This window comes from Pseudomonadota bacterium, from assembly GCA_026388255.1.
GTDB lineage: Bacteria > Desulfobacterota > Syntrophorhabdia > Syntrophorhabdales > Syntrophorhabdaceae > JAPLKB01.
In genome coordinates, this window is sequence record JAPLKC010000032.1 from 1 (window position 1) to 40,506 (window position 40,506).

At 43.5% G+C, this 40,506-nt stretch carries 34 protein-coding genes; 12 read left to right on the plus strand and 22 right to left on the minus strand.

The features are described 5' to 3' along the window. From NT178_03205 to NT178_03225, 5 genes are all read right to left on the minus strand, one after another. Window positions 1-2,949: FAD-dependent oxidoreductase (locus NT178_03205; protein MCX5811536.1), on the minus strand; the 2,949-nt coding region annotated here is incomplete at its 3' end. Between the two features lie 63 nt (window positions 2,950-3,012). Then, window positions 3,013-3,792, minus strand: coding sequence for a formate dehydrogenase accessory sulfurtransferase FdhD (fdhD, locus tag NT178_03210; GenBank protein ID MCX5811537.1), 780 nt, complete (start codon window positions 3,790-3,792; stop codon window positions 3,013-3,015). Between the two features lie 36 nt (window positions 3,793-3,828). Beyond that, on the minus strand, window positions 3,829-4,986 hold the full coding sequence (locus NT178_03215; protein MCX5811538.1) for a (Fe-S)-binding protein: 1,158 nt from the start codon (window positions 4,984-4,986) through the stop codon (window positions 3,829-3,831). A gap of 35 nt (window positions 4,987-5,021) precedes the next feature. Next, window positions 5,022-5,552 (minus strand): (4Fe-4S)-binding protein, encoded by a 531-nt coding sequence (locus tag NT178_03220; protein ID MCX5811539.1) that lies wholly within the window; start codon window positions 5,550-5,552, stop codon window positions 5,022-5,024. Next, a complete protein-coding gene (locus tag NT178_03225) occupies window positions 5,539-7,509 on the minus strand; it encodes an aldehyde dehydrogenase (GenBank protein ID MCX5811540.1) in 1,971 nt (656 codons plus the stop codon). The genes NT178_03220 and NT178_03225 overlap by 14 nt, the downstream gene beginning before the upstream one ends. A 577-nt stretch (window positions 7,510-8,086) precedes the next feature. Between NT178_03225 and NT178_03230 the strand changes: the two genes are divergently transcribed. From NT178_03230 to NT178_03240, 3 genes are all read left to right on the plus strand, one after another. Continuing rightward, entirely contained in the window at window positions 8,087-9,151 is a 1,065-nt protein-coding gene (locus NT178_03230; protein ID MCX5811541.1) for a molybdopterin-dependent oxidoreductase, read from the plus strand. Further along, window positions 9,064-10,107, plus strand: a complete 1,044-nt coding sequence (locus tag NT178_03235; protein ID MCX5811542.1) for a molybdopterin-dependent oxidoreductase — start codon at window positions 9,064-9,066, stop codon at window positions 10,105-10,107. Before NT178_03230 ends, NT178_03235 begins: the two co-directional genes overlap by 88 nt. A gap of 125 nt (window positions 10,108-10,232) precedes the next feature. Further along, a complete protein-coding gene (locus tag NT178_03240; protein ID MCX5811543.1) occupies window positions 10,233-11,903 on the plus strand; it encodes an alkaline phosphatase in 1,671 nt (556 codons plus the stop codon). Between the two features lie 14 nt (window positions 11,904-11,917). Here the strand turns inward: NT178_03240 and mtnA are convergent, their stop codons facing one another. From mtnA to NT178_03270, 6 genes are all read right to left on the minus strand, one after another. Then, window positions 11,918-12,949: an S-methyl-5-thioribose-1-phosphate isomerase gene (gene mtnA, locus NT178_03245; GenBank protein MCX5811544.1), complete on the minus strand. Its 1,032-nt coding sequence runs from the start codon at window positions 12,947-12,949 to the stop codon at window positions 11,918-11,920. A gap of 2 nt (window positions 12,950-12,951) precedes the next feature. Next, window positions 12,952-14,400 carry an Asp-tRNA(Asn)/Glu-tRNA(Gln) amidotransferase subunit GatB gene (gene gatB / locus NT178_03250; GenBank protein MCX5811545.1) on the minus strand — a complete coding sequence of 483 codons (1,449 nt, stop codon included), beginning with the start codon at window positions 14,398-14,400 and terminating at the stop codon, window positions 12,952-12,954. Window positions 14,401-14,483: 83 nt separating this feature from the next. Next, the gene (locus tag NT178_03255) at window positions 14,484-15,473 is read right to left on the minus strand and encodes a hypothetical protein (protein ID MCX5811546.1); all 990 of its coding nucleotides are present in this window, start codon (window positions 15,471-15,473) and stop codon (window positions 14,484-14,486) included. A gap of 152 nt (window positions 15,474-15,625) precedes the next feature. Continuing rightward, entirely contained in the window at window positions 15,626-16,141 is a 516-nt protein-coding gene (locus tag NT178_03260; GenBank protein ID MCX5811547.1) for a hypothetical protein, read from the minus strand. Window positions 16,142-16,163: 22 nt separating this feature from the next. Beyond that, window positions 16,164-16,328 (minus strand): hypothetical protein, encoded by a 165-nt coding sequence (locus tag NT178_03265; GenBank protein ID MCX5811548.1) that lies wholly within the window; start codon window positions 16,326-16,328, stop codon window positions 16,164-16,166. Window positions 16,329-16,555: 227 nt separating this feature from the next. Then, complete coding sequence (locus NT178_03270) at window positions 16,556-17,641, minus strand: AAA family ATPase (GenBank protein ID MCX5811549.1); 1,086 nt, start codon at window positions 17,639-17,641, stop codon at window positions 16,556-16,558. 267 nt (window positions 17,642-17,908) lie between these two features. On the opposite strand from NT178_03270, the gene purB reads away from it, so the two are divergent. Continuing rightward, window positions 17,909-19,201, plus strand: coding sequence for an adenylosuccinate lyase (gene purB, locus NT178_03275; GenBank protein ID MCX5811550.1), 1,293 nt, complete (start codon window positions 17,909-17,911; stop codon window positions 19,199-19,201). 158 nt (window positions 19,202-19,359) lie between these two features. On the opposite strand, the gene NT178_03280 is transcribed toward purB, so the two are convergent. The 10 genes from NT178_03280 to NT178_03325 form a co-directional block, all read right to left on the minus strand. Further along, a complete protein-coding gene (locus NT178_03280; protein MCX5811551.1) occupies window positions 19,360-19,614 on the minus strand; it encodes a DUF1844 domain-containing protein in 255 nt (84 codons plus the stop codon). A gap of 67 nt (window positions 19,615-19,681) precedes the next feature. Next, window positions 19,682-20,965 (minus strand): trypsin-like peptidase domain-containing protein, encoded by a 1,284-nt coding sequence (locus NT178_03285; protein ID MCX5811552.1) that lies wholly within the window; start codon window positions 20,963-20,965, stop codon window positions 19,682-19,684. 153 nt (window positions 20,966-21,118) lie between these two features. Beyond that, window positions 21,119-22,348: a bifunctional phosphopantothenoylcysteine decarboxylase/phosphopantothenate--cysteine ligase CoaBC gene (coaBC, locus tag NT178_03290; protein MCX5811553.1), complete on the minus strand. Its 1,230-nt coding sequence runs from the start codon at window positions 22,346-22,348 to the stop codon at window positions 21,119-21,121. 29 nt (window positions 22,349-22,377) lie between these two features. Continuing rightward, a complete protein-coding gene (locus NT178_03295) occupies window positions 22,378-23,574 on the minus strand; it encodes a D-alanyl-D-alanine carboxypeptidase (GenBank protein MCX5811554.1) in 1,197 nt (398 codons plus the stop codon). Further along, a complete protein-coding gene (locus tag NT178_03300) occupies window positions 23,574-24,320 on the minus strand; it encodes a slipin family protein (GenBank protein MCX5811555.1) in 747 nt (248 codons plus the stop codon). The genes NT178_03295 and NT178_03300 overlap by 1 nt, the downstream gene beginning before the upstream one ends. A gap of 2 nt (window positions 24,321-24,322) precedes the next feature. Continuing rightward, window positions 24,323-25,654, minus strand: coding sequence for a nodulation protein NfeD (locus NT178_03305; GenBank protein ID MCX5811556.1), 1,332 nt, complete (start codon window positions 25,652-25,654; stop codon window positions 24,323-24,325). Continuing rightward, on the minus strand, window positions 25,651-26,139 hold the full coding sequence (gene coaD / locus NT178_03310) for a pantetheine-phosphate adenylyltransferase (protein ID MCX5811557.1): 489 nt from the start codon (window positions 26,137-26,139) through the stop codon (window positions 25,651-25,653). Before coaD ends, NT178_03305 begins: the two co-directional genes overlap by 4 nt. Before the next feature lie 77 nt (window positions 26,140-26,216). Beyond that, entirely contained in the window at window positions 26,217-26,789 is a 573-nt protein-coding gene (gene rsmD, locus NT178_03315) for a 16S rRNA (guanine(966)-N(2))-methyltransferase RsmD (GenBank protein MCX5811558.1), read from the minus strand. Window positions 26,790-26,859: 70 nt separating this feature from the next. Beyond that, complete coding sequence (locus NT178_03320) at window positions 26,860-27,762, minus strand: ArsA family ATPase (protein MCX5811559.1); 903 nt, start codon at window positions 27,760-27,762, stop codon at window positions 26,860-26,862. Window positions 27,763-27,955: 193 nt separating this feature from the next. Further along, on the minus strand, window positions 27,956-30,673 hold the full coding sequence (locus NT178_03325) for a PAS domain S-box protein (GenBank protein ID MCX5811560.1): 2,718 nt from the start codon (window positions 30,671-30,673) through the stop codon (window positions 27,956-27,958). 246 nt (window positions 30,674-30,919) lie between these two features. On the opposite strand from NT178_03325, the gene NT178_03330 reads away from it, so the two are divergent. The 4 genes from NT178_03330 (at window position 30,920) to ybeY (ending at window position 35,761) form a co-directional block, all read left to right on the plus strand. Further along, window positions 30,920-32,566 (plus strand): thioredoxin domain-containing protein, encoded by a 1,647-nt coding sequence (locus NT178_03330; protein MCX5811561.1) that lies wholly within the window; start codon window positions 30,920-30,922, stop codon window positions 32,564-32,566. Between the two features lie 145 nt (window positions 32,567-32,711). After that, a complete protein-coding gene (locus NT178_03335; protein MCX5811562.1) occupies window positions 32,712-33,713 on the plus strand; it encodes a PhoH family protein in 1,002 nt (333 codons plus the stop codon). Continuing rightward, a complete protein-coding gene (locus NT178_03340) occupies window positions 33,694-35,400 on the plus strand; it encodes an HDIG domain-containing protein (GenBank protein MCX5811563.1) in 1,707 nt (568 codons plus the stop codon). The genes NT178_03335 and NT178_03340 overlap by 20 nt, the downstream gene beginning before the upstream one ends. Then, window positions 35,375-35,761, plus strand: a complete 387-nt coding sequence (ybeY, locus tag NT178_03345; protein MCX5811564.1) for an rRNA maturation RNase YbeY — start codon at window positions 35,375-35,377, stop codon at window positions 35,759-35,761. Before NT178_03340 ends, ybeY begins: the two co-directional genes overlap by 26 nt. 69 nt (window positions 35,762-35,830) lie before the next feature. Here the strand turns inward: ybeY and NT178_03350 are convergent, their stop codons facing one another. Next, on the minus strand, window positions 35,831-35,974 hold the full coding sequence (locus NT178_03350; GenBank protein ID MCX5811565.1) for a hypothetical protein: 144 nt from the start codon (window positions 35,972-35,974) through the stop codon (window positions 35,831-35,833). On the opposite strand from NT178_03350, the gene lnt reads away from it, so the two are divergent. The 4 genes from lnt to NT178_03370 form a co-directional block, all read left to right on the plus strand. Further along, window positions 35,931-37,412 (plus strand): apolipoprotein N-acyltransferase, encoded by a 1,482-nt coding sequence (gene lnt, locus NT178_03355; GenBank protein MCX5811566.1) that lies wholly within the window; start codon window positions 35,931-35,933, stop codon window positions 37,410-37,412. The genes NT178_03350 and lnt overlap by 44 nt on opposite strands. Window positions 37,413-37,451: 39 nt before the next feature. Continuing rightward, window positions 37,452-38,093 carry a LysE family transporter gene (locus tag NT178_03360; GenBank protein ID MCX5811567.1) on the plus strand — a complete coding sequence of 214 codons (642 nt, stop codon included), beginning with the start codon at window positions 37,452-37,454 and terminating at the stop codon, window positions 38,091-38,093. A 582-nt stretch (window positions 38,094-38,675) separates the two neighbouring features. Further along, window positions 38,676-39,593, plus strand: coding sequence for a ParB/RepB/Spo0J family partition protein (locus NT178_03365; GenBank protein ID MCX5811568.1), 918 nt, complete (start codon window positions 38,676-38,678; stop codon window positions 39,591-39,593). Between the two features lie 320 nt (window positions 39,594-39,913). Next, the coding region (locus tag NT178_03370; GenBank protein ID MCX5811569.1) for an ATP-binding protein at window positions 39,914-40,506 on the plus strand (593 nt) is incomplete at its 3' end.

Genomic DNA, 40,506 nt, shown 5'->3' on the forward strand with positions numbered 1-40,506 from the left:
TGTATCATAAAACTCTATGGCGCCATAGGTACAAGCCGTGATACATGCCCCACAGGATATACAATCACTCTCATTTACCTCGGCAACAGAACCGGAGGCAGTAACTGTGTCATGGGAGAGAAGGGTCAAAACCCGGCCTGCCGCTCCATAAGCCTGGTTAATCGTTTCCGATATATGCTTGGGATAGTGGGCTATGCCACAGAGGTAAATGCCATCGGTGCCAAACTCCACCGGTCTTAATTTGACATGGGCTTCTTTGAACCAATCATCGGGTCCCAAAGAAACCTTGAACAACAAGGACATTTCCTTGTTTCCGGCCGAGGGAATAACGGCGGCAGCCAAAGAAAGTAAATCAGCATCGATTGCCAGCTTCTTACCTAAAATATAATCGGTCGCCGTAACCCTGAGCATGCGCCGCCCCTCTTCCTCAACAGCTTCCACCTGCGGTTTATCCTGTGGCTCATAGCGGATGAACTTTACATCTTTATTTGATGCATCCCGGTAATAATCCTCACTAAACCCATAGGTTCGCATATCCCGGAAGAGAATGGTTATATCCATCCGGGGGTTTATCTCTTTCAGTTTTAAGGCGTTCTTTACAGAGTTGCTGCAACATATCCGGGCGCAGTAATTTCTGTCCTCATTTCTGCAGCCTACGCATTGGATCATCACCAGGCTCTGGGCGTTCATCACCCTTTCTTCTCCTTGGGCGATCTGCTCCTCCAACTCCAGATTGGTCATTACCCTATCATCTTCCCCATAAAGGTATTCGGTGGGTTTATATTCATCAGCACCGATGGCGATGACGGTTGCCCCATGTTTTATCTCGGTGATCCCCCTGTCCGACTTCACTTTGGTGACAAAATTCCCCACATAACCGGTAGCCTCCGGGATCGTGGCATCCGTATAAACATGGATGAGGGGGTGCTGGTAAATCTTGCGCACAAGATCACGCAAATAGGCCTGAACATCCATCCCGTCCAGCGTGGAATGAATTCTTCGCGCCGTTCCCCCCAGATCAGTATCCTTTTCCACCAGACAAACCTCATGCCCCTGCTTCGCTATGGAGAGGGCGCACGTCATGCCGGCGATACCGCCGCCAACCACCAGCGCCGTCCTGTTGACCGGCAGATCAAATTCCTGCAAGGGCTTCAAACGGCAAACTCGCGCTACCGACATCCTGATGATATCCTTTGCCTTTTGGGTGGCTTCTTCCTTTTCCTTGGCGTGGACCCAGGAACAATGTTCTCTAATATTCGCCATGTCTAAGTAATATTGATTAATTCCCGCCTCCCGCAGGGTGTCCCGGAATAGCGGTTCAAGGGTCCTGGGGGAGCAGGCGGCAATAACCACGCGATTGAGCCCTTTTTCCTTTGCCAGATCTGATATTTGTTGGGCAGAATTGGTAGCACAGGAAAATAGCTGTTCCTGAGCGTAGACAACATTGGGCAAAGTTAAGGCATATTCCACTGTGGAAGGAACTCCTACTATCCTGCCGATGTTAGCCCCACAATGACACACAAAGACTCCTATTCTTGGCTCCTCTTGGGAAACATCCCTTTCCGGCGGATATATCCTTTCTTTGGACAGCTCTCCTCGCCGGTAGTCAAGGAGTTCACCACATTGGGAGCCGGCAGCGCTGGCGGTAAAAACCGACTCGGGAATATCTGTAGGACCCTGGAAGGCTCCGCTTACAAAGATCCCAGGCCTGGTGGTCTCCATAGGATTGGAAGGAATTGCTTTACAGAATCCGTGAGCATTGAGTTCGATGCCGAACTTGTTTGCCAGGCCCTGCACATCAGCAGGTGGGTTCAAGCCAACGGATAGTACCACCATATCGAATTCTTCCTCTTTTACTCCTTCGTCGGGTGTAGAATACCGTATGGTGACACTCTTGGTTTCCGGGTTCTCTTTTACTATGGATACGTAGCTTCTGAAAAATCGAACGCCGGGAAGGTTCTCTGCTCTTTCGTAGAATCGCTCAAAATCCTTGCCATAGGAACGAATATCGTTATGGAATACCGTACACTCGGCCTCTGCGTCATGTTCTTTTGTCAAAATCACCTGTTTCTGGGTATAGGTGCAGCATACGGCTGAGCAATAGCTGTTTTCGCCCGGAGTAACCCGCCTGGAACCGACGCATTGAAGCCAGGCTACTTTATGGGGATGCTTCATGTCGGAAGCACGCAATATCTCGCCCTGGTATGGCCCGGTGGCGCATAACAGCCGTTCATAGTCCATACTGGTTACCACGTTTACAAATTGTCCGTATCTATATTCCTCCCTCACCTTGGGATCAAAGGGCTCAAAGCCGGAAGACAGAATGATGGCCCCTACATTTACTTCTACCTTCTCCAGCGTTTGATTGAAATCTATGGCGTTGTTCTTACATGCTCCTTCGCAAATCCGACATTTCTTCTCTTTAAGGTAAAGACAGCTTTCATCTATATAGGTGACCAGTGGAATTGCCTGAGCGAAGTATACATGGACGGCTTTATTCTTCGATATTTCCTGATTATATTGATCAGGATATTTGACCGGGCAATACTCTACACAGGTAGTACAACCCGTGCATTTGTCCTCAAGAATATACCTGGGCTTTTTAATCAGCGTTACGTTAAAATTTCCTGCTTGCCCTTCTACACTGTCAACTTCAGTATAGGTGAGTACCTCTATATTCGGATGCCGGCCGACCTCGACCAGTTTCGGTGCGAGTATTCACATGGAGCAGTCATTGGTGGGAAAGGTCTTGTCAAGCTGGGCCATGTGGCCGCCTATGCTCGGCGCCTTTTCAACCAAATAAACCTTAAAACCGGCAGTGGCAAGATCAAGAGAGGCCTGAATACCGCTGATCCCTCCACCGACAACCATTACGTCTCCGAAATTGTTGTCTCCAAAATTGTTACAAAGTTGTTGAACATTTTCTTTTAGCGATATTACGTTTTCCATTTTCTATTCCCTCATAAGGTTCTATGTTCCCGTAGTGTCCGGGTTCGGCTGTGTTAGCCGTAGTTAATTTGTTGAGCAGCCAAGCCTCTCCTCGTGCGAATACACCGACATGTGACTGCCACGTACCTGACCAACCAGGGTAATGCCCAGATCATGAGCAAGCGAAATTGCGCTTCCCGTCGGCGTGTGCCGCGAAACAACAAGCGGGGCCTGCATTCTTGCCGCCTTACGCAACATCTCCGTCGAAACGCGGCCGGTAGTCAGAATCCATTTATCTCTTGTTGATAGTCCCCTCATCAGACATTCACCTTGTATCTTGTCCAGTGTGTTATGCCGTCCGATATCCTCAGTCACTACGAGCAGGTTCTTGCCATCGGACAGAGCTGAAGTGTGTACACCGCCGCTATACCGATACAACTCCTCCTGACCATGAAAATCTTTCATCACTGACAGTAATTTCTCTGGTGTAGTAACAATATCCGAATCAACTCTCTGCCCATAAGTTGTGAAAGTTGCGCCACCTCCGCACCCGGAGGTAAGCGTCCGCTTAGTCGGTAATTCAAAATTGGGATTGGAGAGCCTCACATCGACTTCCGATTCCGCGTCACAAATATTCATCATCATCACATCACCCATACCTGAGATGATTCCCTCTGAGTACAGGAATCCGAGGACAAGGAAATTCAGCTTGGTTGGAGTGCACAGGATACTGACCAGGTGCTGAAGATTGACATAGACAATAAGCTCCTTTTCGAAAGGTGCGTGGCCATTGGTTCTGACCCATCCAGCCTCGGAAAAGCGATTAAAGACTATATCCGTTGCTACACCTTCTATATCCGACACGCCAAACGATTCTTTAATGTTCAGTTTCTTCGTCCTCTAAATCACTTCCTGGAGAATCTCTGTAATATCCATAACTTCTATATCACCGGCATGATTCGTGACTAACCTGCTATCTTCAAGAGCGGTGACGCAATAGGGACAGGCAGTAGCCAGTACTTCGGCCCCAGCCTCGATAGCTTGCTCTATTCTGATGTTGGAGAATCTTTCATGCTTTTCTGTTTCCATCCAAATTCTGCCGCCCCCCATTCCGCAACAAAGACTGTCTTCCCGCGCATCAACCATCTCTGTCAGTTCCAAGCCGGGTATCTTCTTTAAGACTTCTCGGGGTTCGTCATATACGCCATTATGTCGACCCAGGTAACATGGATCATGATATGTGACTTTCTTTGCGAACTCTTTGGTGATTTTAAGTCTCCCCTCATTGATCAACTCAAATAAATACTGTGAGATATGAACAATCTCAAAGTTGGCTCTGAATTCGGGATACTCGTTTTTGAAGGTATGAAAACAATGAGCGGAAGAAGCAACGATCTTCTTCACCCCGTTGTCAACAAAAGTCTTGATATTTTCTCTGGCAAGGCGTTTGAATAATGCCTCGTTTCCCGTTTTACGCACACTCTCGCCACAGCATAATTCTTTGGAGCCTAATATGCCAAAATCTACCCCTGCCTTTTTGAGGATATTGGCCGTGGCTTGAGATACCTTCTTTAATCTCGGGTCATAGCTGGGATAGCAGCAGGGAAAATAGAGTATTTCAGTATTCTCATCAAACTCTTTGATGTCCAGATCTTTCGCCCAGTTTGCCCTGTCATTCGGTTCCTGTCCCCAGGGGTTACCCACACTGGCAATGCTTGTCATTATACCGCGGAGATTGGGGATGCTGGCAGGGACTACACCGTCCGGCACCATTATCCTGCGCATAGCCCGTACAATATCTATTGTGTTTACGCCTCTGGGGCAACGCTGAACACAATTACGGCAACTGACGCACATCCATATGTCTTCGGATTCAAAAGGGACCACACCCAATTGTGCCTGATGGTTCAGTTTGCGAACAAAATATTTTCTAACACGATTCCAGGGACAGACAGTCTCACATTTACCGCAGTGATAGCAGAATTTGAAGTCGTCTCCACCTGCTTCTTTTATGCCATCTATTACTATTTTAAAGGGCTCTAAGGGTAAAATCTCCATTATCTTTTTCCAACCTCTTCTTTTGCCTTAATGCTTTATTCCTTCTTTGACATCCGGGCAACGGTATCTGCTATGTTCTGCAATCCATATTTGTTTGCCAATGATTCCAATCCTATTTCCATGTCTCCCAGTTTCTCTTCTTCTTCAACTTCCTCTTCCCTTTCTTCGCAAATCAGTGCATCATTTAAGCACCACTTAACGCACAAAGGCTCTTCTTCACCTTCACACATATCACATTTGAGAGGAAGACCGGAATCGGGTTCTTTGAAAGCGTCCCTGGATGGGCAAGAAGCCCTGCAGAAGCCGCACTCGGAGTATTCCTTCCCGTCAATCACATATTTGTCTCTGCCCATACATTCGGCTGCAGTGTATTCACCCGCGTATACGGGAACATATATGTCTCTTATCGGTTCGCGAATCATCCGAATCCGGGACCTCGCCGGATTGTTGCTGCTATATTTCGGGTTAGCGTGAAAAGCTGAACAGATTACCTCGCATGCCCGGCAACCATTGCATTTATCAAGATCGATCTTGATTGTCTTGACTTTCTTCTTAACCTTGCTCATTTTTTATTATACCTCTCTGTTCTAAGTCTTCGGCAACATAATCCATACCTAATTTGTGCAAGGACTCTTTGGTGGGAATACCATCGTTATCCCACCCCTTAAACTTGTAATAAGCATCCAGGAGCTTTTCTTCAAGCTCGGGGAATCTTTTCTTCCAATGATCTTCGGGCGGCTTCTCATCAGCCCTCCTCAAACCTCTTCTCACATTAATGGCTCTGAGCAGATTTCGGTTCCTGTTATATACTTCCGTCAGCCCGTCTTCATCAATGTCGATTCCCGTTGCTGCTGTGATAAATTTCGGGTAATTGTGCATATGATAGGGAGGCTTCAGAGGAAATGACGACAAGCCTGCACACACTCCAAGGGCATCATCGATATAGTGCATCTTCTCCTGCCAGTCAACAATATCAACGGACATGTCAACAGTAGGATAATACGGATTTGAATGTTCTCCACGGAAATCCCAGTCAAGAACAATTTGCTTGAACTTATCATCAGGACATTGTATCCAATCACTTATGAATTCCTGTCTCTCCTCCATGGTCGCAAAAGGCGCCTGGGGGAACTGCCCTTCAATCTGGGTAATATTTATCTTCTCGCCGGTGGCATACATCAGGAAGTAAACAGGGTTCAGCATGCCAAGCTTAAGAGGCAACTGTTCATGTTTCTTAATAGTGTTATGGTCAAAGGCTTCCGCGCCTTTGCCGATCTTACGGGCTGCCCAGTAAACGCCGTCAGCCAGAATGTCTCCAATCCCTTCACGCCGCACAATCCTGTCAAGTAACCAGAAAAATTTCCCTTCGTTATCGGACGGGCACCCTTCAAAGTCTGCTTCGGTTAAGATACCGGCTTCTCTTAACTCAAAGGCGAAGGCCATGATTTGAGGGGTCGAGAATCCGTCCACTCCATACTCCGTAGCACGTTGAGCGATTCTAAAACCGAAATCCAGGTCGTCTACAAAAGCCGCCATTGTATAGGTAAGTTTCGTGAAGCATTTCATCATGTAGGTTGAAATTCCCGGGACGGAAATTATTGCACCGCATTTTATCGGACAGTTATAACAACTTATTAACCGCGTCCGCACGGTTTCCTGAACGTCCTTCCACCTCTCTTCGACTTCCTTGGTCCAGAAGTCTTTTCTCCGGCTGCGGGCATTTCCCCAGGAGAAATTTTCCGTGTGCCACTGCTCATCAACGTGCAACATCTCCTGCGGTGACCCAAGCCCCTGTAAAATGGTCATTACGTTCGGAACCGGATTTTCTCCCCGGAATTTTATATATTTCAGCACGTCGTTGCAGAGCCCGATATATTCATCCGGTCGGGCAAGATTGACGTCCTTTGTTCCACGAACAACTATCGCCTTTACGCCTTTGTCTCCCATCACAGCGCCCATTCCAAGCCGACTGGAACTGGAGCGACCCTGCTCGATGGAGGCTGTAAAAACCCTATTTTCACCGGCAAGACCGATGGCAGCCACCTGGGCGTTCGGCTGGTTCAACTCCTGTTTAATTAGTTCTGAAGTCTGAATAGCGCCCTTACCACGGAGATGATTGGCATCACGTATTTCCACCTTGTCATTGTTTATCCATATATAGACAAGATCCGGGGACTTGCCGCGAAGGATGATTTTGTCATAACCGGCATACTTTAACTCCGGTGCAAAAAATCCTCCCATCATTGAATATCCCATTAACAAAGTCTGGGGAGAATAGCTGGTAACAATGGTACGATTAGCGCCTGGAGCAGGTGTGCCGCATAAAAGACCGGTGCTGAATATCAGTAGATTATCAGGAGAAAAAGGTTCGGTTTCAGGGGGAACCCTATCCCATAATATCTTGGCGTTAGTACCTAAACCCCCAAGATGAAGTTCTGTCAATCTTGGGTCAGTTTCAACTCTCTCAATGTTTCCTCGTGATAGATCAATTTCTAAATTAAACCCTGTCTCTCCGTACCTCATGTTTTTATCCCCTATATTTGATCATTTACAACATAAGCGTAATTTATCAAATTGAAAAAATCTTGTCAATAAAAATAATGAAATATTTCACAATGAAAACAAGCGGTTCATCGACCCCCGCATTGGAGATAATTCTAATTAAATGGTATCAAAAATCCTTAATAAGGTATTAATATGGTCTTCTTATGATTTTTACTAAAGCAAGTCGCAACATAAAGTAACTATTGAACAATATGAAGGCGTTACAGGCAACGAGAACCTGTTCCTTTATTCGGATAAATCACGTTTTGCCCGGTTTTTGTATTCTTCTTCCTGTTGCCGCTTCAGACGAACTATTGCGCAACTATTATGTGAAATTAAAACTATAAGAGAACCGGGGTGAACAACGCTATAGAAAAAAAAGTACAGGGCAGGTATAATTTAATTGTTAAAGTGCATGAAAGAAGCCGTAAATAAATATGCTGTCAGGTGCAACAAAAGCCGTTAAAGAAAACGGATTTAAAAAATCAGGCATTGTTTGACATGCCGGGAACACCTGTTGAGCGTTGCTGCAAAATTAAGGAGGTCAGGTTAGATTATGGCAGAAAATATAAAGAAGGTAATGACAGATTGTACCCTCTGCTATCATAGTTGCGGAACCATTATGACCATTGAAAACGGCAAGGCAGTGAAGGTTGAAGGGTTGCCGTCGCACCCGCTGAACAAAGGCAGGCTTTGCGAAAAAGGTGAAGCCATGCTTGACAATATCTACGACCCTGACAGACTGAAATACCCGATGAAAAGGGTAAACGGGAACTGGGATAGGATTTCATGGGATCAGGCCCTGACTGAGATTGCAGAGAAACTCCTGAAACTTAAAAATGAATTCGGCCCGGGTGTACTCGGTGTTTTCAGCGGCTCTATCGGCGTTGAGAATCTTGAGATGGCGGGGCTGACGCAAAGGGTCAAGGCAGCATTCGGTTCACCCAACTTTTTTTCTGTGGAAAGCATATGCTACAGGATGCGTATACGGACAAGGCAGATCACCTTCGGCAAATATCCGACAGAGGAGCTTGATTCAAAACTCTATATCCTGTGGGGACACAACCCTGAGCAATCCGATTTTCCTCTGAAGCTTGCAATCGATGAAAATCTGGAAAAAGGTGCAAAGCTTGTTGTTGTTGATCCTAAACGCATCGGGCTCGCAGACCGTGCAGACATGTATTTGAGGATAAGACCGGGTACGGACGGTGCAATGGCCCTTGCCATGATCAATGTGATTGTAAATGAAAAGCTCTGCGATTATGAATTTATTGAAAATTATACAACAGGATTCGATGAGCTTGTTCCGCATGTTCAGCAGTATACACCCGAATGGGCAGAGAAGATCACATGGGTGGCTGCCGAAGATATCTGCAAACTGGCGCGTCTCTTTGCAACAACAAAAGGCGCGGGCATCTATCAGGGCACCTGCACGCAGGATCAAACGGCAAACGGCACCCAGAACAGCCGGGCGTTCTCTGTTCTTCAAGCGGCTGGGTTATCAGCCCCAGGCTTCCCCTGGGCAATGTTGGAATGGGCGTTGAAGGCGAACCCCTCGGCGCTGACCAGTATCCCCTTTTCTACGAAGTATGGGGAAGAAAAAGCCCTTACGGTGTTGTAACATGCGTGCCGGAGAGTATTCCCGACAAGATAAAAGCCTTCCTTGTGATCGGCGGAAACCCCATGCTCTCCATGGCAGATTCAAACGCCTTCAGGGAAGCCTTCAAAAGGCTGGAACTCCTCGTTGTCCATGACCTTTTTATGACCGAGACAGCCCGGCTTGCCCATTATGTGCTGCCTGCATGTTCACACCTCGAAAAATGGGGCGTTGCCTATACCTATAATGTATGCCACTGCTTGCCTTATCTCATGCTCAGGAAAAAGGCTATTGAACCCTATTATGAAAGCTGGTCGGAATGGAAATTCTTTACCGGACTTGCTAATAAGCTCGGCATAGGCGATAAATTCCCCTGGAAATCCGAAGAGGAGCTTGTTGCCTTTGAATTGGAGCCGACAGGACTGACGTTTGATGAGCTTCTTTATGAAAAGCCTGAAGGCGCCTTTTATCAGCAGAAACAATACGGCATCAAAGATGTCCGCTTTGCAACACCGACGAGAAAAATAGAGATATACAGTAAGGCCTTGGCTGATATAGGATTTGATCCTCTCCCGACTTATCTGGAACCGCACAGAAGCCCCTTGAGTTCTCCCGGACTGCTGGAAAAATATCCATTGATTCTTTCCACCGGCAACAGAAACCTTTATTATACGCACGGCCAGTTCAGAAATGTAAAGTCGCTTAAGGAAAAGAATCCTGAACCAATGGCGGAAATAGGGCCGCTGACCGCCGCAAAATACGGGATAGAGGAATCCGACGAAGTTATTATTGAAACAAACAGAGGATATGTACGGATGAAGGCCCATGTTGATGAACGGATTGCAGAAGGCGTTTTAATCGTTCCTCACGGGTGGGCCGGTGAAGCAAATGCAAATCTACTTACGGATACGGAATGCAGGGAGCCCATCATGGGTTATCCTGAGATAAAGTCCCTGCTGTGCTCAATAAGAAAGGTATGATTTAGATTTTGGATTGCGTATTTTGGATCCCATGGTAATCGTCCGGAATCACCTGTGAACAAGCCCTTTCAGGATAATATCTTTTTATTCGTATTCAGGGCAGCAGGTTTTATATCAAAGGAGAAATGATGCAAATAGATATTTTAAGAAAAAGAAAGTTTGAGCTATATCGGTTAGCAGCAGGACTTATTCTGCTTTTCCTGGCCGGAACAGCTTTTTCTGAGGAAACATCCTTTGAAAACGTGATTGTCCTGGTAGCCGATGGCATGGGGTCGACACATACAACTGTTGCACGTTGGTACAAAGGGTCTCCTCTTGCCCTTGACAGTATGCATCTGGGGGCCGTAAGAACGTATGGGGCCGATTCTATTATTACCGATTCTGCGCCTGCTGCAACCGCTTTTGCTACAGGACATAAGACATCCGGCAAGCTGATCAGTGTGTTGCCGGGACCTGTCACAGTACCGGGGGTAAACAGGGTGCCCGATAATTTAATGTATAAACCGGTGGCAACTGTTCTCGAAGGCGCAAAACTCTCAGGCAGGTCTGTCGGGATTATTGCCACATCCAACATCCAGCATGCCACCCCTGCAGGATTTTCGGCGCATTGGCCGGACAGAGATAACTACAATGAGATCGCCGAACAACAGGTGTACCTGAACATGGACGTTGCATTGGGCGGAGGAAAAAAATATCTGGCGCCGAAAGGAAAAGGCGGGGTCCGTATTGACGGTGAAGACCTTGTAGAGGTCTTGAAGTCAAGGGGTTATGACTTTGTAGAAACAAAGACCGCCATGCAGAACAGCACTTCGAGAAAATTATGGGGTATGTTCGCCGATGACGATATGGCCTATGAGTTTGACCGGAGAATATTCTGTCCCGGGCAGCCGGCGCTTTCTGATATGACAAAAAAGGCAATTGAAATACTGTCAAAAAATCCAAAAGGATTTTTTCTCTTTGTTGAAGGAAGCAAGATAGACTGGGCTTCCCATGCAAACGATCCCATAGGGGTAATAAGCGATGTCCTTGCCTTCGATGATGCAGTGGGGGTTGTCCTGGATTTTGCAAAGGCAAAGGGAAAGACCATGGTCCTCGCCTTTTCCGACCATGGTACCGGCGGGATGTCCATAGGAGATAAGCCAACCGATGGTATACACCCTAAACTTACCTATGAAGCAATTTTTGGCCCTCTGAAAAAGGCCCGGTTAACAGGTGAAGGTCTCGAAAGGGTAATAGGAAAGGATCCCTCAGATGAACATATTAGAAAAGTTATGGCACAATACGCCGGAGTGAATGATCTCACACAGGACGAGATCGATGCCGTCAAAAAGGCAAGGCCGGAAAAAATGAACTCTACCACGGGGCCCATGATCAGCAGGAGAGCTAATATTGGTTGGGCAACAAAAGGACATACAGGCGAAGACCTGTTTTTCTATGTATATGGGCTCAACAGGCATATAGGTCTTATTGAAAATACCGATATCGCACGCATAATAGCGAAAGGCATGGATTTTGACCTGGCTGTTACTGGCAGAGAGCTTTTTGTAGATGCTGAAGAGGCTTTCGGAAAAATCGGGGCGACAATAAGGACAGAGCAAAGAGACCCTGCAAATCCTGTACTTATTGTAGAAAAGAAGGGTGGTTATGCAGAGTTACCTTTTAGTAAAGACATTATTCGAGCAGGAACAGATCGAAAAGAATACAGGATGCAGGGGGTAACGGTCTTCTCTCCGCGGACAAAGAAAGTATATATTCCCCGACAGGCAGTATCAATATTTGAGGGAGAAATACGCTAACCCAACATTAAACATCAGGCGGGAAAAAGCATCTTTATATATTTTTTAAAGGGCCTTTCGATTATGCCCTTTTCAGTTATAAAGTTGGATATGTATTTCTCCGGTGTGACGTCGAAAGAATAATATTGTGCCTTGATTTTATCAAGCGTTATGAGCTTGTCCCCGGCATACTTCACCTCTGTTCCCTCCCTCTCCTCTATGGGGATATGAGCCCCGTTTTCAATATTTTTATCAAAGGTAGACACAGGTGCGGCAACAAAGAAAGGGATTTTATGCCGATGCGCACATAGCGATATCATGTATGTGCCGATCTTATTTGCGGTGTCCCCGTTTTTGGCAACCCTGTCGGCGCCGACAATGATTTTATCTATCCTCTTACTATAGCAGAGCAGACCGACATGGTTATCGGGAACGAGCGTTACATCTATCCCTTCCTCATGCAATTCCCAGGCAGTAAGCCGTGCGCCCTGGAAATAAGGTCTTGTTTCCGTTGCAATGACCTTGATCTTTTTTCCGGCCTCATGTGCTGCGCGTATTACCCCCAGTGCAGTTCCGTACCCGCCTGTTGCAAGGGCGCCTGCATTGCAATGGGTAAGTATTGTATCGCCTTCATCAATAAGCTCTGCGCCGTAGAGGGAGAGCATCCTGTTGTTCTCTATATCTTCAACGTGGATTGAGATCGCCTCGTCAAGCATGATGTCGGGCATATCGGCATTGTTTCCGCATCGGCTGAAGGCGTCCTTCATCCTTTCCAATGCCCAGAAAAGGTTGACGGCAGTGGGTCGTGTGCTGCCCAATTTCTTGCATATCCTGTCCACATCTATATCCTTTATATTACCTTTTGACGCAATAATCTCCTGAATCCCGAGCGTCACGCCATAGGCTGCGACTATCCCGATAAGCGGCGCGCCCCTGATGGTCATGTTTTTTATGGAATCCATAACATCTTTCAAGTTTTTGCAGCGGACATAGACCTTTTTAAAAGGCAGCAGCCTCTGGTCGAGTAAGTATAGTGCGCCATTCTTCCAGTAGATATGGTCTGTCATTATTACCCCTTCAATTTCTTTAACAGAAGTTCATTCAACAGTTTCGGATTTGCCTTTCCCTTTGTTTCTTTCATAACCTGACCCACAAAGAACCCCAGCAGCTTTTCCTTGCCGCCTCTAAACTCTTCCAGTTCCTTCGGGAAACGGGCAATGATTTCATCAATGGTAGAACCGATGGCTGTTTCATCGGATATCTGGATAAGTCCTTTTTTCTCAACAATACTTTTCGGTGAAGCGCCGCTTTTGTATATCTCAGGAAAAATCTCTTTCCCGATTTTAATATTTATTGTACCGTCCTTTATGAGCGACAGGAGTTCCGCAAGATGGGCAGGAGAAAGCGGGGAATCTTTCGGGGATACATTGCCGTCCTTCAGCTCCCGTAGAAGCTCGGTCATGATCCAGTTGCTCACTGTCTTGGGCTCAGGAAAAAGCCCGACAGCATTTTCAAAATATTGTGAAACCCCCGCGCTGGAGGTCAATATTTCCACATCATATTTCGGCAGGTCGTATACATTCATGAATCTTTCCATCTTCTCCATGGGCAGTTCAGGCAACCCTTTCCTGATATCCTCTATCCATTTATCATCGATTGTAAGCGGGAGAAGATCGGGTTCTGGAAAGTAGCGGTAATCGTGCGCCTCTTCCTTACCTCTCATTGAATAGGTAATGCCTTCGTCAGCATTGAATAAACGCGTCTCTTGGACTACGGTGCCGCCTTTTCTGATAAGCTCTATCTGTCTTTTTATCTCATATTCAAGGGATTTTTCGACAAATCTGAAGGAATTCAGGTTCTTAAGCTCAGCTCTTGTGCCAAGTTCCTCTTCCCCCTTCTTTCGTACCGATACATTCGCGTCACAGCGAAAACTCCCTTCCTCCATGTTCCCGTCACAAATTTCAAGGTATAAGAGCACGTCTCTCAACATCTTCAAATATGCCGCTGCCTCCTCGGGCGAACCTATGTCCGGCTCACTCACGATCTCAAGGAGCGGAATGCTTGACCTGTTGTAGTCTACAAGACTGTATGAACTTGCCTCTATGGCGCCTTCATGGACAAGTTTGCCCGCGTCCTCCTCCATGTGCACCCTTTTAATCCTGATTCTCTTCTTTATCTCTCCTACCGTTATATCGAGGTAGCCGTTTTCGCAAACAGGTTCTTCATACTGGGAAATTTGATAGCCCTTCGGCAGGTCAGGATAAAAATAATTTTTTCTGGCAAAAATACTCCTTTTATTAATGCTGCAGTGAAGGGCAAGGCCGAGCTTAATGGCAAAATCGACCACCTTTTTATTAAGAACAGGCAGCGCGCCCGGCAGTCCCATGCAGGTAGGGCATGTATGACTATTCGGTTCTGCTCCGAATTTTGTCGAGCATCCACAAAACAGTTTACTGTCCGTCAGCAGGTGGGCATGGACCTCAAGGCCCATAACACCTTCAAAATCATCATATTCCACAACTCACCTCATAGAAATCATTGAAAATCAAAGAATGATTGAAATATACAATACATTTGCCGTATTTTCAAAAATATTATCAATTATTGCTGCCAATCGGCTTTAACAAATTCCAGAATCTTCTTTGCCCGTTCAGAAAAGAGATGAATCCCCTGCCAGTCAGGTTGTGATATGGTTTTTTGCATAAGCAGCCCGTCTTCTCCAAACCATTGAGGCAGTATTCCGCCAAAGAAATAACCTTTATCCTTGAGTAAACGGACAATACTGCCGACCCAGGGCCATGACAATTTCAGCCAGACCTGAATTACCTCCGCATTCCGGCCCATGATACGCTGTTCTTCCGAAAGAAAAACCTTCTCAAAATCTGACCCTGCGTCATGGACAGCTACACGGGCTATCCCCGCATGATCAAATATCTGAGTATCGATTCGGGTTTGCGGAAAAGAAGGAATATCCTCCTTTGATTGTAAAAAAACCCGTCTGTCGTCAAAACCATTATAAATATATTTGAAATAGTCGGCATATATATCAGGGATATGGACCGTATGAGGATTCGGGGTAATGGTCATGAACATGAGAAGCGTTGATACCCTGCCTGATGCACTTTTTTCCTTCTCATATGCCTTGGCCGGCATAAGATTTACTTCAAGGGCTGTCTCCACTACAGGCAAAACGGCAATGGCGGCTTTCTGGATATATATATGATTACAGACCGGCTCTCCAAAAAACATATTTACATGGTTCATGCCCGGCAAAATCTTTTTGACGTACTGAAAAATCATACTTATAACACCTGAATTCCGGTAATCCTGAGAGACCACTCCATTCCCTTTCTCGTATACTCCTTTGTCGGGCGCCGCACGGAATAATGAGCTGTATCCTACTATTCTGTTATCCGGTGTGCGGACAACAATCGGTATATTATCCCGATTTTCAAATGCGACTATAAGCTCTTCAGGATTATAGACAGCCTTTGCAGGATAACCGTCTCCGTAAATTTCTCTAAAAAGTTTTGTTACACCTTCTGCATCTTCCGGCTTGAATAAATCAACGGTCAATGTTTCATTGCTCATATTTACTCCTCTTTGAATTTCGTCAGCTTTTTGTCCGCTTCACGCCTGTCCTCGCTTGCGGGGGCTTTACCGCTTTCCTCGCTTCCCAAGTCCTCTCATCTCTTCTACTATTGACTATTCACTGTTTATACCTGTGGCGTCCTTTTCTTTCCCTATGGGATGTTAGGCATCTCCTGCTGGACATGATCACAGAAAACTTGGAGCTCATAGAGGAATTTTTCAACGTCTTCCCGTATATACGTTCCAAGACCCTTATCAAAATCTGTCTTTATTGATATAAGGCCTTTAACTTGTTTCTTAACGGATTTGGGCTTTGTATTATTCGGGTCAGGCTTAACCTTCTTGTATGCGGCAAGCATTCTTTCCAGAGTAATATAAGTTACAGGCGTTTTCAAAATGTCGTTAAATATTTTCATAAGATCCGGGCAATCAAGGTTTGCGGCAAAGAGATACCCCTGAGAAACGGGGAGGTTTCCTGCTGTACGGTTTAATCCCGACAACGGAGGGACAATTGCCGCCTGAATCTCAGGAGCAAGTTTTAAAAGTGAAATCGTGCGGAACAAGGTAGGATAAGCCTTTCCGGAGATTTGCATGGCGGTGTCCACAGTGGACACCACTGCCTCCGATAGAGTGTCGGACTTCCGGTTGTACTTTATAAGGTCGCTCATTACCCCGTCTACATCGTACCTCTTATCGGGATGTTTTGCCGATGCCCTTGTCTTTGATCGACTGCATAAGCGACTTGAATGAATCTGTTTCGACATTAATATTTAATCTAACCTGTTCCAACACCACGATGTTTACTGTAGGAATGTACAAGAACTCCGGGCTTGCACTTGTCTTCTTCGTTGCCATATTGTCCCCCCCTTTTTTTAAATTTCTTTTCGGGTTGTATTCCCCGCCGCTTGCGGCGTAAAGTAGTTATGTGAGCGAGTATGTACACAAGAGCCATAATGTTACGGTATTGATATACCATTCGGTCTTTCCCGCAAAATCAAACAGCAAGGAAACACATATCGTAAGCTACATGAGGACCGTCAGCTAAGGCTTTTCTAATACCCCGCTGCTTACGGCGGGGTAGTTTATTTCTTTTTCTGTTTTATTGCCATATAGCGCTCATCATACAGTGGATTGCCGGTAATATTACCATCAACCTTAATAAAAGGCGGTATATGTATTTTGGCCTCTTTTTTTATTGTTTCAATTGGTTCAATTTTTAATACTGTCGCCCCCTCATGCCTGCCCTTGTATCTGTCGATTTCAAAGTGCTGGTTGTTCCATAAAAAGCAGGTACGTTCCTTTACAATAACATCGGTTTTAGGGTCTATGAGTTTTGTAAGATGAAGATACTCCTGTTCGGTTATAAGCCCTTCTTCTTTAATCGCTGTTCTTCTTGAAAGAAAATACAGGTAGGACCCGTTTTGTCCGCGTTTTCTAATCCTGATCTCTTCGTGCTTATTTTTTGAGTGCAGGTACATCTGCTCTATCTGTATTATCTGGTGAGCAGGTATTTTTTCGTATTGGACATTTTTAACAAGGAACCTTTCTGTTATCTGAAGGGGCGCCGGGAGACCAAGCAAATGAGAAATTGCAGAAAAGGCTCTGCTGATCTTGCCCTCAAAATCGGTCGTGTTGTCTATAATCTTAAAATGTGGATGGCCAAGCCAGCTCTCACGTATCCTTTGATCAATATTTATAGCTTCTTCAGGTGTTTCAATTCTTGCAGGATTATTGTCTCCTGTATAGTACTCAGGCGCCCCATCTGCTGCGGTAACGAGATGAATAACCCCGTTGTACCTGTCTCTCAGTTTGACCTCACTCAGCCTCTTCCTCTTGATTATCTCTTTAAAATCATCATCGGGCATAAAGGCTTTGATGTCCATGATCCCCCTGTCGAGGAGGATAACCTTTTTGCGTTCCGGGAAGACCCGCATCACTGTTTGTTTATAGGTTTCTTCAAAGGCAAGCTGCATATCGAGGATAGCTTCTTCATATACTACCACTTGTTTCGATTTATCCATCTTACGTCGGTCTATCCCGCTATTCGTGATTAGAGTCGCTGTTTCCGGGATGACAAATATCATAAAACCGTTATCCGACAATTTTTCCGTTAGGTATGCCAACGAAGAACTTTTACCGGAACAGGGGCCTCCTGTGAGAACAATCATGTAAACAGGCTCGATTAATTGTGACGTATTATGCAATAGATTTCTCCGATAAAACAATTTCTTTGCTGCAATTTATCCTGTATGGCATGGGGTGTCAATTATTTTGTGGTGTGTTTTGTTGACAACATTTCATCTATTGCATAATATATACCTGTCGACGGCACGCTTTCGGCGGCTGCTAACATAAAACTGAGTCTTGCTCTCGGAAGGGCATCTTGGTAGACTGCGGGGAATTTACCCGCTGAGATTAAACACACGGGGTAAAATATGATAGAACGTTACACGCTCCAAAGAATGGCCCGGATATGGGAGGAAAAGAACAAGTTTCAAAAATGGCTCGATATAGAGATAGCAATTTGCGAAGCTTATGGGGAGTTGTCCCTCATTCCGCAGGAAGACCTGAAGAATATTAAAGAAAAAGCTGATTTTGATATCGACAGGATCAACGAGATTGAAAAAAGGACAAAACACGACGTGGTGGCATTTATTGAATCCATATCAGAGTTTGTCGGTCCTTCCTCGAAATTTATACATATGGGGGCAACATCTTCGGACATACTCGATACATCCTTTTCATGTCTCCTGAAGGAATCCGGAGATATTCTGATTGAGGATATCCTGTCCCTTATGGAGGTATTGAAGGAAAAAGCATATAAGTACAAAACAACCCCGATGATCGGGAGAACCCACGGCATCCATGCGGAACCCATTACATTCGGTCTTAAAATGGCGCATTTCTATGATGAAATGAGAAGGAACCTTGAGCGCATGAGGGCAGCAAAGGACCGTATAAGCCATGGAAAAATTTCCGGTGCTGTTGGAACCTTTGCACATGGCCAACCTTTTATTGAAGAGTATGTCTGCAAAAAAATGGGCTTAAAACCTGCGCCTGTATCAACACAAATCATACCACGCGATTATTATGCGGAATTTTTTACTACTTTATCCATAATAGGTTCTTCTGTTGAGAAGATGTCTCTGGAAATCCGCAACCTCCAGCGGACAGAAGTCGGCGAAGCCGAAGAATTTTTCCAGAAAGGCCAGACCGGCTCATCAGCCATGCCCCATAAGAGAAACCCCATTGCCTCTGAGAATCTCTGCGGCCTTGCCCGGCTGCTCAGAGGATACGCATTGGCTGCCCTTGAGAACATCCCTTTATGGCACGAACGGGATATCAGCCACTCTTCCGTTGAAAGGGTTATTGCACCTGATGCCACCATACTCCTTGATTACATGCTCGAAAGATTAAAAAACATGTATAATAATCTTATTGTATACCCCGAAAGGATGCAGAAAAACATGGATATGTCAAAGGGGCTTTACCATTCTGAGGCAATCCTCTTAAGCCTTATAAATAAAGGACTTACAAGGCAGGAAGCTTACAAGATTACCCAGAGAGTTGCCATGATGTGCTATGAAAACAGTCTCGATTTTACGGCAGAGGTAAAGAAGGACGAAGAAATCGGAAAGTATCTCAATGAAGCTGAGATTACCGGTATTATGAGCAACGACCATTATTTCAAATATGTGGATACAATTTTTAATCGGGTCTTTAATTAGTGAAGTCGTCAGTGGATAGTGAATAGCGACACACGGCCCTTCGGGGTGATTTGTACAGGCTAACTCCATACTGAAAGTTAGCCAGAAGTGTATAGTCGAAAGGATTGGGCTTTACTCAAAAAAGCAGATTACTTATTTTGCTGTCAACTGTTCACTATTCACTGATGTTTTGAAGCCTCTATATACTTCATTCTCAAGTCATAAAGCATATTGCCGACAAGCCTGTCCTCTTCCCCGGTAAGATTGCCCTTTGTCTTTTCCAAAAGCATTTCAATCAAACCTATTGTTTGTTTAGCAAGGGGAAGGTTTACATTTTTTTCATTTGCTGTCGGGTCCGGCAGTTCTCCCAGATTTACAAGCACAGACGTTGACAAAGACAGTATGAACGTACTGAATGTTAATTGATCCTCCATATCGGCCCCCTAAAATAATTACAGATTTGAGATTTTAAAAGTACAATCCAAAATATTCTACAGCCCCCTAAAGCAAGGTATCAAGTTTCACCGGTAAATAGAAAGTATTTTCATTTCTTTTTACCTGATATAAAATATAGTTCCTTTTTAACCCCTCTATCATAAAAGAATCAAAATCGTTTTTATCTGAAACCGTATAATTGTTTATCTTGATTATCACATCGCCGACACGTAGTCCACTTTTGTCGCCTATCCCCGCTTTATATATCTTTGTAACTACTACGCCGTTTTTATCCTTTAATTTAAATTTCATTTTCGGATAGCCTTTTATGTCCGATACCCTCATGCCACACAATGCTCCATCAAGGGGAGACGGTTGATAATTCAGCATATCCCCAATACCAGCATTAACCAGATACGCCTTCTGTCCCTTCATGATCTTGAACTGGATTGACTCCATTTTTGAAACGCTCCTCAAAATATTGTGGAGCTTTATACCTTCTTTTATTTTTTTCTTGTTAAATTCTACAATTCTATCGCCAACCTTTATTCCGTGTCTTTCGGCAGGACTTTTGGGTATCACTTTATTTACATAGAAATATGTATTTTTTTCGTCCTTCCTCTTTTCTATAAACAAACCGAAAATGGGTTTCCTTGTCCCGCTTTCGAGGAACTCTGAGACCATATTCATAACGTCTTCTATGGGTATGGCAAACCCTATGCCTTTGCCTTCTCCATAAATTGCAGTTACAATCCCCAAAGGGTTCCCGTCTGTATCAAGCAGAGCGCCGCCGCTGTTGCCGGGATTTATTGAAGCATCTGTCTGTATGAGATTTACATAGACCCTGTTATCGATCTTCAGATTTCTTCCAAGGGCACTCACAACCCCCATAGTAACAGAACTCGAAAGTCCGTAGGGGTTTCCGATTACTATAGCCTTTTCGCCAACTTTTATTTTCTTACGCTTGTCTACCTTCAGATAAGGGAAATCGGTTTTGTCCGTTATCTTTAAGAGGGCCATATCAAACTCGGGATCGCTGCCCAGTACATGCGCATCATACTCTTTCCCGTTTATAAACTTTACCCTTATACTTATAGCCTTGGAAATCAGATGCTCATTGGTAACTATGATGCCTCTTGGATCAAGCACGACGCCTGAGCCTATATTTTCAAATGTTTCCTCTTCCTCTTCCTCCTCTCCGGCAATAAACTTCTTAAAAAATGTTGCTTTTTTATCTTCACCAACATTCTTCGACATTTCCTCAGTTTTTATATTCACTATCGTCCTGCTTACCTTATCCACAACCTCTATGGTTTTATCCTCTTTGGCATGGATTAAGAGCGGAGCCAACAGAATGACAAACAGAAATATGCAAATAAAAAACAAGGATTTTATAAGATTGAAGGGTAAATTATATGCGATCGGGCTTTTTGTTCCGGTTTCCGGCTTTTGAATTATACGTCCTGATATGTCACTGTTCACTGTTCACTGTTCACGGTTTTTTTAGTACCAGTCATCTTCAGCTTTAATTCTTTTTTTCATCAGCCTCTTTACAGCATCGAGAATGATATATCCAATTTCCTCTTTGTTGCGCATAGGCACCTGTTTTATACGACCTGTTGTCTCGATAATCGTAACTTCGTTGTTGTCGGAGCCAAAACCTATTCCTTTCTTTGCAACATTATTAGCCACTATTAAATCCAGATTCTTTTTTTTCAATTTTTCTGTGGCATGTTCTATAAGGTTTTCAGTCTCTGCGGCAAAACCTACGAGTATTCTATTTTCTTTTACCCTGCCGAGCTCTCCTATTATGTCAGGATTTTTTTCAAGCTCCAGCACCATAGTGTCCTCATTGCCCTTCTTTTTAATCTTCTGGCAGTTTTTAGCCATACATTTGAAATCAGCTACTGCCGCTGCTTTGATGATAATAGTGCAGCGCTTGAAATGCTGCATTACGGCATCCCTCATCTCCAAAGCAGTAGTAACTTCAATGATCTCAATATCACTCCTTGGAGGAGGCAACTGTGTCCTGCCTGTTATGAGAATTACTTCTGCTCCCCTTCTCTTTGCAATCCTTGCTATTGCAAACCCCATTTTGCCTGAAGACATGTTTGTAATACACCTCACAGGATCAATAAATTCAGTTGTAGGTCCTGTAGTAATAAGTATCCTTTCTCCTATCAAGTCCTTTACTGTGAATATATCCTCCATCTTTTCAACTATTTCCTCGATTGTAGGCAATCTCCCTTTTCCGACAGTGCCACAGGCAAGGTCACCTGTTCCAGGCTCCATAAATTCATAACCGGCATCCTTCAGCTTTTCCATATTCATCTGCACTATCTTGCTTTCCCACATCTTTGTATTCATAGACGGCACAAAAAGTATTGGCACTATAATCGCCATCACCATGGTTGTCAGAAAATCATCGGCAATGCCGTTGGCAATTTTCCCGATAATATTTGCCGTGGCCGGGACAATCACCATTTGATCTGCAATATCAGAGAGGGCTATATGCCCTATTTTTGAGCCGGAAAAAAGCTCGAACATCTCATGGATTACAGGGTTACCGGAAATTGTCTGGAAAGTTAAAGGAGTAACGAATTCCATGGCGTTCTTAGTCATAACCACGTGAACGTTTGCACCCCTTTTTGTCAACTCTCTTACAAGCTCGGCTGTTTTATAGGCAGCAATGCCGCCTGTAATGCCGACTATAATTTCTTTACCGTTTAACATCGTAAATGCTTTATTCATAATTTTATCCATTAAATATTAAAACCTATTTTTCGTATAAGCCTTGTAAACAGGTTTGCCTTTGGCACATATACAGGCGAAACTATGTCCACCTTGCCGACAATTTCATTATCCAGTTTAACAACAAGCTCACCAAATTTTTGACCTTCCCGTATCTCACCCTTTATTTTTTCGGGCAAGACTATTTCCTTTTTAATATTTCCTTTTTTGTCATTCGGGACGGTACAGGCAAAATCTGCATTCGCTATCCCTTTTATCTTCCTGTATTTCCCGTCTTCCAGAAATATATCTTTATCAATCAATTCCCCTTTTTTTACAACATTCAATGTCTTGTATAAAGAAAATGCCTTTTTGAACTTCTCCATGGCAATACCGTCGCGTATATTTGCCGTAGGGCTTCCCATTACAACAACGATGAATCTTAAATCGTTCTTTTTTCCTGTTGCCGCGACATTAAAACCCGTCTCTCTATAGTACCCTGTTTTTAAACCGTCAACGATGCCCGGCATCTTCACGAGAAGTTTGTTATGGTTATTCATGATAAACTTTCCGTCTCTGAAACCCTCGGTCTTTATTGATGTCCATTCAAGTATTTTAGGGTATTTCAGGAGTTCTCTTGCAAGTATGGCAAGATCACTACAGGTTGTCAGATCTTCTTCCTGTCCCTTTGAAGGAGGGAGTCCGTGGACAGAACGAAACTGTGTGTCAACCATACCTAATGCCTTGGCCTTCTCGTTCATCAAAGCAACAAACCCTTCCTTGCCTCCTGCTATATGTTCGGCAATTGCATAGGCAGCGTCGTTACCTGAAGCTACAAGTGTTGCCTTCATCAAATCCTCAAGGGAAAATACTTCGCCTTCCTTTAAGTAAACCTGGCTGCCGCCTATCTTTGATGCCTCTTTTGAGGCAGTAATTTTGTCGGTAAGCTGTATCTCCCCTTTTGTAAGCTTATCCAGGACAATACAGGCAACCATGAGTTTTGTTACACTTGCAGGCGGCCTTTTTGCATTGGCATTTTCGCCTTCGATTACCTTGCCGCTGCCTGCCTCAACCACAATATACGCTTTATACGGTGCTTCTTTTGCTGCCTGCACTTTTGCATTGGATGCATCGGCGCTTTTTATATGCTTTTTTTGGGCATGAGGCTTTCCATAAGCTGTATTCGCCCACAGTAAAAGTGTTAATACAATTACAAGCCATTTCTTCATTATTTTACTTTCTCCATAAACATTTTTATAAGATCAATCGGTAATGGGAATATTATAGTAGAATTTTTCTCTGTTGAAATTTCAATCAGGGTCTGCATATAACGCAACTGTAAAGCCATCGGATTTTTTGAGAGTATTTCAGATGCTTCTGAAAGCTTTGTGGCTGCCTGATACTCACCCTCGGCCCCGATGATCTTTGCCCTTCTCTCACGCTCAGCCTCTGCCTGCCGTGCGATAGCCCTCTGCATCTCCTGCGGCAGATCCACGTTCTTAACCTCCACATTTGACACCTTGATGCCCCAGGACTCGGTGTGTGTATCCAGTATCTCCTGCAATCTCTCGTTGATCTTTTCCCTGTGGGCCAGAAGGTCATCGAGTTCGGCCTGTCCCAGAACGCTCCTTAAGGTTGTCTGGGAAAGCTGACTTGTTGCATAGAGATAATTTTCTACATCGATAATCGCCTTCAAAGAATCTATTACCCTGAAGTACACAACGGCATTCACCTTTATCGACACATTATCCCGTGTAATGACATCCTGTGGCGGGATATCAAGAACAACAGTCCTCAGGCTTACCTTTACCATTCTGTCAACTATGGGGATAAGAATGATGAGCCCCGGACCCTTCGGAGTGCCGAGCACCCGTCCGAGCCTGAATATAACACCCCTCTCATACTCATTTAAAATCTTTATTGCACTCGCAAGAAAAAATATTATCAAAGCTATAATAAACAGATAAATCGGCATTTTTAACCTCCTTTTTTCTTAACGATAAGCCCAAGTCCTTCAATGCCTGTCACAACAACCTGTTCTCCTTGCATGATCGACTCATCGCTTTTCGCATTCCATAATTCTCCATGAAGAAACACTTTCCCCCTCCCGGATACATCGGTTTTTGCAACACCGGACTCTCCAATAAGCCCCTCGCTTCCTGTTTTAACCTTTAAAAGCTGGGCCTTTATCGCATACGATAACACACCGAAAAAAAATATGCCAGACAGTATTGCTACAGTAAGTATACTTTTCCAGGATATGGAAAGCGTACTGTCCGGAAGGTCAACAAGCATTACAGAACCTATTATAATCGATATGATCCCTGCAAACCCGAGCATACCGTGACTTATGATTTTCAGCTCAAGAACAAAGAAGACTATACCGAGCAAAATAAGGAATACACCGGCAAAAGTTATCGGTATTGTCTGAAATGCATACAGGGCGAGTATAATGGAAATTCCGCCCACCACGCCGGGGAATATTGCTCCCGGACTGTAAATTTCAAATAGAATTCCGTAAATACCGAGCATCATAAGTAAGTACGCCACATTCGGATCGCTTAGATACGACAGGAACTTATACTTGAAGGGCATGTCAATCTCGACCTTGTTCTTGCCCTTCAATTTCAGCGTCAATTTGCCCTTTTTTGTTTCCACTGTCTTTCCATCTGCCTGTGTCAGAAGGTCATCCATGTTTTTCGCAATAATATCGATAACATGTTTTTCAAGGGCATCGCTTGCTGTTATGGAGGCACTCTGGCTGACTGCTTTTGCCGCCCATTCAACGTTGCGGGCTCTTTTGGCTGCAATACTTCTCACATATGCCTCAGCGTCTTTCGTCACCTTTGTCATCATCTCTTTATCTACTTTGTCTTTTCCGATAGTGACCGGGTGAGCTGCGCCGGTGTTTGTTCCCGGCGCCATGGCGGCGATGTGGGATGCAAGGAGAATAATGCTGCCCGCAGATGCAGCCCTTGCCCCGGAAGGGTAAACATAGACGATAACCGGTATGTTCGCATCCATTATATTCTTAACAATATCCCTCATGGATGTATCGAGGCCGCCGGGTGTATCAAGGAGAATGACAAGGGCTTCGCCGCCGTCCTTTTCAGCTTTTGCAACAGATTCTGCTATAAATCCGGCAACGGGCGGCTGTATGGCCCCTTGTATCCTGATCGTGTAGATCTCATTTGCATGGGCATTAAATGCAACAAGAGAGATTGCTGTAAAAAGGAGGAAGCTGTAGAAGCACAATAAAATAGTGAATAGTGAATAGTGAATAGTGAATAATTTCAGATTTATTTTCACTTAATTGAAAATTTCTCCTTTAAGCTATTTTCAACTACTTCCGGGACAAAAGCCCCGACAGGTCCTCCGAATGCGGCAACCTCTTTTATGGTTCTTGAGCTGACAAAGAAATAGTCTTTGCTTGTCATCATAAATATTGTATCCATACCCTGATTTAAATTCCTGTTCATTGATGCCATCTGAAATTCATATTCAAAATCACTCATTGCCCGCAGTCCGCGTATCACAAAACGGGCGTTGACCTTCTTTACATAATCAACCAATAAACCCTCGAAATTATCGATCAGTACATTTTCATTACCTTCAACAGATTTCTTTATCAAGTCCATCCGTTCTTGCACAGTAAAAAGTGATCTTTTTTCAATATTATGTGCAATTGCAACAATAACCTTGTCAAAAAGCTCAAGACCTCTCATGAGTATATCTATATGACCGTATGTAATGGGATCAAAAGAACCGGGATACACTGCAATTCTACGTTTCATTAAAGACTCCTTGTGAAGTTAGTGAAAAGTAATTGATAAAGAACGAAATGTCATATTGTATTCCTGAATCCTCATTTCTAACTGCATTTATCATCCACCTTGAAGATGCTGATATTTGTGTTTCCATATTGCCTGACAGTTATTTCCTCCAACCCTTTCCAAAATGTCAGGTCTATCCCTTCTCTCTTTGAATGCTCTACAATAAAAATCGTACCATTATCATATACAACACTATTTTTTAACAACAACATGGTTTCCGTTACAAGACCCTTTTTGTACGGAGGGTCCATAAAAATTATATCATAGTTGTACAACCTCTTACAGAGAAAAGGAACTGCATATTTTACATCCATATTCAATACAAGGCAATCCTTATCTATGGAGAGCCCGGAAAGATTTTTCTGAAGAATGGCTGCCACATCTCCGTCCCTCTCCACGCATGTTGCAGAAACAGCCCCCCTGCTCACAGCTTCAATGGTAAATGAGCCTGAACCTGCAAATAAATCCAGGACTTTGCAGCCGCTTATATCTCCAATAAGGTTAAAAATGGCCTCCCTTACTTTTGAGGATGTATATCGGGCGCTTCCGTTTTTCAATATTGCAATGTTTCTGCCTTTTAAATATCCGCCGGTTATTCTGAGCTTATCCATATCAGGTCGGGTTCAGGGTTCACAGCTCATGTAAGAGCAAATACTTTTGCTGTGAATAGCAACAGTTCCTTTACATAAACAATTCTTCTGCCACATCCATTATCCTTTTTATCCCCTTAACCTCATAAGGAGAAAGATAGAGTGTAACGATGTTGATGTCCTTGTATGTATCCTTAATAAAGTCAATATAATGTTGTTGCATACCCTTCCGGATCCTGTGAAATTCGCAGTCTTCATCTTTTACAGCATGATTGATGATAATATCGTCCACATTAAGCATGTTCTCTCTGAACTCCTCTATGACTCTGGTTGTCAATTTTACACCGAGGGCTTCAGGGATTGTAACGATGACGTATGCTGTTGTGCTGCCATCCCTTATAAACCGGACAATTTTTTCAGACAGCGCCTCCCAGCTTCCTATTATCTCAAGGAGCGTCCTTTTTGAGCCTTTTTGTCTGGCCATATCTTTTAATTTTTCTATGTAACTGTACATATTCATGTAAAATTTTGTTGCAGCCTCGAGATGTTTGAGAAACAGGTGAGGCAGTTGGAGCAGCCTCAGCGTATGTCCTGCCGGGGCCGTATCCCAGACAACAACATCATATTTATCGCCCTCTACAAGGTCTATGATAAAGCTCAACATATATTCTTCTTCAATTCCAGGGGCTGTTCCGATATAGTCAACGAAGTCATAATCTACATCAGCAAAGGAGGAGATAACTTCGTATATTTCAGCGCCGAAACGTTCTTTCCACTTTTCCAGTACTACATCAGACGATATTTCAAGGCCAAATAGCGAGTATCCATCAATAATTCTTGTTTCTTTGCTTCCAATGGAAGTCTCAAAAATATCGGACAAAGATGGTGCAGGATCGCTTGAAATAACAAGTACCTTCTTCCCTTCAAGGGCAATTTTTACAGCTATAGCAGAGGCGCATGTAGTTTTGCCAACCCCTCCCTTTCCACCGACCATGATAAGTTTAATATTCTCAGATAAGGTATTTTTCAGTCCCATGTTTTAATACAAACCATAAATTTAAGGAGTTAAGAAGGGAAGAAGGTAAAAAATCATTCAAAAGGCAGCGCCTTATCCCTTCAGCTTCTTATTTTATAATGATAACACTATAAATAAGGGGGTAGTCAAGGATTGCAGCAAATATAAACAATTATTTTTTCTCTTCCATGACCTTGTTTATGACATTACTCAATTCATGGATCTGGAAAGGTTTGGGAACTATACCGCTAAAACCGTATTCCTTGAATTTACCCATGATCGGGTCATTCGAATAGCCGCTCGATACGATTGCCTTGACACAGGGGTCTATTTCGATAAGTTTCTTTACCGTTTCTTCTCCGCCCATACCACCTGGGACGGTCAAGTCGAGTATCACAACATCAAAGGGCTTGCCCGATACCATAGCTGTTCTGTACTGACCAATGGCATCCTTGCCGTCTCTTACAGATTCCACATCATACCCAAGGGCAATTAATATTTCACAAATAGTATTCGCAACGATCTCCTCATCATCCATAAGGAGTACCCTGCCTTTACCTCGAATGGGCTTCTCTCTGTCTTTTGCCGGGGCTTCTGCCTTTTTCTTCGATGCCTTCAGATATATATAAAATGTTGTCCCCATACCTGGAGTTGAATCAACGGTAATATAACCTTCATGTTTTTTTATAATAGAATAGGTTGTCGCTAACCCGATACCGCTCCCCCTTTGTTTTGTTGTAAAATACGGGTCAAATATTTTATCAAGATACTCTTTATGTATACCAATCCCACGGTCTTCAATCGCTATCTTTATATACTTCCCTTTTTCCAGCAGAATCCCGCTTACTGCGCTTCCATCTTTGAGCACAATATTCATTGCCCTGATAAATATAATCCCGCCCTGGGGCATAGCCTGTTCTGCATTAATAACAATATTATTGATTACCTGATGCATAAGCCCCTCATCAATATCAACAGGATATAAATTCTCAGCCAGATCAAATTCGCATCGAACCGGAGAGCCTGTAAGGGCAAAACGTGCAGAATCTTTTAATATTGCTCCAATCGATAAGGTCTTTTTAATTGGCGACCCTCCTTTAGAGAACGTAAGGAGCTGCTGGGTCAGATCTTTTGCTCTGAATATTGCTTTCTCGGCATCCGACAATTTTTCATGTACCTTGTCGTCTTCCGGCTTGGTAAACATCTTTGCAATGGAGATGTTGCCCAGAATGGCTGCAAGTATGTTGTTAAAATCATGTGCAATTCCACCGGCAAGAACGCCCACCGATTCAATTTTGTTCATTTTAAGAAGCTCTTTTTCCGCTTTCCTTTTTTCAGTAATGTCGAGTAATACAAACACTGCCCCATAAATTTCTTGGTTTTGACCCATTATAGGCGCTCCACTGCCCGTAATAACAGTCTCCCTGTCATCCCTGGAAATAAGTTTTATGCTGTCGGAAAAACCGACTATTCTGCCTATTCTCAACACCTTCTCCGCAGGGTTCTCCATGCGCTCACCTGTTTTCTCATTTACAACATGCAGTACCTCATGCAATTTCCGGCCAACAGCCTCTTCCTGGCTCCATCCGGTTAAATCCTCTGCAACTTTGTTTATAAACATTATCTTGCCTTCTGTATCAGTGGAAATCACACCATCAACAATTGATTGCAATGTAATTGCCAACCGTTCCTTTTCTTCAGATAATGCTTTGGCGGCCTGTTTTCTTTCCGTAATATCGCGTGCAAAAAATACAAAATATTCCTTTTCTTTAAAGTTTAAATAATTACCGAGTATCTCTACCGGGAAAACCCTGCCGTCTTTTGAGCGTTGACGTGTTTCAAATGTAACAGTGCCGAGCTTTTTTGCCGTCTTCCATGCGTTTTTCTTTTCCTGAGCCGAAAGATAATTGTCTAAATCATTGACATGCATGGCAAGAAGTTCCTCGCGCGAATACCCGAGCGAACGGCACGAAGCTTCATTGACATAAACGAACTGTCCATCAGGTCCCACCCAGAAGATATTGTCCGATGCATGATCAACTACAAACTGGGTTTGCAGTAGCATTTCTTCGGTCTTTTTCCGCTCTGCAAGCTCGACCGCCATCTTCTCGTTTAAATGAGAGAGGGCTCCCGTGCGTTTTGCCACCTCTTCTTCAAGATATTGACTGTATTTTTCAAGTTCATTGTCGCGTCTTTGGATCTCGGTGAGCATCTCATTAAATCCGGCAGCCAGGACGCCTATCTCATCCTTATTCTGTACCAATGCCCTCAAGGAGTAATTTTTATCCTTTGATATGCTGTGCATAAGATTTGATAGATCGATTATAGGTTTGGCAATCATATGCTGTAGTTTTGAAAAAAATAATAAGGCAAAAACTATGGTCATGATTGATACGATGGAAAGGATCGCAATATCGAGTAAAATATTGAAATATACAGTCTTTAAGCTGTATATCATGTAGACGGTACCTACATGTTCGGCTCCTACGAGGATTTGATGTGTGAAAGCAAGATGATCAATTGCAAAATGATAACCGTCTTTAAAGGATCTCGGTGGTTCGATATCTTTTTTTTGAAAATCCTCTCTTATAAATGAAACAAATACCTTGTTTTGCCTGTCGTAGATTGCTGCATATATGATCTTCGGATTCATTCTAAATGTTAGAAGGATCTCTTTTGCTGTTTTATGATCGTTGAAGATCAGTGGTGTTGAGCAGGTCATCCCCATCCCTTGTGCCTGAATAGTAATTTCTTTTAGGGTAATGAAACGCTGGATATATATTCTGCTCCCGATCATGAATATGCTGCTAAATAATGCTGTAATGCCGACGATTAAAAAGATTACAATAATCAGCTTTTTTCTGACCGGGGCATCTTTTAGTAGAGACATTTAAATTTCTCCCCTGCTGTGCATATCTCTAACAACTTTCAACAGGCTTAAAAGTCTCGAACTGATTGTCGGGTTTGCCCGTTTTGCAGCATAGACATAACTAATTGTCATTATGAAGTTTAAAGAAAGGATTAACGGCAGTGAAAATTGTTTCTCAAAAGATATTCTTTTGTTATAATTGGACATAATAATATATATGTGTTAATCGCACATTGTTACCAAGACTTAATTAAAAAGAGGGAAAATATGAACAGGCTTAAAAAGGAAAAATCTGCCTACCTGCAACATGCAGCAAAACATAAAATAGATTGGTATCCCTGGTCTGAGGAGGCATTTGAAAGGGCAAAAACAGAGGACAAGCCTGTATTTCTGAGTTCAGGTGCTATCTGGTGTCATTGGTGCCATGTCATGGCAAAAGAAAGCTTTGAAGACGAAGAGGTGGCAGCTCTGCTGAATGAATATTTTATTGCTGTCAAAATTGACCGGGATGAAAGGCCGGGTTTTAAATCCGTCCTGAAGGCAATCGGCACCATGTATCAGCAGAAGAAAGAGGTAGTGAATGAGAGTAGCCAGGAAATTCTCCGTCATATGAAGCAGGAGAGCCTTGCACCGGGCAATCTGGATGTGTCGATGCTCGAAGCTGCGAAAAAAAGCATCCTTTCAGGCTTTGATCCAATTCATGGTGGGTTTGGGGGGGCGCCCAAATTTTCCATGCCCGGGGCAATGGAGTTTCTCATGGGCAGATATTCTTATGATAAAGACAGCGCCCTTGGAAATGCCATTAAAACAACCCTCATATGTATGGCAAACGGAGGTATTCATGATCAGCTCGGGGGCGGGTTTCACAGGTACTCAACGGATGAGGCATGGATTATTCCCCATTTTGAGAAGATGGCCGATGATAATGCGTGGCTTTTAAGGAATTATGTCCATGCATACGGTATTTTCGGTGATGAATCGTTTAAGGAGGTCTCGGAAGGCATCATTGATTTTTTATTAAATGAGCTTTCCTATCCGGACGGAGGGTTTTATTCAAGCCAGGATGCAGATATTACGCCTGATGATGAAGGTGGATACTTTATATGGAAGAATGATGATTTCAGGAAAATCCTGAATGATGATGAATACAGGGTTTTGTCTCCTTATCTGCTTCACGAAAAGGGCGCCATGCGCCACGATGCTTCAAAAAGGGTGCTTTATATTACAGAAGGGATAGAAGAAATTGCAGGAAAGAGCGGCATGGATGTTGAAAAAGCAAACAAAATTATCGATATAGGGAAGACAAAACTGCTTTTGGAGAGAAAAAAAAGGGAGAAGCCTTTTGTGGACAAAGCTTTATATACGTCTCTCAATGGTATGCTTATTTCAGCTTTTTTTGAAGCATATAAGGCGATTAAAGACGAGGAGATAAAGGAATTTGCATTAAAAAGTCTCGAAAAGATTCTGGCCGTCAATTTCATCGATGAACGGCTTTTCCATGTTGAGGGCGTAGATGCCCTCCTTGACGATTATGTCAATCTTGTCGGGGCATTCATAGGGGCTCATGGAGTTACAGGAGATGCCTCGTACCTTAACATGGCAGATAAGTTCATGCGGGCGTGCATCGGCAAATTCTGGGACAATGAAAACAATGGTTTTTTTGACACCGAAGAAGATGTGATAGGTACAAGGCTCAAAGTAACGGAAGATGCCCCGCACCCTTCAGCCAATTCAGTGGGCATTATGAACCTCATTAAACTTTCCAACATGCCGGGAAGCGAAGAATATCTCAACTATGCGGAAAAGGCCCTGAAATGTTTTTCCTTAATTGCACAACCGATGGGAATTCACGGGGGTTATTACTATTGCGCGCTGGATGCGTTCTTTCATGAAGGCAAGGGAAATATTTGTTAAATCTATCATGAACAGAGCGGGTGTTGAGGGGTTAGATTACTGCATCAACCCTTACATTCTAAAAACTTGCATATATTGAAAAAAAAACTTATATGTTATACTTGACGTTTGTGATTCCAATATTCAGGAGGTAAACAAGACTTTTTTGGAAGAAAAAACTGAAGAAGAGTATTTAAGGCTGTCCTTTGAAGATATAAATGTAGCCCGTAATCTGTTTGGCACAAGAGATGAGAATATAAAGCACCTGAAAAAGTGTTTTAACATTAAAGTCAGCGTCAGAGGTAACCATCTTACCATCATCGGGAATAAAAGCGACCTCGAAAACGCTAACAAAGTTATAACAGAAATCCATGGCATAGCAAAAAGAGGGCTTGCCGTAAAACCCTCCGATATAGACCAGGCGGCAAGATATATCGCCCATAGCCATAATAGCGCCGATGATTTGTACAAAGACCAGATTTATATATTTCCATCTAAAAAGACCATTGCCCCGAAGACAAAAAACCAGAAGACATATGTTGATGCAATAAAAAAATTTGACATGGTTATAGGCATAGGCCCAGCCGGTACAGGGAAAACATATCTTGCCATGGCAATGGCTCTCTCATCCTTTTACAAAAAGGAGGTGTCGAGGATAATCCTCACCAGGCCGGCTATCGAAGCAGGGGAAAAACTCGGCTATCTTCCCGGAACCATGTATGAAAAGGTAAACCCTTATCTGAGACCGCTTTACGATGCGCTCTATGACATGGTAGATATGGAAAGGGCATCCAGGCTTGTAGAAAAGGGTGTTATAGAAATAGCCCCGCTGGCATTCATGAGGGGAAGGACACTGAACGATGCCTTCGTTATTCTTGACGAAGCACAGAACACCGGATCGGAGCAGATGAAAATGTTCCTCACAAGGCTGGGTTTTTCTTCCAAGACAGTCATTACCGGCGATATTACCCAAATTGACCTGCCCGATAAAAAAACAAGCGGTCTTGTGGAAATTCAAGGCATTCTTAAGGGGATAAAGGGAATACAGTTTGTATATTTCACTGAAAAAGATGTTGTAAGACATCCCCTTGTTCAGAAAATCATAAGGGCTTATGAAAAGAAGAAAACAACTACAGAGGGCATAGGCAATGCAGAACGGAAAGGATAAACCTTCTCCTTATTTAAAGTACGGTAAATTCCTGATATTCCTTTTCCTTTCCATTATCCTGTCGTTGATTATCAGCATTAAAAACCAATATGGCATAACCGAATACCAGTATGGTGATATTGCAAAAGAGAATATTAAATCCCCGGTTGATACGTATATACCCAATATGGATATTATTGTTAAAAAAGGGGAGATTATTATAAGAGAAGGCGAAAGGGTCGGGGAAGATCATTTGAACAAACTATATGCCTTCAAAAATCTTGAAAAAGAAAAATCTCCAAATCTCGTGAAAGCTTTCTATCTCTCTCTTCTGCTTTTCCTCTTCATGGTAATCATATACGAATATGCAGACAGGAATATTAAAAAATTCTCTCTCTCAGAAAAAGACCTGATTTTTGGTGCAGTCCTGCTAACGTTTACAACCGTAATGGTAAAATTGCCCTTTCTTGTTTTCGAGTATTTTACCCAAAAATATGCGCCTGATCTTTTTTACATTGTGCCGATATTTCTGTTTGGAATAATAATGCGTGTGGCTCTGTTCTCGGAAGCAGCGATTGTCTTCTCCATTTTCTTTGCAACAATTATGGGTTTTGCCTTTGAAAACAGTATGCTTATATTCATTTACACATTGGTTGGGAATGTCCTCGCATCATATTTTTCAGGAAAATGTGAGAACAGAAATACAATACTCAAGGCAGGTCTGTATACCGCATTTATTATGAGCTTTATCATGCTTCTTTTTAATCTGTTTATTGGCCAGACTCTTTCCAACCTTCCTGTGAAGATAGCCTTTATTCTGCTCAGCGGTATTGGAAGCAGCTTCATCGCCCTTGGCCTTCTTCCTGTGATAGAGCATATATTCGATTATACTACTGACGTAAAGCTGTTAGAGCTTGCAAACCTCGAACACCCCCTTCTTGAAGACATGATGGTTAATGCCCCTGGCACATATCACCACAGCATAATTGTGGGTAATTTATCAAAGGCGGCGGCAGAAAGCATCGAGGCGCATCCATTGCTTACAAGGGTTTCCTCATATTACCATGATATCGGGAAGTTGAAAATGCCCCACTATTTTATCGAGAACCAGAAAGGTTTTGAGGATGCCCACAAAACTTTATCCCCGAATATGAGTGCCCTCATCATTCTTTCCCACGTGAAAGAAGGGGTAGAACTTGCTGAAAAATACAGGCTTGGGAAGAAGATAAAAGACATTATAAAAGAACATCACGGAACAAGCCTTGTGAGCTTTTTTTACAGCAGAGCGAAAGAGTTGGAGGATCCCGAACTGCACGTAATAGACAAACAGGATTTCAGATACACCGGTCCAAAACCGCAGACAAAAGAAGCCGGCATAGTAATGCTGGCAGATTCAGTGGAAGCGTCTTCCAGAATGCTCGATGATCCGACACCGAAAAGAATAGAAAACCATGTCCGGGATGTGATAGAGAATATCTTTCTTGATGGACAACTTGATGAGTGCGAGCTGACGTTAAAAGATTTACATGCGATACAAAAAAGCTTTATAACAATACTCCTGGGTATATTCCATCACAGAATCGAATATCCGGAAAGGGCAGAACATGACGGTGCTCATAAAAGACTCACAAAGGTCTCTGAAAACGGACAAACAACGCATAAAAAAAATCACGGAAGATCTGTTGACATCTTTAAAGCTGCAGGATAAAGCCTTAAGCATACTATTCGTCAATAACAATACGATTAAGAAGATGAACAAAAGCTACTTCGGGAAAGACAGACCTACAAACGTTATATCTTTTTCGTATATGGACGGCTTCTCCTGTGAAGTTATAGGTGATATTGCTATTTCTCTGGAAAGGGCAAAAGAGGAAGCCGAAGAAGCGGATTGCCATTTCTACGAAAGGGTCTTCGCCCTCATTATACACGGTCTCCTTCATATTTCAGGATTTGATCATGAAAGCGGGAAGAATGAATCCCGAAGGATGAAATACAGGGAAAAGAAGCTTATGGATTATGTATATTCTCACGAGTTATATAAAATACTTGTGCCACAAAACCAGAAATAAACGATAAATCATGAGTAATAAGTTCAAAAATAAAAGTCCGGCTTTTAAAATAAATTCAACATTCAACATTCAACATTCAACATTTTGGACTAATTGGTTCTTACCGATAGTTTCCGGCATCCTCATAATCCTCAGCCAGCCCCCTATCTCTCTTACATCTATTGCATATATTGCCCTTATACCGTTGATCTGCTCATTGGAAAAAGATAACATGCGCCGTAACTTCCTTTCAGGTTTTATTACGGGAATTGTCTCCTATCTCGGGCTCATTTACTGGGTTGTTGTTGCAATGAACAGATACGGGGGCATAGATATATACACAAGCTTCCTGATACTTATCCTGTTTGTTCTGTATCTGGCTTTTTACATTGCAGTCTTTACCTTTACCGTACCCTTTATTGAAAGCAAATTATCAATCCCTTTTTACATATCTGCGCCTGTTGTCTGGGTACTCCTGGAATACCTGAGAAGCATTGGACTTACCGGCTTCGCCTGGTCGATGATGGCCTATTCCCAGCATAACTTTCTCCCGTTTATACAGGTTGTGTCTGTTACGGGCCCATACTTTGTATCATTTCTGATAGTAGCCATAAACTGTATTTTTTCTCAAATTTTCATCGGGAGGGCCGAAAAGATTGTTGAAATAAAAGATAGAGAGGATAAAAGGATAAGGACAAAACATTTAAGCCCCTCCGGATATACCTTCTTCATCTATATTGGAGTAATAGCAGCGTTTTTTACAATAGCGCTTGTATACGGCTATAGCAGGATGAATACGAAAGATGAGGGAAACCTGAAGGTTGCGATTATTCAGGGTAACATATTGCAGGATGTGAAGTGGGATGAAGCCTTTAAAATGAGGATTGCAAGGACCTATTACCAGAAAACTCTTGAAGCCGGGAAGGGTGCAAATCTTATTATATGGCCGGAGACTGCAATGCCTTTCGTTTTTAACGACGAGATATACGCAAAGAACTTCATCAAGGAACTGCCCGCTATCCTTAAGGCTAATCTTCTCTTTGGAACAGTCTCAAAAGACAATAAGGGGAAATACAGCAATGCTGCATATGTTTACAATGAGGCTGGTGAATTGACGGGAAATTACAATAAAGTCCATCTTGTTCCCTTTGGAGAATATACCCCTCTTATTAAATATTTGCCTTTTCTTGCAAATTTTACTGCAGCCGGGGGCGACTTCATTGCAGGAGAAACACACAAACCGATTGAAACAACGGCCGGAAAAATCGGCATCCTCATATGTTATGAAGGCACATTCCCTCACATAACAAACGATACGGTAAAGAGAGGCGGCCAGGTACTTGTAAATATTACTAACGATGCATGGTTCGGGAAAACCTCGGCTCCTTATCAGCATCTTGCTTTTTATGTCTTCAGGGCAATTGAGACTGACAGGTATGTTCTGAGGGCTGCCAACACCGGAATAAGCGCAATCATAGACCCGAGAGGGCGTATCAGACAAAAGACGGGCATATTTACCGAAGACGCCATACAGGGCAACTTCTCTTTACGCAACGGGCAGACATTTTATGTAAGATACGGAGATTATTTTGTCCTCATGGCGTTCCTGCTTCTCGCGTCTCTTTGCGGGATTAATTTTTTAAAATTCAGGATTAAAGGAGGTAGGGGTTGATCTTCTCACTGCAAGTGAAATGTTAACCTTACACAGACTATGAGTATATTCAGCCTTTTTTCCATTGGATTCATACTCGGACTGACGGGCGCAATGGCGCCGGGCCCGCTTCTAACGATAACTATCGGCGAATCTGCAAAACGCGGCGGCATAGTCGGGCCCATGGTTGTCCTTGGTCATGGCATTCTTGAATTTTTATTGCTTATTTTAATCATATTCGGCCTGGGCAGTATTCTCAACAATAAGATCATCTTTTCAATTATAGCCCTTGCCGGGGGCATCATCCTTATATACATGGGCTATGGCACCATTAAAGATCTTAAACACTATCAATTGTCGGCAACACCATCAACAACACAGAAGGGAATGCACCCTGTCATTGCCGGCATTGTTGTAAGCCTTTCAAATCCATACTGGTTCATCTGGTGGATTACGATAGGTATGGGTTATGTAATGTTCGCAAAGGGCCTGGGCATCAAAGGCGTTCTCGCTTTTTTCGTCGGTCACATACTTTCCGATTTTGTGTGGTACAGCTTTATTTCATACGGTATCCAATTCGGCGGTAAATTTTTCAGCTTAAAAGTAATCAAAGCCATCCTGCTGGTATGCAGCATTTTTCTGATATGCTTCGGGGGTTACTTTATTTTTAAAGGCTGCGGCTTTCTATTATACCGGGGCTAACATCGCCCCCTCCACCAGCCAAATCAGATGTTTACAACAAGCAAGATGGCCAGATGTTTCAAGGGCGAGAGGAAGAAAGATCAAAGACATTATCTCTCGCAGAGCCCGCGGAGGCCGCAGAGAAAGGCAAATATATCTGTGAGTAAAATCCTGAGACTGCCCGATCCTGTTAACATACTACACCTCTTCGGGGCAGAAAGTATTGTTTTACCTGCAGGGTGTGTAGGTTGCCGGAATATGTCATTCTCTATATTCCGGCGAAGTTTGTTTTAACTCTGTGATCTCTGCGTACTCGAACGACCCTAAGGGAGTGGGCCTGTCCCCGTAAGGGGGCGAGAGGATAAAAAGATCAACGGATGCAACAGACGGGAAGGACGAAATAGTAAAAATATTCTTGCAAAGATTAATTAAAATAGTGTATCAATTAATAAACATAATCGGGCGGGGCATCTTACGTTAAATCATAATTATACGGTTTTAAAGGCATTATCTCTCGCAGAGCACGCAGAGAAAAAGGGATGTATACGGTTTTTTATCCGCTTCACGATTAACGCTTCACGGAATTTATTAAGGGGGATTAAGATGGCAACAAAGAAAACAGTGGAGAATCCGGAGTTTTTATACTTGTCTTTAGGTGACATACTTATTGAAGAACAGGTTCGTTCAGGCATTGATACAGAGGGTGAGTCCTTCAAATCCCTCATGGAATCGATCAAAGACCGGGGCATCCTTGAACCTGTGCTTGTGACGCCAAAAGACGGCAAATATCTCCTGCTTTGCGGAGAACGCCGTTATCTGGCAGCACAGAAACTTGAACTCCCATCTGTCCCGGCACGAGTTGTGGATGCAATAACTCAAAAAGACGAGATACTTGCCTTCCAATTGACGGAAAACCTCCAGAGGGAGGACTTAAATCCCATAGACCAGGCAAAGGGCATATTGGCCTATATTCAGGCAAGACATCCGGATAATGGGTACGATGTAACCGGTGTTATGAATGAGTTGGTGAACTATGATAGAAGACCTGAGGACCTATCCAAAGAAATTGCAGACACTGTGTCTGCAATTTCTGAAATCTCTGGAAAGTCAATACGGACGCTGTCTCGCACAATTTCACTCTTAAAACTCTCCGATGAGATTCAAGCCGCTATCCGGGAGGGAAAACTACCTGTTTCTCAGGGTTACATCTTTGCCTCCCACCTTGATTGTGTCGATCTCAAAAAGGTATTCGACAGCATCATGGCACAACCTGTGACCAACTCCACCCTTGAAAGAATGCTCACCCGGAAATCAGAACCGCCAAAGAAACCTGCGCACCCCACGCTCTCACGACAGAGGACAAGCGTTAAAAGCATAAGGACCGCTATCGAAGAAAATGCGGGCAAATATAAAAAAGAAGACCTTGAGGAGCTCTTTAATGATCTATGCGTCCTCTGTGACTATGTTCAGCAGCAGGCCGCTGCCACAGTATCGACAAAGCCGCGCAAACCGCAGTTATGAAAGGTGAAGATGGCAGGGGTTGTGAGGGTGGGGTGAATACGGTTTTTGAACCCCATTTTGCAACCAATATTTCATCATCAATAACCATTGACACTTCTCAATTCGTTTGATAACATTAGGGAAAACCAATCGGGATTGGGGGAAAATATTATTTCAAGGCCTAAATTAAAAGTTTTCCCGTTAAAACTGGAATGAGATTGCCGACGATGATGTACCCTTCAATAAGAAGATGAAAACCCTTACGACAAAACTGGCTGAGCAGTTTGCCAAGAGCGGAGAATTGGAAAAGACCATTCAGGATAATCTGAAGGGAATCGGATATGAGTTTTAGTGAAGGCGAAACGATTGAACTTAAGAAAAGCCTTGCCTCCCTCAAGGAAGGTTTGGTTTCAATCTCTGCAATTCTCAATAAACACGGCGCAGGCGAGTTGTGGTTCGGTGTCGCCCCTGACGGCGGGCCGACAGGTCTTGTTATAAATGAAAAAACACTCCGTGATATTTCGCAATCCATTGCAGCGCTCATTGAGCCCAGGATTTACCCCCAGATTACCCCGGAAACACTCAACGGCAAGACCTGTATTAAGATAACCTTTTCAGGGAAGGAAAAACCCTATTTTTCATACGGCAGGGCTTACATGCGCGTGGCCGATGAGGATAGACACCTCACCGCAAAAGAACTTGAAAACCTTATCCTTGCCAGAAACCGCGAGGCGCTCCGCTGGGATAATGAACCCTGCAAAACCTCCATCAAAGAACTTAATGAAAGGAAAATCAGGGCCTTTGTGAAGCGGGCCGGTCTGGTATGGGACAATGCCTCCAATGTACTGGAGAAACTGAGCCTTATGCAGGATGGACAATTGCTCAATGCGGCTCCTCTCTTTTTTGCCAAAAAACCTACGCTTCAACTGCGCTG

Excerpts from the sequence above, each read along its gene's own strand:
- NT178_03255 (MCX5811546.1), bottom strand. The coding sequence starts at position 15,473 with ATGAGCAATGAAACATTGACCGTTGATTTATTCAAGCCGGAAGATGCA.
- NT178_03295 (MCX5811554.1), bottom strand. The coding sequence starts at position 23,574 with ATGAAGAAATGGCTTGTAATTGTATTAACACTTTTACTGTGGGCGAAT.
- rsmD (MCX5811558.1), bottom strand. The coding sequence starts at position 26,789 with ATGGATAAGCTCAGAATAACCGGCGGATATTTAAAAGGCAGAAACATT.
- NT178_03225 (MCX5811540.1), bottom strand. The coding sequence starts at position 7,509 with ATGAGGTACGGAGAGACAGGGTTTAATTTAGAAATTGATCTATCACGA.
- NT178_03330 (MCX5811561.1), top strand. The coding sequence starts at position 30,920 with ATGAACAGGCTTAAAAAGGAAAAATCTGCCTACCTGCAACATGCAGCA.
- NT178_03350 (MCX5811565.1), bottom strand. The coding sequence starts at position 35,974 with ATGTTATCTTTTTCCAATGAGCAGATCAACGGTATAAGGGCAATATAT.
- NT178_03215 (MCX5811538.1), bottom strand. The coding sequence starts at position 4,986 with ATGGAGATTTTACCCTTAGAGCCCTTTAAAATAGTAATAGATGGCATA.
- NT178_03260 (MCX5811547.1), bottom strand. The coding sequence starts at position 16,141 with ATGAGCGACCTTATAAAGTACAACCGGAAGTCCGACACTCTATCGGAG.
- NT178_03320 (MCX5811559.1), bottom strand. The coding sequence starts at position 27,762 with ATGGTCGGTGGAAAGGGAGGGGTTGGCAAAACTACATGCGCCTCTGCT.
- NT178_03265 (MCX5811548.1), bottom strand. The coding sequence starts at position 16,328 with ATGGCAACGAAGAAGACAAGTGCAAGCCCGGAGTTCTTGTACATTCCT.
- coaD (MCX5811557.1), bottom strand. The coding sequence starts at position 26,139 with ATGAAACGTAGAATTGCAGTGTATCCCGGTTCTTTTGATCCCATTACA.
- NT178_03220 (MCX5811539.1), bottom strand. The coding sequence starts at position 5,552 with ATGAGCAAGGTTAAGAAGAAAGTCAAGACAATCAAGATCGATCTTGAT.
- NT178_03235 (MCX5811542.1), top strand. The coding sequence starts at position 9,064 with ATGGGCGTTGAAGGCGAACCCCTCGGCGCTGACCAGTATCCCCTTTTC.
- NT178_03270 (MCX5811549.1), bottom strand. The coding sequence starts at position 17,641 with ATGATTGTTCTCACAGGAGGCCCCTGTTCCGGTAAAAGTTCTTCGTTG.
- NT178_03360 (MCX5811567.1), top strand. The coding sequence starts at position 37,452 with ATGAGTATATTCAGCCTTTTTTCCATTGGATTCATACTCGGACTGACG.
- mtnA (MCX5811544.1), bottom strand. The coding sequence starts at position 12,949 with ATGACAGACCATATCTACTGGAAGAATGGCGCACTATACTTACTCGAC.
- NT178_03340 (MCX5811563.1), top strand. The coding sequence starts at position 33,694 with ATGCAGAACGGAAAGGATAAACCTTCTCCTTATTTAAAGTACGGTAAA.
- NT178_03365 (MCX5811568.1), top strand. The coding sequence starts at position 38,676 with ATGGCAACAAAGAAAACAGTGGAGAATCCGGAGTTTTTATACTTGTCT.
- purB (MCX5811550.1), top strand. The coding sequence starts at position 17,909 with ATGATAGAACGTTACACGCTCCAAAGAATGGCCCGGATATGGGAGGAA.
- NT178_03325 (MCX5811560.1), bottom strand. The coding sequence starts at position 30,673 with ATGTCTCTACTAAAAGATGCCCCGGTCAGAAAAAAGCTGATTATTGTA.
- coaBC (MCX5811553.1), bottom strand. The coding sequence starts at position 22,348 with ATGTTAAACGGTAAAGAAATTATAGTCGGCATTACAGGCGGCATTGCT.
- NT178_03280 (MCX5811551.1), bottom strand. The coding sequence starts at position 19,614 with ATGGAGGATCAATTAACATTCAGTACGTTCATACTGTCTTTGTCAACG.
- NT178_03300 (MCX5811555.1), bottom strand. The coding sequence starts at position 24,320 with ATGCCGATTTATCTGTTTATTATAGCTTTGATAATATTTTTTCTTGCG.
- NT178_03240 (MCX5811543.1), top strand. The coding sequence starts at position 10,233 with ATGATGCAAATAGATATTTTAAGAAAAAGAAAGTTTGAGCTATATCGG.
- NT178_03230 (MCX5811541.1), top strand. The coding sequence starts at position 8,087 with ATGGCAGAAAATATAAAGAAGGTAATGACAGATTGTACCCTCTGCTAT.